We start from the raw sequence: 57,671 nt of genomic DNA on the forward strand, positions 1-57,671 counted from the left end.
CTTAGCACAGAGAATTTTACCTGAAAAATTATCCAATGGGGACGAAAATCCGATAAAAGTTGATATTAGAAATAATTACGGATTTAAAATCCAAACTAAAATTATTGATGAAATCCCTTTTCAGTTTCAGAAAAGAGACTTTTTAATTCAGAAAGAAATTGGGTCAGGGAGAAATACTTACTTCCAATATATTTTAGAACCGAAAGAGAGGGGTGAATATAATTTTGGAAGCTTAAATATCTACGCTGCTTCACCTATCGGTTTTGTTTCAAAAAGGTTTAACTTTCAGAAAGATGCTAATTTAGCTGCCTATCCTTCCTTTATCCATCTCCGAAAATATGAGCTAATGGCTTTGCAAAGTGAATTTTTACTCGGGGGAATCAAAAAGATAAGAAAACTTGGTCATACCATGGAGTTTGAGCAGATCAAAGATTATGTTCCAGGGGATGATATACGGACAATTAACTGGAAGGCAACGTCAAAAACCAATCGCTTAATGGTGAATCAGTTTCAGGATGAAAAATCCCAGCGGATTTTTATGTTGATTGATACCGGGAGGACAATGAAAATGCCATTTAAGGAATTGAGTCTGCTTGATTATTCTATTAACGCAACCATGGCTTTAGCACATATTATACTTAAAAAAGGAGACAGGGCCGGAATGATGACTTTCTCTAAGAAAACGGAAAATAAAATTGCCGCTGAAAATAAATCGGGGCAGTTAAAGAAAATTTCTGAATCTCTCTATAATATCAAAACCAATTTTTTTGAAAGTGATTTTAACCGGCTTTACCAGGATGTAAAATACTCCATCAACCAGAGGAGTCTGATTCTGCTTTTTACGAATTTTGAAACTTTGGATGGGCTAAACAGGCAATTGAAGTACCTTCGTGGCATTGCAAAAAACCATTTATTGGTAGTTGTATTTTTTAAAAATTCAGAGCTCCAGACTTTAATTCATAAAAATCCTGAGAGTATGCAGGAAATCTATGACGAGGTTATTGCTGAGAAATTTGAATTTGAAAAGAAACTGATCATTCAGGAACTTAAAAAATATGGGATTTATACAGTATATACCCTTCCGGAAAATTTAAATATCGATGTTATCAATAAGTATCTCGAAATAAAAGCGAGAGGAATTTTATAATTTTGTACCTATAAACTTTTCTAAAGACCTTTGTGTTAAAGGCAAATTCTAATCCTTAATAACAATTCAACAATGAAAATAACACTCAATAGAATAAACGATGATTTTTTATTCGAATGTACCAATTCTCAAGGAAATTCTATCCTTTTAGATAATACATCAGAACCAGGAGCTAAGGGAGTTTCCCCTATGGAAAGTGTTTTAATGGCAGTGGCAGGATGTAGCGGAATAGATGTCGTTTCCATACTGAAAAAGCAAAGACAGGAAATTACAGGTTTCAAGGCTGAAGTAGAGGGCGATAGAGTGCCGGTAGGAGATGCTAAACCATTTAAAGCGATAATGGTTAAATTCTTTTTAGAAGGAAATATAGATCCTAGTAAAGCTCAAAAAGCGGCCCAGTTATCATTTGAAAAATATTGCTCGGTTTCTAAAACATTAGAACCTAATGTAGAAATTGGGTATGAAGTTTTTGTAAATGGGGAAAAAATATAGTGATACTCTATATAAAATAAAAAAGCCAGATTACAAATCTGGCTTTATTGCTTATTATTAGTTTTTTGAAGGTGTTTTATCACCTTAGAATTTTAACAAACTTTTCAAGGATGACGAAGTTGCCAAAGAAAAGTGTTGCGTTATTTCTATATATTGTTGCGCAAATATAGTTATTATTTATTTATAATTCATTATAATTGATTATTTGTTGTTAAATTATTATTATCAATTAGAATTATATGTAATGCATGGGAGTTGGGAGGTGCTTCTTCAAAACGATACGTTTATCTGGGTTTTATGAGTTTCGCTACAGTGGCAGTCCATCCTGTTTGATGAGAGGCACCAACGCCCCGGCCATTATCTCCATGGAAATACTCATAGAAAGTGATGTAATCTTTAAAGTGTTCATCATAATTGAATTTATTATTTCCACCATTAAACGCTCTCTGCCCATTTTCATCTTTTAAAAATATAGAACATAGTCTGTTACTGATATTTTGGGCTACTTCATCGAGATTTCTCTTGTCTCCGCTTCCTGTTGGTAATTCCACTTTTAAGCTATTCCCGTAGTAAAAATGAAAACGCTGTAAGCTTTCAACGATCAGGAAGTTAATAGGGAACCAGATGGGCCCTCTCCAGTTACTGTTTCCACCGAACATCCTGCTGTCGCTTTCTGCAGGGGTATAGTAAACAATATTTTCCGTACCATGAACAGAGAATACAAAAGGATTCTCTTCATATACTTTTGACATTGCCCGGATTCCGTAAGAACTTAAAAACTCCTTTTCATCAAGCATTCTGGTTAATACTTTTGAAAGCCTGTTTTTACGTAAAATACTCATCAGGTGTTTTCGGCCATGTCCTTCTTCATCCCAATGGGAAACTAATTTTGTAAGCTCGGGCTTATTTTTCAATACCCATTCCATTCTTATTTTGAAATTCGGCATTTTTTCCAATAAGCTATGATCAATAATTTCTACAGCGAATAAAGGAATCAAGCCAACGATACTTCTCAGGCGGAGCGTTACACTTTCTCCATCAGCCAATTGCAATACATCATAGAAAAATCCATCTTCCTCATTCCATAATCCCTCTTTTCCATCACCCATATTCTCCATGGCTTCAGCAATATAAAGATAATGTTCAAAGAATTTAATAGCCATATCTTCATATACCTGATAATACTGAGCCAGTTCCATTGCTATTCTCATCATATTCAGTGCATACATAGCCATCCAGCTTGTACCGTCTGCCTGCTCCAGATGCTCACCATCTTTCAGTTCCATATTGCGGTCGAAGGCTCCAATATTATCAAGCCCTAAAAAACCACCACCGAAAATATTCTTCCCGTTTTTATCTTTACGGTTGACCCACCAGGTGAAATTCAGAAGTAATTTTTGGAAAACTTTTTCGAGAAATAATAAATCAGGTTTACCATTTGTTTTCTCGTCGATTTTAAAAACCCTGAAACAAGACCATGCGTGAACAGGGGGATTTACATCACTTAAATTCCACTCATAAGCGGGAAGCTGTCCATTGGGATGCATATACCACTCCTTGGTTAACAATAGAAGCTGGTTCTTTGCAAACTGTGCATCGATTAATGCGTATGGAACGCAATGAAAAGCGAGATCCCACGTGGCATACCATGGGTATTCCCATTTGTCAGGCATGGAAATGATATCCTTATTATGCATATGATTCCATTCCGTATTCCTTACGTAATGGTTGAAATCTCTTGGTGCATCAAAATTTGGATCTCCTTTCAGCCATTTACCAACATTGTAATGATAAAATTGCTTGTTCCAAAGCAATCCTGCAAAGGCCTGACGCTGGACATTTCTTTCATCCTCATTTGTTACATCATGTTGAACTTCATTATAAAATTCATTGGCTTCTGCAATCCGGGTTGTAAAGATTTCATCAAATTGAAAAAAAGGCTCATCCATCTCGTGGGGTGACAGCCTGAAATCAAAGGTTTTTGATTGGCCACCGCCAACAACTTCATCAATGATAAAAGAAGCTTTAGACCCTCTTTTTTCAGGATTGATGCTGTTACTGCCATGGATGATATGATCATTGATACCATCTTTAAAATAGGTGTTTTCTGTAAGAGGAGCTCCATACAGCTTAGGAGTGTTCGTTTCATTATCACAAAACATGCTCTTCGCATTGGTGTTTCTTGAATAAAACTTTTTAATAGAAATGCTGTCGTGATTAATGTCAATACAGCCTTCATATGAGGCATGAAGTTGCCCCTTATAAGTATTATAGCCCCATTTCCAGTTGTTTCTAAACCACGCAGTAGGTGCAACAACAATAGGTGCATCTTGCTGGCTTCTGTTGCAGATTGTTACCCTTAACAGAAAATCATCGGCCTCCACTTTACAGTACTCAATAAAAATATCGAAGTATTCATTATTATCGAAAATCCCGGTGTCAATAATTTCATATTCTGCTTCTTTTTTACTGCGTCTTCCATTTTCAGATAGCAGGTGGTCGTAAGGGAATTCGTTGATGGGATATTTGTATACCATCTTCATATAACTATGGGTAGGGGTATTATCCAGATAATAAAAGATCTCTTTAATGTCTTCGCCATGATTACCCTGAGGGTTGCTCAATCCGAAAAAACGTTCTTTGATCATTTTATCCTTTCCGTTCCAAAATGAAAGAGCAAAACAAAAAAGCTGTTTAGCATCTGATATTCCAGCTATTCCTTCTTCTCCCCAACGGTAAGCGTAGCTTTCTGCTTTATCATGGTTGGTGAAATTCCAGGCATTGCCATTGGGACTGTAATCTTCGCGAACATTTCCCCACTGCCTATTGCTTACATAGGGCCCCCAATTTTTCCATTTTGTATCTTGTAATCTTTGTTTTTCTGCAGACATAATTCATCATTTTTCACTACGAAGGTAATTTTTTTGAAAAATAATTCCAATTTTTTCTATCTGAATAATTATTAACATATCCCTGTAACTCTAATGATTACGGTGTTTTTGAGAATAAATTATTTTTTTGTTTAAAATTTTAAATAAAATATTATATCTTTGCACCATTCGATCATTCACATATTGAAAATGTTATCAAGAAAGGTTGAGGGATTAGACCCTATGAAACCTTAGCAACCCTTTGCGCAAGCGAAGAAGGTGCTACGTTCTACCGAATTAATTTTTGGACAGATAACTTACTGAAGTTCTTCAGCCATTTCTCATGGCATTTTCAATTGTATTATAAATAATATATAATAGAATTGGAAACAGAACTAAAACATATTAATCTTTCTTATCAAACAAATTCCGGAAAGGAATATCATATCCCGTTGAGCTATCAGATCTTCGGGAAAGACCTGTTTACTGCACCCGTTATTTTAATTAATCATGCCCTTACAGGGAACTCTAATATTTCAGGGGAAAATGGTTGGTGGAAACAATTGGTAGGAGATGGGCAGGTGATTGATATCAGTATGTATACAATTCTGTGTTTCAATATTCCCGGAAATGGGTTTGATGATTTTTTAATTGAAGGATACGAAGATTTTACCCCTTCAGACATAGCCAATATATTTTTAAAAGGTCTGGAATCTCTGAATATCAAAAAACTATATGCTATCATTGGAGGTTCTCTTGGAGGAGGAATAGGATGGGAAATGCTTGTTAAAAATCAACAGCTCGCTGAAATCTTTATTCCAATTGCCTGCGATTTCAAAACACACGATTGGCTGCATGCACAGTGTCTCGTTCAGAAGTTTTTATTGAATGGAAATGATGAACCGCTTCAAAAAGCAAGAATTCATGCCATGTTATGCTACAGGACGCCACAATCTTTAAACAATAGATTTCAAAATAAATACAATACCGAAAAGCAAAAACTGGAATCAGAAGATTGGCTTGAGTATCATGGAAATGCACTTAATGAAAGATTTAGTCTGAAATCCTACAAGCTGATGAACCATTTGTTGATGAATATTAACGCAGATGAAGAAATGTTGGAAGGTATCCAGGCACGAATGCACATGATCTCCGTTGATACAGATCTATTCTTTCCTGCTTCAGAAATCAAGGCTTGTTTTGAAAAACTGAAAGGTAAAAAAGAGAATGTTTCTTATCACGAGATCACCTCAGTTCATGGGCATGACGCCTTCCTAATGGAATATAAACAATTAAATAATATCATTAAAACCATTTTGTCACAGAAAGAAATTGAGCAAACTCGAAGCTTTTTGTAACAATACTAAATAATAAAGAATGTACAGATGAAAAATGTTAACGAAATAAAATTTTTAAAAAATAGATCAATCATCAAATTTGAAGGAGAGGATTTCTTAGGAGAAATCGGAATCGATGGAAGAATATTTAAAGCACTTACTTTAGCACGAATTAGCGTTGGGGTCATTTCACAACAGGCCATAGAAAACGGGATATCCATTTTAGTTCACGAAAATGATTCTGAAAACGCAGTGAATTGCCTTATAGACGAATTTGAATCAGAAAGAAAGTCTGGAAAAGTATCCCAGATATATAGTATTAATAACGTTTCTGTTTTAGGATTTGTAGTGGAAGACTTTAATAAGTTATTGACTGAACTGGCCAGGAATAATGTTTTTCCTTTACTACTCAATCAAATTGCAAGCGAAAAAAGAGTGAATATAGTCGTTACTTCATCACAGGATGAGAAAACTAAAAACATCATTGAATCTGAAATATCGAAAAAACCTAAAACAGTTCATTTAGCAATTATTGGTCATGGAAATGTAGGGAGAACCTTAATTGATCAGGTGCTGGAATCTTCAGAGGAAATTAAGAGACGAAAAAAAATCGATCTTAAAGTAGTGGCTGTTGCCAATTCTAAAAAAATAGCATTCAACAAAAAAGGGTTTGATAATAAATGGAATGATGAGGTTTCAGTAGCGGAAAGCCCTTCTAATGTTGACGAACTTATCAATTTTTCAAAAGAAAATCAGTTAGAAAATCTAATCGTAGTTGATAACACGGCAAGTAAGGATTTTGTTAAAAATTATCATGCCTTAGCAGAAAATGGATTTGATCTGGTTTCTTCTAATAAGATTTTTAATACACTTCCTATCGAAGAATATCGTAAACTAAGATATACGTTAAATAAAAACAACAGACGATATCTTTATGAAACCAATGTTGGAGCGGGTTTGCCTTTAATTGATACGATTAAACTGTTACACCTTTCAGGAGAAAATATCACTAGGATTAAAGGGGTATTCTCGGGGTCTCTAAGTTATATTTTCAATAATTTCTCTGTAAGAAATGATAAGTTTTCAACAGTAATTGGCGAGGCAATGGAAAAAGGGTTTACTGAACCGGATCCACGCGAAGACCTTTCAGGAAATGATGTGGCAAGAAAACTTTTGATTCTTGCGAGAGAGCTTGATCTGATTAATGAATTCAACGATATTAATATTCAGAACTTAATTCCTGAAGATCTTCTTTCTATCGGGAAAAATGAATTCATTTCACGATTGGAAGAACTGGATGCAGAATATCAGAATGTCAAAGAAAATCAGGCCGCTGATCATGTATTACGTTACGTAGGTGATTTACATGGTGATTTGCAAAAAGAAAAGGGGCAGCTTGATGTTAAGTTGATTTCTGTTCCTGCAACATCAGCTTTAGGGCAATTAAAAGGTTCAGATTCTATTTTTGAAATCTATACAGAAAGCTATGGTGAAAACCCTATCGTAATTATGGGTGCCGGAGCAGGAGCTCAGGTAACTGCCAGAGGTGTTTTTGGAGACATTTTAAGAGTAAGCGAAACTAAATAATATTAATAATGGACCAATATAACAATGGTGCAGTCTAGCAATCATTGGTACATTGACAAATTAAAACTATATGGAAAATTTTGAAACATCTGCTATAAGAACGCAGACTGAAAGAAGTCAGTTTGATGAACATTCGACTCCGCTATATCTTACATCCAGTTTTATTTTTCAGGATGCAGAAGATATGAGAGCAAGTTTTGCAGAAGAAAAACCTAAAAATTTATACAGCAGATTCTCTAACCCAAACGTTACAGAATTCACCGATAAAATAGTAAAAATGGAAGGTGCGGAAGCTGGATACGCTTTTGCGACGGGAATGGCAGCTATTTATTCAACGTTTGCCACTTTACTGAATGCAGGTGATCATATTGTGAGCTGTCAGTCAGTTTTTGGATCTACACACACCTTATTTACAAAGTATTTCCCAAAATGGAATATTGAGACCACTTACTTCAAAGCAGAAGATGCAGAGAATGTTGAAAAGCTTATACAGCCTAATACAAAAATTTTATATCTCGAGACTCCAACGAATCCTGCAATTGAAATTTTAGACCTTGAGTTTTTTGGTAAAATTGCTAAAAAACATAATCTGATATTTATTGTAGATAATTGTTTTGCAACGCCTTATCTGCAACAGCCTATTAAATATGGTGCAGATGTTGTTGTTCATTCTGCAACCAAATTAATCGATGGACAAGGACGGGTACTAGGTGGAGTTGCAGTAGGAAGAGAGGATCTGATAAGAGAAATCTATCTTTTTGCTAGAAATACAGGTCCTGCAATGTCTCCTTTCAATGCATGGGTTTTATCTAAAAGTTTAGAAACATTGGCAATCAGAGTAGAAAAACATTGTGAAAATGCCTTGAAGGTAGCTGAGTTTTTGGAAAGTCACCCTAATGTAGAGCTTGTAAAATATCCATTTTTACCTTCTCACCCAAGCTATGAAGTAGCAAAAAAACAGATGAAGCTGGGAGGAAATATTGTAGCTTTTGAAATAAAAGGAGGAATCGAAGGAGGAAGAAAATTTCTGGATAAAATAAAAATGTGCTCATTATCTGCAAACTTGGGAGATACCAGAACGATTGTTACACATCCTGCCTCTACTACACATTCGAAATTAACTGATGAAGAGAGAAATGAAGTAGGAATTACAGCGGGTCTTGTTCGTTGTTCTGTAGGGTTGGAAAATGTAGAAGATGTTATTGCAGATCTGCAACAGGCTCTGGATTAATTCAATAAGAATGGGCTAAGGCCCATTGATGAAAAAATAAAATATACCGGCTTTGGCCAAAACTTGCAAATGAAAAATTCAGAACAATTAAATAAAGCACTTTCAGAAAGAATTTTAATTCTTGACGGAGCAATGGGAACAATGCTTCAACGATACAAGTTTGAAGAAGAAGACTATCGGGGGGAACGTTTCAAAGATTATCCGCATTTAGTAAAAGGAAACAATGACCTGCTTTCTCTTACACAGCCTCATGCTATTGAAGAAGTCCATAAAAAGTATCTTGAAGCAGGAGCCGATATCATTGAAACCAATACTTTTTCGGGAACGACGATTGCTATGGCAGATTATCATATGGAAGACCTGGTGTATGAGCTGAATTATGAATCAGCAAAAATTGCCAGAAAGGCTTGTGATGAGTTCACCGCAATAAATCCTGATAAACCAAGATTTGTCGCAGGATCTATAGGTCCTACCAACAGAACTGCCAGCCTGAGTCCTGATGTGAATGATCCAGGATATCGTGCCATCACTTTTGATGAATTAAGAATCGCGTACAAGCAACAATCTGAAGCTCTTTTAGATGGTGGATCTGATATTTTGCTGGTAGAAACGATTTTCGACACACTCAATGCAAAAGCTGCTTTATTTGCCATTGATGAAATTCAGGATGAAAGAGGAATACAAATTCCTATTATGGTATCCGGGACGATTACTGATGCTTCGGGAAGGACTTTGAGTGGTCAGACTGCAGAAGCTTTTTTAATTTCAGTTTCACATCTGAACTTGCTAAGTGTTGGTTTCAATTGTGCCTTAGGGGCTAATCAGCTGACTCCTTATCTTGAAACATTGGCTCATAATTCAGATTTCTATGTTTCTGCTTACCCTAATGCAGGACTGCCTAATGCCTTTGGGAAATATGATGAGACTCCGGAATTTATGGCGGAGCAGATAAGAGAATATGTAGAAAAAAAATTGATCAATATCATTGGAGGCTGCTGTGGAACAACCCCAGATCATATAAAAGCGATTGCTGATCTTGTGGAAAAATATGAACCAAGAAAGGTTAATAAATATAACAATGTATCTCTCTGATAACTGATCAGTACGTGTTGTACTGTTGAATGATCAGATTTATAAATTGTAAATAAGAATATGAAATATTTAAGATTATCAGGCCTTGAGCCTCTTATCATAACACCGGAAAGTAATTTCATCAATGTTGGTGAAAGGACGAATGTTGCCGGATCTAAAAAGTTTTTAAGATTAATTAAAGAAGAGAAATTCTCTGAAGCTCTGGATATTGCACGTCATCAGGTAGAAGGTGGTGCGCAGATTCTGGACGTTAATTTTGATGATGGGCTGATCGACGGAAAAGCTTCCATGATCAAATTCCTTAATCTGATAGGCTCAGAACCTGACATTGCCAGAATTCCAATTATGGTCGATTCTTCCAAATGGGAGATCCTGGAAGCTGGACTTCAGGTGGTTCAAGGGAAGTGCGTTGTGAATTCCATAAGCTTAAAAGGGGGTGAAGATGAATTTATAAAACAGGCGAAAGCTATTAAAAGATATGGTGCTGCGGTCATTGTAATGGCCTTCGATGAAGAGGGGCAGGCCGATACCTTAGACCGGAGAATCGAAATTTCAAAACGTTCTTATGACATCCTGGTCAATCAACTCAATTTTCCTGCTGAGGACATTATTTTCGACTTAAATATTTTTCCGGTTGCAACTGGAATGGATGAGCATAGAAGAAATGCACTTGATTTTATTGATGCAACGCGGTGGGTGAGACAAAATCTTCCATATGCTTCTGTAAGCGGAGGAGTGAGTAATGTTTCATTTTCTTTCCGTGGAAATGATACGGTAAGAGAAGCTATGCATTCTGTTTTTCTTTACCATGCGATCCAGGCAGGAATGAATATGGGAATTGTAAACCCGGCGATGCTTGAAGTATATGATGAGATTAACAAAGAATTGTTAGGTCTTGTAGAGGATGTTATTCTTGACAAAAGAGAAGATGCAACTGAACGTCTTCTGGATTATTCTGAAAAGCACAAATCGGTAAAGAAGGAAGTCGTTGAGGACCTTGAATGGAGAAAAAGACCTTTGCAGGATAGAATTACCCATGCTTTGGTAAAAGGGATTGACCGTTTTATTGAAGAGGATGTGGAAGAGGCAAGACAGGCAGCTGAAAAACCATTGCACGTTATTGAAATCAATTTGATGACGGGGATGGGAGTCGTGGGAGACTTATTCGGAAGTGGGAAAATGTTCCTTCCGCAGGTTGTAAAATCTGCAAGGGTCATGAAAAAAGCCGTTGCGTATCTGCAACCTTATATTGAAGCTGAGAAAGACGGATCAAGACCTGCTAATGGTAAAATACTAATGGCGACGGTTAAAGGAGATGTGCATGATATCGGGAAGAATATTGTAAGCGTTGTTTTAGGCTGTAATAATTATGAAATTGTTGATTTGGGGGTAATGGTACCCGCTGAAAAAATTATCCAGACTGCTATTGAGGAGAAAGTTGACGTGATCGGATTAAGCGGATTGATTACACCAAGTCTTGATGAAATGGTATACATCGCCTCAGAATTGGAAAGACAAAATCTTGACTTTCCCTTACTGATTGGAGGGGCTACAACCTCAAAGGCGCATACAGCCGTAAAGATCGATTTGAAATATAAAAACGCGGTAGTTCACGTTAACGATGCTTCCAGGGCTGTAAATGTAGTGAGTTCACTATTGGGAGACAGGAATAAAGAATACGTTTCAGATTTAAAAGATGAATATTCTGATTTCCGTGAAAAGTTTCTGAACAGACAGGTCGATAAAGATTATGTTTCTATTGAAGAAGCAAGGGAAAACCATTTCAGTATTGACTGGGCAAATGAGGAGATCTTTGAGCCGAATAATTTAGGTGTAACTGTATTTGAGAATCAGGACCTGAGAGAATTGCTTCCATTCATTGACTGGTCACCGTTTTTCAGAAGCTGGGATTTACATGGGAAGTATCCTAACATCTTAGAAGATGAGGTGGTCGGAGTTCAGGCGAAAGAATTATTCAAAGATGCACAGGTTATTTTAAAGAGAATTCTTGACGAAAAATTACTTCAGGCAAAAGCCATCTTTGGAATTTTTAAGGCGAATGCCAATGAGACCGATGATATTTTACTCTTTAACGAAAATAACGAAGAATTAGCCAGATTCCTCACTTTAAGACAGCAGGCACAGCGATCTAAGGGGAAGGAATATTTGGCATTAAGTGATTTCATTGCTCCACAGGATTCTGGAAAGACAGATTACGTAGGAGCCTTTTGTGTGACCACAGGCTTTGGAACGGATGAACTTTCAAATGAATATGAAAAAGCTAATGACGATTATAATGCCATCATGGTAAAAGCTCTTGCCGATAGATTTGCAGAGGCTTACGCTGAATTCTTACACAAAAAGGTCAGAACTGAATATTGGGGGTATGCCAATCAGGAAAGTTTGAGTAATGAAGAATTGATTGCAGAAAAATATAAAGGGGTGCGTCCTGCTCCAGGATATCCGGCTTGCCCCGATCATTTGGAAAAGAAAACAATATGGGATCTTTTAAAAGTGGAAGAGAATATTGGAGTTTACCTTACTGAAAGTTTGGCAATGTTTCCAACAGCAGCCGTTTCAGGATATTATTTCGGAAGCCCTCATGCAAAATATTTTGGTTTAGGGAAAATCACGGAAGATCAATTAAAAGACTATGCCGGAAGAAGAGGGTGTAGCGTTCAGGAAGCCAAAAAATGGCTGTCACCTAATTTAGCAGATTAAACAAACATGAAGATTACAGAACATATAAAAAATGCAAATGGAAAAACTTTATTCTCTTTAGAAGTTGTTCCGCCACAAAAGGGAATTGGTATTGAAGACCTTTATAGGAATATTGATCCCTTAATGGAATTTAAACCTCCTTTTATCGATGTGACGACCTCGAGAGAAGAATATATTTATCTCGATAAAGGAAATGGGTTGGTGGAGCGTAAGATTACAAGAATGCGTCCGGGGACTTTGGGGATATGTTCTGCAATTCAGCACAAATATAATGTAGATACTGTCCCGCACCTATTATGCGGAGGTTTTACCAAAGAGGAAACAGAGTACCTTTTAGTAGACTGTATGTATCTGGGAATTGAAAATATTATGGCGCTCCGCGGAGACGCAATGAAAGGGCATCAGTATTTTGAAGCAACACCTGGTGGGCACGAAAGTGCTATGGATCTCGTGTATCAGATCAATGACCTGGGACGTGGCAAATATCTTCATGACGAAGACCAGATATCTGATGAGCTAAATAAATTCTGCATTGGTGTTGCCGGATATCCCGAAAAACATATTGAAGCTCCATCTATGAATTATGACCTGAAATGGCTAAAACAAAAAGTAGATGCAGGTGCCGATTATATTGTAACGCAGATGTTTTTTGATAATAAAAAATTTATTGAATTTGTTCAAAAAGCAAGAGAAATGGGAATTACGGTTCCGATTATTCCTGGAATTAAGCCAATCGCTACGAAGAGACATTTAAAACTGTTACCACAGGTATTTAAAATAGATCTGCCTGAAGATTTAATCAATGAAGTTGAAAGTGCCAGGAACAATGAAGCGGTAAAGCAAATTGGTGTTGAATGGGCGATCAATCAGTGCAGAGAGCTTTTGGATTTTGGAGTGCCGGTTTTACACTTTTATTCTATGGGTAAAAGTGATAATATAAAGAAAGTTGCGGGAGAATTATTCTAATGAAGAGGTGTAAATGAAAGGGGATCCCTGTTGTTTGATCAGCAGGGATTTTTATTTATAGTTCAGGATGTCTTTTAAATGTTTTATTTCTGTCAAACAGATATCGATAGGTCACCAGTTTTCTGGTTACGGTGGTATCAAGGGCTTCGGCAATTTTTATCATCTTGGGATTAAAGTCTCCGATCCATTGAAGTTCAGTTACTTTGAAATCTGTATGTATTCTCAAATGCTGGGTCCCTTCCCAGATCATGTATCCATCAATCCCTTTTCGCTGCCATTCGGGGATGACTCCAAAAACCAAACCTACCATTTTTTCATTCTTCCTGAATTTTTTATACCAGAGAAATTTTAATTTTTCAATGCAGCCAAATTTTCCGTTGAGGTATTTGATCCATTGATTTACATCCGGAATATTCATCCACATAGCAATAGGCCTTTCGTTTTCATACACAAACCATGATATGTGTTCATTAATAATGGGTTTCATGGTTTTAAACATTTTCAAAACCTTGGCTTTTTCAAGTTTTTTCCCTTCTCCATGTGTTGTCCAGGCACTATTGTATACTTCTGTAAAATCTCCTGCAAACTTTTCAAGATTATTTTTCTTCATGGGTTGGGCAGAAATTGCCGGGTTTCTTTTATGCTTTTCATGCATTACTTTAAATACCCGGGAAACTTCGGCGAAGATTGGTCTGGAAAAGCAAAGCTGTTCAAAATATAATTGAAAGCCATAATTTTCAAAGAGCTCCTTGTAATAAGGATAATTATAATTCATTCCGAAGAGTGGAGGTGAGAATCCTTCAGTAAGAAGACCCCAGAATTTATCCCGTTCACCAAAATTTATGGGTCCGTCCATTGCTTCAATTCCTCTTTCCTGAAGCCAGTTTTTACAATAATCAAAAATAAAGTTCGCGGTTTCCTGATCATTAATGCAGTCAAAGAAACCTATTCCACCCGTTGGCTGGTCTTGTTTATAAAGGGTATTAATAAAAACAGCAATCTTTCCGAGGGTTGAATTTTCCTTATTTTTAAATAAAAACCTTTTGCATTCGCCGGTTTTAAAAAATCTGTTTTTATTAGGATCAAAGATCTCTTCGATGTCTTTGTCTAAAGGTCTGATATAATTTTTATCTTGTTGATAGAGTTCGGCTGGAAATTGTAAAAATTCTTTTTTCTGATCTTCATTCTGTACTTCTTCAACAATAATCATAAATTTTATAAAAATAGAGGGTGAAAGATAATGTTTTTGGATTCAATTGAAATCAATGAATCAATTTTATCCGTATTTTTGTTGCAAATTATAAAAAATGGTTGATTTTACTGATAACGACGATGATATTTTCACTGGAAAAGAACATACGCCTATAAGGGAAGATGCTTTTGATAAATCGCCACAGGAAAAAATAGAAAAAATTACTCAGCTTTTTGGAGAGATCATGGAAACTTTAGGAATGGATATGACCGATGATTCTTTAAAAGATTCTCCAAGGCGTGTTGCAAAAATGTATGTGAATGAAATTTTCGGAGGCTTACTTCCAGAAAATAAACCGGGGATCTCTACCTTTTCCAATAAATATAAATACCGACAAATGTTGGTAGAAAAGGACATCACAGTATATTCATTTTGTGAACACCACTTTTTGCCGATCATCGGAAGAGCTCATGTTGCTTACATTTCAAATGGTGAGGTAATTGGTCTTTCAAAAATTAACAGAATTGTGGATTATTATGCAAAGAGACCACAGGTTCAGGAAAGATTGACCATGCAGATTGTAAATGCATTGAAAGAAGCTTTGGGAACAAAAGATGTAGCCTGTATCATTGATGCAAAGCACCTTTGTGTAAATTGCAGAGGAATTAAGGATACAGCGAGTTCAACAATTACTGCAGAATTGAGTGGGATATTCAGAACCAATCCTATTACAAGACAGGAATTCCTGCATTATGTGGGAAGTCATACAACCCTGGATTAATTAAAATGGATTACCAGGTTCTGAAAAATACGGTTGAGACTGAGCTTGAGAGGTTCAAAACGATCCCTGAAGAAGAATGGAGTGATAAATTTTCAGAAGAAAAGTGGTCTAAAAAGGAAATTTTAGGTCATCTTTGTGACAGTGCATTGACGAATATCAGAAGGTTTGTGGTCACTCAATATAAAGAAAATGAAAATATTGTTTACGATCAGAATTTCTGGGTAAGAGCGCAGAACTATCAAAATAGTCCGACCTCTGATGTTATTCATTTATGGAAATATCTCAATCTTCAGATTGTCAATATTGTTGAAAATATGCCGGATGAGGTTTTGCAGAATAGCTGTGATACTACGAAAACAGAGCGAAGAATTTATACATTAGAGTATCTGATTCAGGATTATATGGATCATTTACAGCATCACTTAAAAACAATTTAATAATGATAAAATTTAAAAAGGTTTCGGATAAAATTTTTGTTACAACGATTATTTGTTGCGAAAGAATTTATTTATCTAATTTTTAAATCTTTACTCATTAAATCTTTAATCTTATAATAATGCAATTAAAAATATATAATTCGCTAACAGCTGAAAAAGAAATATTTAAACCTATTTTAGAGGGAAACATCGGGATGTATGTGTGTGGACCTACCGTTTACAGTAATGTACATTTGGGAAATGTTAGAACTTTTCTTTCCTTCGACTTTATTTATCGTACTTTAACCCATTTAGGATATAAAGTAAGATATGTAAGGAATATTACAGATGCAGGTCACCTTACAGATGATGGAAATGTGGATAACGACCGATTTGTAAAACAAACCCGTCTTGAAAAATTAGAACCTATGGAAATCGTACAGAAGTATACGGTCGATTTTCATAAAGTGTTAGATATGTTTAATTTGTTACCTCCTAATATTGAGCCTACAGCAACAGGACATATTGTAGAGCAAATTGAATTGACACAAAAATTAATCGAAAGAGGATTTGCGTACGAAAGTAATGGCTCTGTGTATTTTGATGTTCTTGAGTACAACAGAAGAGGATTGAATTACGGAGAACTTTCAAAACGTAATATAGAAGAGCTTTTCGCCAATACCCGTGATCTTGACGGACAGGGAGAAAAGAAAAATTCACCGGATTTTGCCCTTTGGAAAAAAGCCTCTCCAGCTCACATTATGAGATGGAATTCACCTTGGGGAGAAGGTTTTCCAGGATGGCATTTAGAATGTACTGCGATGAGTACTAAATATCTCGGTGAAAAATTTGATATTCACGGTGGCGGAATGGACTTGAAATTCCCACACCACGAATGTGAGATCGCACAAGGTAAAGCCTGCAATGATATTGCGCCGGTTAATTACTGGATGCATGCCAATATGTTGACCATGAACGGTCAGCGAATGAGTAAATCAACCGGGAACTATATCTTACCAATGCAGTTGGTTACAGGAGAAAATGATTTCTTTGAAAAACCATTCCATCCTTCAATTGTTCGTTTTTGTTTTCTTCAGGCTCATTACAGAAGTGTTCTTGATATTTCTAATGACGCTATGATTGCAAGTGAAAAGGGTTTCATCAGACTAATGGAAGCGATAAAAGTACTGAACTCTATCGTTGCGGATGATGGAAAAGAATCAGGATTCAGTCTTAAAGAATGGAAAACAAAGGCTTATGATGCTTTAACAGATGATTTTAATTCTCCGGTATTAATCGCTCATTTGTTTGAGGCTGTGAAATATATTTTTGCCATTAATGATGGTAAAGAATCCATTTCAAGTAATGATCTTTCAGATCTAAAAAGCACTTTAAATGCCTTTATCTTTGATGTTCTGGGGTTACAGGCAATTGAGGAAAATAACAATGAGAAACTGGATCAAACTCTACAGGTTTTAATTGAACTGAGAAATCAGGCCCGAAAATCTAAAAACTTTGACCTTTCAGATCAGATCAGGGATAAATTGCTTGCTGAAGGTATTGAGCTAAAAGACGGAAGAGATGGAACTACTTATGTTTTAAATTAGAATATAACAAACGTTTTTAAATAATTATCTCTCGCAGATTTTACAGATTATGCAGATTTTTAAAATAAAATGACCTGCTGGATTTGGAAAATCTGCGAGAGTTTTTTATGCTGATTTGAAGAATGAAAGCTACTTTTTAGGATTAGATTTTAGAAGAAATGATAAATAATAGATTTAAATGTTATTAAATATTTAATTAATGGTATTTTTTGTTATTCAATTTAAAAAATTCATAACTTAGTGATAAGAAATTTATTACGATCTAAATCCATAATTATGAAAAAACTTTTATTCCCTCTAATCTTGCTGTTATTAGCAGCTGAAGCTTCGGCACAGCAGGATTTTTTTGCACTTACCGGAAAAGATACTCCGAGTATTATTTTTAATGACTTTCGGGCTATTGATGTTGTGAATGGTATTTCAGGAGAAGCCTTTCTCAGCTATGATTCTCCTGCAAGAGTCATTTCTCAATCGAGAAACGGCTCTGTTAGTGAGGATAAAAATTCCTACAATCACGCACAGTCTGCAACGATGGCAGCTTTAGCGTTTGATTCGTCGGGAAATAATTTGGTTTATATGCCTATGTTTTCTTCTAATATTTACGTTTTAAATACCAAAACTAAAGAAATTACTTTGGTAGAAAATAATGTAACCAGGGTAACTGCCTGTGATATTAATTCTCACATCACTAGAATGACAACTGGATATGATGGAAATATTTATGCAATGAACAATTCAGGGACCCAATTTTTGCAGATTACAAAAAAGAATAATCAATACTCAGTTATTGATTTGGGAATTGTTAAAGATGATGCTTCTAATGGAAAAAATTCATTTACAACAATTGAAACGGGCTTTGGAGGAGATATGATTGCAGATGCCGATGGTAATTTCTATGTTTTTGCAACTTCGGGGAATGTATTCAAAGTCTTTAAAAAAGAGCTTAAAGCAAAATTTGTAGGTAAAATCAATGGTCTTCCTGAAAATTATTCAGTGAATGGTTCTGCAGTAAATTCAAAAGGAAAAATAGTTATTGCCAGCGCAAAAGGAGCTGCGCTATATGAGGTTGATTTACAAACGTTAGCTGCCAATCAGCTTCCCGGAGATTTAAATTTGCATATATATGATCTTGCCAGTAAATATTTTGCGAATGACAGGTCTATGACAGCAAATATGGCTGCTCATCTGGATATCTATCCTACCAAAGTGGATGAACATTTCATTACGGTAGATGGTAATGATCAAAGCCTGAAAGGAAATATTACATTGAATGTTTTTGATATGTCAGGTAAAAATGTAATGAAACATAGCTTATTGGTGAAAGGAGGATCTTTGAATCAAAGAATAAATATGAACAGCTTAGTAAGTGGGGCATATATTGTTAATATTACTGATGCTTCGGGTAAAATATTATTAAACAAGAAGATTATTATAACGAAATAATATTCTGAATTTCTTGCTATTTAAGAACCTTTTCAAAGTGCTTGAAAAGGTTTTTTTAATGAATATTTGATATTCAATAAGTTTTATTTTTCGAGATTATAATGTACTTTTATAAAAAAATAGAGATGAAATTATACTTTAATGTTGGATACATTGCTAATATGGGAGAGGGTTTACAGCTGGTGATCACTGAGGATGGAGCCGTATCCAAACCCCATAGGATGTTTTATACAGAAAATGGCTTATGGAAGTGTGAAGTAGATTATTTTTCAAAATCTATTTCTTATCATTATCAGCTTGTGAATGAAAAAGGTAATCTTCTCAGAAAAGAATTTGTAGCCCATCATCTCCATTTTCCTCACAACTATAAAGAGTTTTTAATATTTGATGAATGGAATAGTAAGAACTTCCCTGAAAACTATCTAAACAATAAGATTCTTTACAATAAGCTAAATCAGTTCGTTGCCGAGAAAATGACTGTTTTAAAAAAACACACCCATTTATTCAGAATTGAAGCTCCTATTTACAATCCGGATTGGAGAATTGTTCTTTTCGGAAACACTGAATCTTTAGGACAATGGGATTATGATAAAGTAGTTCCTTTATCGCAAACGGAATTTGGAGTTTGGGAAGTATCAATTGAAATTCCTGAGAATGAATTTATCGAATATAAATATTGTATTTATGATGAGCGTTTTGGAAAGGTTATAGATGTAGAAACCGGGCACAACAGGTTTTCTGTTCCTAATCTGCAGAAAGATGTATTACAAATTCTTTCGAACCATTATTTTAAATTTAAAGCTTATCAAATGTACCATGATGCAGGAGTGGCTGTTCCTGTATTTTCGTTACGAAGTGAAGGTGGATTTGGAGTAGGAGAGTTTGCCGACATGAAGAAATTAGCGGAATGGGCTAACGAAACCAATCTCGGAATTATTCAGATTCTTCCCATTAATGATACTACAGCAAACTATACCTGGACGGATTCTTATCCTTATGCTGCTGTTTCAGTTTATGCATTACACCCGCAATATATTTCACTGGAAAATCTTGATTTTTCTTTACCGGAGGATTTAGTTGAAGGATATCAGTCGGAGAAAAATGAGCTTAATGCTTTAGAACTGATCGACTACGAAAAAGTAATTGCTGGTAAGTGGAAATATTTAAAAGCTGTTTTCAATTTTGAGAAAGAGAAAATCTATAAGGATCGGAATTTCAAAAAATTTATAAAAGACAATGAAAACTGGCTTATTCCATACAGTGCTTTCTGTGTTCTGAGGGATAAATATAAAACACCCAATTTTAATGATTGGAAAACACATAAAAAATACATTGCAGGAAAAATAGCACCATTTTTCTCTGTGAAGAGCAAGGATTATGATGATGCCATGCTTCATGCATGGGTACAGTATCAACTTCATAAGCAGCTAAAAGATGCTATTGATTACATTCACAGTTTAGGAGTTTCCGTAAAAGGAGATCTGCCTATTGGAATTTACAGATATTCTGTGGAAGCATGGACCGAACCGGAACTCTTTGGGATGGACTTCCAGGCAGGAGCACCACCTGATCAGTTTACGGAATTAGGGCAAAACTGGGAGTTTCCCACCTATAACTGGGAAGCGATGAAGAAGGATGATTATACCTGGTGGAAAAACAGGTTCAAAGCATTGGAGCAATATTTTGATGCAATGAGGATAGACCATATTTTAGGCTTTTTCAGAATATGGAGAATGCCAATTTCTGCCACGCAAGGTATTCTGGGATACTTTTATCCTGCAGTGCCTATTGTTTTGGAGGAGTTTAAAGCACTGAATATTCCTTTTAATTTTGATCGGTATTGTAAGCCTTTTATCAACGATCAGATTTTATGGAAATATTTTGGTGAACAGAGCAATAAAGCTTTAGAGTTCATCAATAAAAAAGCAGATGGAACCTATTCGTTTAAGGAAGAATTCGATACCCAAAGAAAACTCTCAGAGTACTTTCGTAAGAAACCTCAGGGTTCTATTGAGGATAAGCTCATTTCGCTTTGCGCGAACGTTTTATTTCTAACGGAAGAAAAAAATGGACAGAAAGTGTACCACCCAAGGTTTAATGTTTATAATACCGATTCTTATCAGTTTTTATCTGAGTGGGAAAAAAACTCGATCTATGATTTGTACCATGATTATTTTTTCAGGAGACAGGATCGTCTGTGGTCTGAAAAAGCAATGGAAAAACTTCCCGTAATTCTTAATGCAACAAAAATGTTGATTTGTGGTGAAGATTTAGGAATGGTTCCAGGCTGTGTTCCTGTAGTAATGGATGAATTAGGTATTGTAGCACTGAAAGTTCAGCGTATGCCATCTGAGAATATTCCGTTCTATAATCCAAAAACGGCAAACTATATGACTGTGGTTACAGCTTCTTCACATGACAGTTCCACTTTAAGACAATGGTGGAAAGAAGATAAAGAGCTCACCCAAAAGTATTACAACAGACAATTGATACAATATGGAAAAGCTCCGGATGAGCTAGAGCCTCACCTGGCTGAGATTATTATGAAGCAGCATTTATATAACGATTCGATGTTAGCTGTTTTTCCGCTGCAGGAATATTTCGCTACAGATGAAGAGCTTTTAAATCCAAAAATGGATAATGAGAGGATTAATGATCCTGCCGTTTTCCCACATTATTGGCGTTATAGAATGCATTTGAATCTGGAAAGTTTAATTGAGAAAGAGTCTTTCAATGAAAAAATCAGTCATTGGGTGAAAGATAGTGGTAGGAAATGATATTTAACATTTGATTATCAATTAATTAATAATATTTTAAAAGAAGTTTGATCTAAAGATTTAACTTCTTTTTTTTATTTATATCAAAGAGATAGAACAGAGATATTCTACTATATACTAACCAATTAACGCTATATAAAGATGAAAAATATACTTTTAGGATTTGCACTGGGTTTGGCGACTTTGTCGTTTGCTCAGCAATATCCGAATAATGGATGGGGAGACGACGGATACCAGAACAATAATGGATACTACAGTGATCAGGATGATCAGAATTTTCCAGATGACTATTACTATAACTATCCTCAGGATTATTATCCGAATGACTATTACCAAAGTTATTATAATGACTATAGAAACAGTGTTTCCAGCGTCAACTGGAATGTTTTCTTTGCGCAAAACAGATTAAATCGCTGGCAGATTGATCAGATTTTATATTTGAACAACCTGTATTCAAGTTTTTCAAGCTGGAATAATTTCTATAGATATAACCCGGATAGATGGTATTATGACAGATTTTATGCAATGCAAAGGATTTTAGGACCACGAGTATTTATAACTTTTCAAAATAATTATTATCATGGTTCCAGCCCAATCGTGTATTTCCAGAACTACAGAAGAAGCTATTATGCTCCAAGATACACTGTGTTGCCGCGTTACAGAAACATAAATATCAATATTTACAGAGTAGATAGAGCGAAATTCCGACGTATGGATAATCCAACGTTTAGAGTGATATCGAGTAGAAGTAATTCAGGTTTCAGAAATAATAACAACGGAAACCAAGGTAATAGTGGATTCAGAAACGATGGTGGATTCAGAAATTCGGATAATAATGGCGTAAGAAATAATGGCGGGTTTAGAAGTGATAATAATGGAAACAGAGAAAGACCAAATAATAGTGGATTCCGGACTAACAGAAACCAGGATGCAGTAGGAGATAATGCTCCAAGAAGAGAAAATAATAATGGATTCCGAAATGGAAGCGGAGATGGCTTTAGACAGCAAAGGACTGAAAACTCTGCTCCAAGACAGCAGAATAAGGGAAATGACAATAGAAATTCAGGATTCAGGCAGAAATTAGCAAATAATTAATTTTCATATATTATATTTAAGTGGTGTGAAGGGCAGGTTTTTATAACCTGCTCTTTTTTTTATTTATTTTACGTTTTTAATATTAAAAATTAACATTTTTTATGAATATCACCATTTAACTTCCTTTTTTATTAGTTATCAAAAAGATGTATAACAATTAATTAAAGATATAAAAAATGAAAAAATTAATTTTGGCAATTGCTTTCATCGGAATGGGAAGCTTTGCAATGGCTCAACAGACAACTCCTCAGGATAAGCAGGCAAGAAAAGCAGAGATGCAACAAAAAATGCAGCAAAAAGCACAAGATCGTTTGGCAGAAATGCAGAAAGATTTGAATTTGAATCAATCTCAGGTTGCTCAAATCAAAGATCTTCAGGCTAAAAGAAAAGCGGAAATGATGGCCGAGTTTGAAAAGAACAAAGGTGACAGACAGGCTAAGATGGAGCAAATGAAAGCTAAAAGAGCGCAAATGGATGCTGATATGAAAAAGATACTAACTCCTGAACAGTATGATAAATGGCAGGCCGACAGAAAAGCAAAAATGGAGAAAAGAAAAGCTGAAATGACGGATAAGAAAATGATGACAAAGCCGATGCCAGCGGCGGAAGCCAATACAAACTAATAGTTTATAATTATGTTTTTTTAATGTATTGAGGGCGGGAGTAATTCCGTCCTTTTTGTATTAATTTTCATTAATTTTTTTGAAATCGGGCTTTAATTCCGTAATTTTGGATATAATCTTTTTATTATGGTAAGCGAAAAAATTGCAAAATTAATCAATGAACAAATAGCCCACGAACAATATGCTGCACAATATTACCTTTCAATGTCTGCTTGGTTTTCAAGTAAAGACCTTGATGGTATTGCTAATTATTTCAGGGTTCAAAGCAAAGAAGAACTTATGCATGCTGATAAAATGTTTGATTATTTAAATGATGTAGGAGGAGAAATTATTATCGGAGAAATTCCAAAACCACCTCATGAGTTTGATAATGCAACAGATATTTTTGAAAAGGCATTGGCACATGAAAAAATAGTAACTAAGAGTATCTTTAATATCGTAAAGAATGCTAATGATGAAGGAGACTTTGCTACAACTTCTTTTTTACAATGGTTCATTAACGAACAGGTAGAAGAGGAGGCAAGTGCATCTCAACTGGTTACAAAAATCAAAATGGTATGTGATAACCCTTCAGCGTTATATTTATTCGATCAGGAACTGGCTCAAAGAGTTTTTGTTCCTGCAGCCGGAGCATAAGGTTTAAACCAATGAATAAAAAAGGAGTGAATTTTTAAAATTCACTCCTTTTATTTTTTTATTGATTACTTACTTTGATACTTTCAGAAAGATCTGCTGAACGTTTTCATTAATATCAATCGTAGGGAATTTTTTATCATAATCGATAACAATATCACCTTTATCCTCAACTCCATTTCCATTGGAATCCCAGCTTATTGTGACATAGTATTTTAAAGGATCTCCTTTTTTTACTTCCGGTTTAATAAGACTTTCAGGATTGTTTGGAACAGGCAGATCAATTGTAAAAGGGATTTTCTCCTGGGTATATTCCTTTTCAGTGATCAGGCTGGCAGGAACATCTGCCATATTGGACTGAAGCCCATACAAACTCACTTTAAGCTTCGCATTTTTTGGAATTACATTGTCTGTACCTGTAAATTCGATCTTCACATTTTTTTCATTAGAAGCTTTATCTGCTATTGCTTCTTTTTTTGGAGCATTGCAACTTACCAGCAATAGAGCTCCCAAACTCATAAAGGTTATAAATTGTTTCATCTTAAATTTGTTTTAGAAACTAAATGTAAGAAAAAAATATTAAGTAGGGATTTATTCTGTTAGGTAATTCATAGCTTAATTTGTTGAAAAGATCTTTGTTTGCGTTTAATTACATTTCACTAGGGGAGCTACTTTTTTAGTGTGATCGAATGGATTTTCAACAAAGCTTCTTTGTTTACTTTTTTCATTATAAAATCCTATCCAATCAATTTCCACATTATTTTCATCAACTCCTTTTACTTCTGCAATTATCTCTTTTCTTGAAAAATTGACCCAAGCTAGATCAGCATTTCCTTTAGTAACACCTGTTAGTCCATCAAATCTGATTTGGAAACTATCATTATTTTTCGTAATACTTAAATTTACTCTGGCAAGTAAACCACTTTTTGTATGAAAGTCAATACTTGCTGAAGTTTCATCATAAAACTCAATGCTTGAGTCTTTGTCATCACATTGAGATTTCCATATGCCTTTAATATCTGAAAATGCTTTTTTATTTGAATCATATTCAGTAAGATTTGGGTTTGCAGGACTTAAGTTATTTTGTTTTGTTTCCTTACTTTTATTTTGGGTCGTTTGGCTACAAGACAAGCTAGAAATACCAATTAAAAGAAGGGAAACTATTATTCTTATTTTCATAATTATATTAAAAGATTTAAAAATATTTTTAATGTACGATCATCTTTCCATTCAATCCAAAATAATTGATTGTTTTGAGTTATATTTTTTACCTGTATCCAGTTTCTATCTACTTTAATGATACTAACCTCATCATCAGCAGTCCAATTTTCAATATTTATCACTTTACCTCCTATAGATGTTCGCGGGGGATTCGTATCTAAATTTTTACTTGTTATGCTCGTAACTTGATTAAGTAAAAAATCTTTCCAAGTATAATACATAATATCTTTAGAAGACTTTATATAAGCAAAGTGGTTTTTTGAAATAATTATTTTATAGAAATCAGATCCTTTTTCAATACAAGGGAAGAATAAAATACCATAATCAGGTTTATTTAGGAGTGGAATTAGATTGTTACCAATTTGTGCATCTTTTATTTCAATTTTTAAAAGATTTTTATCAGAATATAAGGTTATTTTTTCATTTGTTTTTAAAAATTGAACTAATCCATTTCCTAAATTCTGGATCAGAACATCATTTTGATATTCTAATTTATTTTTATTCTGACATATAAAACTATTACAGATTAATAAAAATATTAATGTTATTCGATGTGCTAAAAATCTACTCATATTTGTTATCTTAAACCTAAATGAAAATGATCTTGGTGTACTGAAGTTGCTTTACCTGTTGTATGTTTTATATCTTTTTTGTATGCATAATTTTTGTTAAAGCCCCATTTAACCCCTACAGAAAGTATGTTTTCCAATGCTTCAATAAACTTTTCTTCACTTGGATATGCTTTCTTAGCATCACTCCAAAGGGTTTGTCCTGCATTACTACTTCCAGGATATCTAATATCTATATCATTTCCTGATATATTGTGTCCGGAATGGCCAATATTTCGTCCGTCATTAGCTGAGATATCATTGAAATATAAACTGTCTGTGTAATTATTTTTTGGTAATGAATAAAAGAACCCTAATAAGGCTGCACAAACTTTTTCATCTACCCAATTATCCCCACCAGAATCTCTTGTTCCAAATCGACCCCAGTTCGGTCCGGTTTCAGGAAAAGGCAATAACCCATGTTCATTTTTTTCTAATGTGATGGTTTTAATTAATTGACCATTTTCATAGATATCGTACTGATATTTTTTAGATGTCTCGTTCTTCATTATTTTTGGATATGTGAATTTGTCAACTTCTATCTTGTATTTGTTGATATCTCCAACTACAATTTTCTCTAATTCACAACAATCATATCCAAATTTTTTCAAAAACCCTTTTTTGATATGTAAATTACTAATTCCTTTAAGCTCTTCTTTCAAACATCTCTCATATTCAGCCAGTGCTCCTTCCATAGTCTGCGTCGGTTGCCCATATCTTCCAGGAGGTAAGCTAGCCCATTCATAGCTTCCATACTTTTCCATTGCCTCCTGAGGTTTATTTGCGACTATTAAATCAAGGAATTTTCTACTTTGTTTATACTTAAAGAGTATAATACAAGTCTCATCTTGTGATTCTTGATTAAAACTTGATATTTGATATTTTTTAATGTAATCATGTGCATCTTCATATACACCTGCTTTTTTGTTCTCTTTAGTTAGTTTTTCACCATTAACCCACCACCAAGTATATCGCATTATCTGGTAAGCCCCTGCTGCAGAAGAAGAATAATTTCCTGCTGTTATAACTTCCTCAGGATGCTTGCTTAAATCAGTAAATTGTTTACCACTATATTGTGTTGTGTATCCTTTTTCTCCCTCTGTACCTTCGCCTTTTCTTAACATCCTCATGAAGGCTCTTACTCTTGCTTCTGCTTCACATATACCATCATCATCGTTTTTACCTGTCGATAATGTCTCTCTTCCCACTTTTACAGCACCCTTATTCTCTACCATATTAGGAAGGGTAGCTGTTGCATACAAAATTGCCATGTCAGAATGATCGAGATACATTGCTTTTTCTTTGGCCTCTTTTCCTTCTCCTTCAGTAACTTTAATAATTGCTGAAATTTTAAAATAGTTTTTAGGCTTGCCTAATTTCGATGGATCTACTTTAAGTATTAATTCACCTTTTTTATTGATTTTACCTTCTTTTTTGTCAAAGAAAATCTCTTTAGCAAATTTATCTTTTACATCTTTCCAATCTTTCCACTGTTTTGGATTCCAGGCTATACTAAAGTACATGTCTGACTTTGTAATAAATTGTACCTCTACATTTTTATCAACCATGTTAATGGCGTAAATTTTAAAATATAGAGGAGTAGCTATTGGTGAATTATAACGCTTTTCCGTATCTGAAGCATCACAAAAATAAGCATCTACAATTTTAGGGACATCAGAAACAATAAGTGAAGAAGCAAGGGCCTTGTCGGAATTTTGAATAATAAGGGATGAATTTGTTGATTTCATTTTAAAAAACAATTCACCTTTTTTTGTAACTCCCTTACTCTGTATTTTTTGCTTTATAGAATCATCTAATGTAAAAGGCCAGTATACAGCAGTCGCGGTATCATTTAAAACTCCAGATTTTTCAAAAATTATATTACTGCCGGTGCTGTCATTATCATAAACTTCCAGTTTTACATCCTCACCTTGGAGTCCTTCATATCTTACATATGCCGAGATTTCCTGTCCATAACCGGCTTCTTTTATAATATTTCCACTGCTTCCATCATTATCCATCCATTTTGCTGTTTCTACAGTTATTTTAGGCTGTATTACATCAATTGATAATGGTTTTTCACAGTTTCTGCCACCCATACTGCAATTAATAGTATATTTTCCAGGTGCTGAAAATTTATAAGACAGTTTTTCACCTGTCCCGGTTGCTGTAATTGGACCGGTTATTTTCCATACTATGGCTCCATCTTTGGCAGCATCATAATCTTTAATAAGCATTTTACTTATTTCGAAGACAATATTGACACCTACTTTAGGCTTCTTATCATATTTTATTTCAGTGACTATATTGTTTTTTACTTCAAAGCGCCAGTCATCTTCTTCATCTTTAGCTCCTTTTCCTGTTGCGTTTGCAACTTTGCTGTACGCCTCTACAACATATTTTCCTGGAGCCATAAGCTGGTTCCCAGGTATTGTAATGCTTTTTCCTGTTCCCTGTAACACACCATTTAGATTCCATTTAACCTCAGAAGATTCATCGGAGGTCAGATCATAAACAGGATTATTTGTTCCAAAATTATATTTCATTTTAGAAACACTGAAGGACATGGCTGTTCCAGGTCTTACTACCTCAGCTCCATGGCTTATTCCAATTACAGCATTGCCTTCAGTTTCTCCGGACATTTGTTTTTCTATAACTTCTCCATTGTCATTCGTATATTTGGCAACAATGGTATACTTAGCTTTAGTATTCTGAGGAGTAAAAGTTAATATATCTCCGTTTTGGACCCCATCGGTTACAATATTTCCATCACCATCCAACAGAGATAGGGTTAATCTGGATTTTTCTTCTTCTGTAAGATCAGGAATAAAAAACTTTGCTTTAAAAACGGAAGGGACTCCACGTCTGAATTTTCTATTTTTAGAAGGATCAATACGTGTTGAAAAATCACCTGAGGTACATTCAATGTCAAGAAGAGTATTTTCGATAACCTCAATATCGATAGAACATGAAGGGTCACATTTATCATATTTTCCTTTTTCAAATTCAGGACTTTTAGGTTTGCCATATCCTTCTACTCTAAACTTTCCTAGATCAGCAAAACTTTGTGAAAATTCAGTGCCAATTTGTTCCTTTAGGAAGAGTCTATTGTCTTTTTTACCCTGATGGTCACTATATACCATCCATGAGGTAAGCTGTTTATTACCACTTTTTAGATTGGCTTTAAAATCAGCTTCTTCATTTTTACGGAGATAAATAATCTCTTTTTTCTTAGAATCTACTTCTTTAAAGTCTTTTCTATCTTCAATTTTTGTCAGAGAAATAGAGGTGACAACGGGATATTCTTCTTTTTTCTTCGGTTGTGCTATTGCCGGATTTACCATCGCAAGCTCTACCGGATTGGTATTATCAGCATGGGCATTGCTTACAGAATCTATCTGTCCATGTTTATCTATCGTTATTTTTCCGCCCACCATACATTGCAATTCTGAAATTTCGGTGAGTGTATTTTTCCCCATAACCTGCGTGCTGTCATACGTTTTACTCCATTTAGGGGCTGCGGCTAAGGCACACGGGAGATTACCTGCTGCTGATGGTTTTAATGTACACTTTCCAAAAGTTGCAACTGGTGGATTAAATGTTTTATCTTCTTCTGTAGCAGCTAATTTGGTGCTGTCATCGTTGAGGACAATGATTTTATGTGTGGTAACCTGTAGATCTGCTGTCTGCTTTGGATTTTCTGCTTTATCACAAACGCATTTTGCATTATGTACCACAAAATATTTTCCGTCATGATCACTTTTGGAAGCTTTTTCCTCTTTCTTTTCCTCTTCTTCCTTCTTTTTTTCCTCACCCTGTTTTTGTTCGGCACTTTTTTGTTCTTCCGAAGGATCGGGTGGTGGAGTTTCACCATTCATCTTATAAATCTCCTCCTGTGATGGAGTTAAGAGATTGAATCCGGCATAAGGAACATTGGGAACCTTTTGATCGGGACCCGCATTTTGATTGTGGTAGTTTTTGAGCTCAGTCCAGTCTTTTATACCCAATTTTTTGGCTATATCCTGTAACGTTTCACCGCTCTGGACAGTATATGGGATGGGTGCTGACATATTGTTATTTTGTTTGTATGGTTATGGTGTGTTGATAGAAAAATTTATCTTCTACTTCGATGCAGACATCTGTTTCAGATTTTTCTATCCGTCCTGTTGTCCCTGTATAATTGATGTTATGCTTAAAATCTGCATATAATGGAAGATTGTCTTCCTCAAAATCAACGGCATATTCATGTTTATGGATGTATCTTATCACGTCATCCATAATTTCCTGTGCATTATCTATTTTGGGTTCAAAAAACAAGATATTCTTCTCTTTTTGATATTGTGGTTGGCCTTTCCATTGGGAGGTTCCGATCGGAAGTACTTTCCACGATGTTTCATATTGTTTTTTATTGCTGAACTTTTGCATACCTGCCTCTATGATTTTCATAAAGTGAAGCTCTTTGATGAACTGTATGAGTCCATTCTTAGTTTCTGTAGCATTAAAAAAATGAGTGCGGATATGATCTATACCTTCTCCGCTGTAAATGGAATATATTTTAGAATCAGCTTCTTTTATACGTTTCTGTATTTCCTTTGTATTTTCTATGACAAGTTTGTATTGATCTATTTTGCAGTGAATAGGAAATAATGCGTCCATGTAAGTATTTGATATTTCAAGGAACTTGGTATCAATTTTCTTATCATTTATTTTAAGGTTCGTTCTGTTGATGGATACATCATAATCGTCATTTTCTCCAGTTTCTATATACAATGTATAAGAGAGTAATGCTTCATATTCTTCTTTACCAATTTTCACAGTGCATTTATCCTGTAAAAAATAGGTTGAGGTAGGAAGATATTTTGAGGCAGACGTCATCATGATTTAATTTTTCTTTTCGATTAGATTATCTTTAGTTGAATCCATGATGTATTCATGAGTATCGTAGTTTTTATAGATAATAATTTTCCTCATATTTTGATTCTTACCCAAAATGGAACTGTTAATATGTTCTGCGATTGTACGTATCGAATCATTTGGGATATTATTATTTTTAGGTAAATCAATAGACAAAGCATATTCGAAAGGAACCTTACTGTAATTTTCTTCATATAAAGTATCAGTACCCTTCTTGGTATAATTATGATAGAATCGTGTTACTTTAGTATTAGTATTGTACTTTTTTTCCAATTGTTTAAAATATACCTGTTCCTGAGATGATAATACCGGCTGCTCAGTTTTCTGACTGGGCTGCATGAGCCAGTAAAATGGATTAAAAATAAATGCCAGTATGATTATCAGTATTATTCCAGCAATAATTATTAGGGCTGATCTTTTCATATTAATCTTGTCTTTCTCTAAATGGTTCTGTAGAACGGTAAAGCGGATATAAATCTATTCTTTTATTTTGCAGAATATTATCATCTATTCTATACCAATCCTCATCCAGTGGATTGGTTATAGAGATCGCCTGTCCTTTGCTGTTCAATGCCGGAGTAACAAAAGTATTCTTCATTTTTGCTACCCGGTTAAAAACCGATTCCGATATCGTGGCTCCGTGAACACTGGTAAAAGTTCCGGTAGATATGTATACCCCATATTTAGTTATTCCCTTCACCATATTGTCCATAACCACAGGATCTATGGCAAACATTTTTTTCTTGGTAAGCCACTGTTCATCTAGGTAACCCGCTACAATCTGATAGGCCGGATAATTGCCCTCTACAGTGAATTCATCTCCTTCATCCGTTGATAGCATCAAAGATTCTCCAATTGGTATTCCTTTCTCTGTTAAATATTGGCAGATTCCTGCTGCATGTGCTCCGCCTTCACTGTGTGATATGAAATATACTTTTTCTTTTCCAAGCCCTTTTTTTAGTTCGTCGAAATGAGTTTTGGCATATTCATATCCTCTGGTTTTTCGTTGTCCGCCACTTTCACTGCCTCCCCATAGAGATGAACCATCGATATATAGGGGTTCTTCACTTTTTATATTAAAATATGCATCAGCACTGTTTTTATACCTTTTGACATCTCCGGTGAAATACTTCCAATAGCTTTCACCTCCAGCTCCCGGTGACATTCCCAGTTTGTGCGCTATTCTATTCCAATGACCGTTAACAAAAATGATTTTTGGTTTTCCTATTACTTTCAGATAGTTGGAAGCAGGATTAGGAAACTTTACTTCCTCGTTTTCATATTTACATTTAAAATACAATTCCAAAGCACCATCTGTATCTTCTTTTAAAAGACCTTCAAAATTATTTAAAGTAATGGTTTTTACAATTTTATTTTCTTGTACAGTATCTTTGGTTACTGGTTGCCCATTCGATGCATAGACCAGAACTATTTTATCATCGTTTTTATCTTCGGAAGTGTTTACAATGGTATCGTCGTCAAATAAAGTTAAACTTACATCTTTCCCATTAGGAATGTTTTGCGTTTGCAAATGAAACTTTACCGTATCCCCGAACATGGCCTCAGTTATGGGCACATCATTTTCATAGGTCCACCAGCCACGTACAAAATACTTGGAGATAGGACTTCTCTCTGTCGGATTTTTAGAATTATAGTCTACACCTGGATTTTTTTCTGACATAAGTGTAATTTTTTTAATACAAACTCACATTAAATAAACCATTAATGTTTACTTCTTTTTGAGCATAATACTGTCATATTTCACAGTTAGATTTTTGTTACCTCCACCAAATAAATTTTTATAATGTATGATGGTGTCTTTGTATTCTTTTTTTGATACAGTCATTTTATAAATTACTGGCGGGGCTTCTCCACCCACAGAAATCTTTTCAGAATACATCTTTTTTTCTATATGAAAATGGCCTTTTGCATCCGTTTTTGTCTTGTTATCTTCATCGATATAAATTTCAGCATCTGCAATTGGCTTGATGGTCTTTGCCTCATATACAACTCCTTCAATGTCGGGAATTTTTATTCTGCTTGTGCATGAAGTCACCATTAATAGGATGGCTGATAAAAAAATTGTTTTACTCATTTCTTGTTTATTTTTAGTTTGGAACACCACAGCATTCCCAAGACATCTTTTTCTGATGCAATAGTACGGTCATAATCATAATAGGCATCGCTATAGTATTCCATTACATTTACCTCCCCAGAAGTAGGAAGCAGGTTTGTATTTGGCGTCTGTAAAATGGGGTTAGAACTTCCTTCATGTCCGTAAGAATATTTATCACCACCAAATTCTTTTATTATTTCATGTCCTATTTCATGAGCTGAAGTTAATGTAAAGTCTCTTTGTTCATTGTTTTGTTTGGCATTATAAACCACTCTTTGGGGAGCAAACTGCCCGAAAAGAGAAAGAATACCACTTACAGAACCAGGATTACTGGATCGCAACCATTTGTCAGAACCATTATATACAAGGGAAACTTCATCCATTGATTTTTCTTGGGTATTGGTTCCTTTTACTTCAACTTTATATTCCTTTCCGGAAATTGTTACAAAATCTGTAGAGATCTTAGACCTGCTTTTTATTCGGCTCCAGTATAGATGGATCCCATCTAAAGCCATGCCTTCCAGATCGGAGAATGTATAAATTGGAGGATCTGTTCCTATGACCCCACCATCTTTTAAATTAACTCTGATGTTGACGTCTATTTTTTTATTGGAGTCGTCTATTTTCAGATCTATCCATTCTATTTTACTCTGACCGGAGACGTTTACTGCAGAAGTATTGGTCCCGTCGGAGACTTCGGCAGTGAGTTTGTTTTCGGTGAAAAGTAGGCTGTCATACTTTCTATCTTTTGAAAAGCCATCCCACTGTATATCGTGAATATCACCAGCTTTTAAACTTTCTGTAATTTCTTCCGAGTAAATCTCAGTCCCTTCATTTTTTACCTTGAAGGTTAGTTTTTCAAAAGTCCCTTCTTTAATTATGATTTGGAATTTGATCTTAGCATTTTCTGGTTCTCCTTTAAAACTAGGGATGCCCAGAGGAACAAATGTGTCTTTTACAATTTTTATTTCTAGCTGCTTACTTTCTACCGGTTTATCTTTTTTCTCGGAATCTTTTCCAAACCCCTGCATTATGGTTTTTTTCTGGCTGGATAATTCAAGATTCTGTTTGAGGGCTTCAATAATCACCTCCTCGGAATTTTCATGAGAAGTTTTGCTAAGTGATGTAAAAACGTTACTCACCTGTATATTGATATTATTAGCTTTTTTTACAATGGCCATGTCAATATGTTTAGTGTGAATTTCCTTGCTCTCCGCTTTGAGATTTTACGGTCTTTTCGCTTTGTAGAATCATATTTTCTTTAGTACTTACTACCGTTACCTTTTCAGCATAAGAATCGCTCTTTTTCGATTGGATATTTCTTTCGTTTTCAGAAATTTCTGTTCTCATATCAGAGGACTCGTGAATATTTCCTGTAGCAGTTTGAAGTAAATCTCTCCCCGCTGTATCCACCATATTAACGCCGGCATTGGAAACGATATTTACATTCGCTGTTGAAAAGATGTTGCTGCCGGCTATGGAAGTGATATCATTTCCTGCTGACATCCTTATGTTATTTCCTGCAGTAAAAGTCATATCTTTTGGAGCATTAACGATGATACTCCCTTTTCCATCCATAAAATAGGTGTTTCCACTTGGATCTTCAATATAGATACTTCCTTCAGCATCATTAAAGATTACTTTATTACCACTTCGTGTTTGTATTGATTTAATATGATTATTGACACCACCGCCTAAACCTACAGCTCCATGGAACATTCCTCCCATAGCAAAAGGAAAATCGGGATGATGGTATTCGAAACCGACCATTACCTGATCACCTACTTCCGGAACGGCTACAAACCCCCTGTTTTGAGTGATCATATCTGTTCCTCCTGCATCGGGGCTCATCATTCTGATAAAGTGAGTGGTATCATTGAGTTGCCAGTCGAACTGTACCTGTATACGGCCCTGATTTAACGGGTCGGTGTTGGAAATTACTGTTGCAATCTGAGGTTCAGCACTGGGAGTAATAAATTCAGATTTAGGAATAAACCCTGTTCCTTCCGCAATAGCTTCAAATGAACCTGTATAAACGCCTCTCGTATTGACCTCATGAGAAACATCGGTGATCATGAGTTTGGTGAAATAAGTAGTCTGGTTAGTATCCGGCTTTCTCATTTCTATGTCTGCAACGCAACCTGGGTGTAGAAAAGGAACCGATGTTGTACCTGAAACGGTAAAGACCTCTACTGCAGCACTTCCTGCAGCACTTTTTTGAGAGTCATCCACATTTAACGACATATTAGCGTTAATAGGTGAGGAGTTCAATGAACGGGTCTTATAAATATCGTTATTAAGTTCATAAGCTTTTGAGGCAAGCTGTCCAAGATGTTTGATACTTGCTGAAGTACTCATTAATTTGGTGTGATTACTGCTGTTGTATCCGAAGAATTCAGGTTTTATGTGAACTGCTTTCAATTCTACAGAGATATCACTTACATTACTTCCATAAGTAAGACGTATAGGCTGTTCTTTTGGTGGAAGTTTCCCAAAATAGAGGGTTTCCCCGTCATAGTAAAACTGTTCTCCATAGGTTTCTGCGAGTCTTGCAAGGTAGTTGTAGTGGCTCTCTTTATACTGAGCACTATAATTGATATAGCTTTTATTCTGTGCATCAATTTTATAGTCGAACTTACCGGAATTTAAAGTCTCTTTAAGAACTCTATCTGCAATAATTGAAGTGTTCACAGGCTTATCCCCTCCAAAACTTTGAGTATGTGGTGCCGAGTCCATTAAAATTGTTGGGCTGTATCCCTTTAATACGACATTACCCAGACTCATTTTTTCCTGACTAAAAGCTACTTTGGTAATAATACCCACGAAAGTTCTTTCAGGGCTTTCACTTTCTGCATCTTTATATTTAAAAACGACAGTTAAGCGTTTTCCAAGAAATTGTTGGGCTTGATCCAGTTCATGATTTTGTAAGGATCCTAAAGAATCGTGAGCCAATGTAAGCTCAAAACTATGATGTTTTCGTGTGCTTTGCTGTAAGCGGAAATGTTTGAAGTGCTTAATAATCTTACCTTCAATCACAACATCCAGTTTTACCACGCGCTGAACTCCTGCAATATGATTTTCAGCAATTTTATCTGCATTGGTTATTTTGTTTTTCATGCCTTATGTTTTGGTGTTGTCTCTCTAAAATTAGAAATGTTTTCTATTCCGAGTTGATGAAAATTGTTAAATTTTAAAAACTGTAGTAGAATTACGACTTTTATAGATGAAAATACCTGCCATAAAATAAGGATATTATATTTTATAACAGAGTTGAGCAGTTCATAAAGAAAAAGGGAATAATGATTTTTAATATTCTCCTAGAGAGATAAAAAGATCACCCTTAAGGATGATCTTTCTATAATTGTCAATATGCATAAATTATGCACCAGGCCATATACCTTCGTAAGCAGAATTACCATAATTGATTTTTTCTGCACTTACGATAAAGCTGATCAACATACTGTTTTCGTCAACAGCGTCGAAGTCAACTTCATGCTGAATTACATATCCATTCTCCCAAGTTAAAGTGATCAATGTTCCTTCTTCGTGAGATTTGTTGAATGTAATTTCTCCGGTTGTAGGCTTGTATTTTCCGTTTAATAAGCTTTCAAGGATTTCAGATTTCTCTGTAGCTTCAATTGTTAATTTGATAATAGCGTTTGATGGATCAGATGCTACACGTCCTGAAACGTCTGTAGATCTTGATACGCTGTAATTAAGCTTTAATAATTTCTGTCCTTCGCTTCCGTTGAATTTTAAGATTCCTCTTGAATTTGCTGCCATAGTTGTAAATTTTAATCGTTATTAAATTATATAAGTCAGTGATTATGTAGCAAATGTATAGTACTTATATGATATCCAAAAACTTTTGAATAGAAGTTTTGATTTTTGTAGTGTTTCTACGATTTCGTGTAGTAGTTCTACGATATTTTGTAGTAGTTCTACGATCCGGGTATTTTTAAAAGGGGCAAAAAGTCTTTATTAGTCGATGTTTTACAGATAAATCAGCTGTGTTTTTATTACATTCCGTCCAAGGCTTTCCAATACCTTTTTATAGGTTTCTATCTGTTTATCATTCTTTTCAGAAATTTCTCCCGTTTTGAAGTCTACAATGATGTACTCTTTATCATTTTTTAAAATTCTATCCGGTCTGTAGATTCTGCTTTGTCCTTTTTCAGAGATCATAATATCCTTTTCATTGATCACTTCCCATTTTTCATCAAAAAACTCAGAATAAGTAGTTACGATCTGTTGAAGGGTTTCCTGAATTTCATTTTTTTCAGAGAGCGTGATCTGTCCTTCTAAAACATAGCTTTCCAATACTTTTTGAATATCTTTTTCAGAATTGATCTTCGAAAGCAGTTCATGAACAAAAAGACCGATTCTTACTTTTTCATTACGAACCTGATAGTTTTTGGAAGGTGTGGCAATCTTTACCGAAGTGCTTTTTTCGTTGATGTTTTTCAGATTCCTGATATCCTTTGTTTTGAAAGATGAGGTTTTATCCTTTGAATGTTTTTTTAGCATCTCAGGATGTACTTCATAAAGATCAAATTCATCCGATTGTTCAGTATTTTTACTTTGAATAAATTCTAAGATCTCAAGATTGTTCGATGTCTTATTCTGTTTCTGAAGATAGAAAAAAAGTTGTTCTACAGGACGTGTAGTCGCTACATACTGCAGACATAACCGATCTATCAGATTTTTATATGAATTCTTTTTGTTGAATTTTTCAATTTCTTCATCATATACTTCTAAGCTTTTATTAAACTGATTGATATTAACGGATTTTAACGCCTCATTACTGTTGGTCTCAAACCAGTTGGAAAATTCAGCATCACGATTTTTATTCATCATAGGAATGAAAACAATAGGAAATTCCAGACCTTTTGCTTTATGGATGGTCATGATCTGAATTGCGTCAATATTTTCAGAAGCCTGAATGGTATAGGTAGAAGCTTCTTCATCCCAATATTTTAAAAATTCTTTTGTGCTTGCTCCTGCATTTTGAGTGAAATTAAAAAGCATTTCCAAAAAGTTAAGGAGGAAGTCAGTTTCTTTATTGTCAAAAGAAAATTCGTTAATATAATATTCGATAAAGTTATATAAATTGAAGCGAGGGAAATGATCTTGCTTTAGCTGTAAAGAGTACGTATTTTGAATGAACTGCAGGATTTCATCATGGGATTCAAGTTCCAGGATTTCTTTCATGCCTAATGTAAAATCAGGCATGCTGACTTTTCCTAATTTATTCAGATAATACATCATCATGATTAAATTAGTTTTGTTTTTAGGATTGGATTCCCATTTTAAAAACTCAATGACAGCCTGTATTGTATTGGATAGTTCTAAAGTCAATCCTTTATCTGAAATGGTTTTAATATTCGTTTCTTCAGCTTTATATCGTACTTTTAGATTTCCCAGTTTTTGAGAATAGCTGAAAATATCAAAATTACCACGACACAGAATTGTGATATCAGCAAACCGGAATCCATTATCCAGGCAGTTTTGAATATCTTTTTGCATCCTTTCAGAAGTGTCATTATAAAAGTCTTCATTGGTGAGATTCTCAATAAGATTCACTTTTACCCTTCCTTCAATCCCTGATTTTGGATTTTGTTCAGCATCTGTCCCAAAAATATTTCGGTGCTCTTCTTCCAAATTTACAGAGTGGTACTGGTAAAGCTCGTTATTGAACTTTACAATATTTTTGGCACTTCGCCAGTTGTCTCTTAATACGAGAAGTTCTGCCTCTTTTGGGGATATTTCCTTTTTAGTAATGATGTCAAGCATCAGCTTACTTTCTCCACCTCGGAACCTGTAGATACTCTGCTTAGGATCTCCTACCAAAGTAAATGTCGTATTCTCTGTGGAAACACTGTGGTCTCTTAATGGAACAAAGTTCTGCCACTGCAGTTCAGAAGTATCCTGGAATTCATCAAAAAAATAATGTTGAAACTGGGAACCTACCTTTTCGTATATAAAGGCTGATGGTTCATTTTTTAGATTTTCATTGATGAGAATGTTGAATTTGGAAAGAAGAACAAGATCATTTTCTTCCTCAATTTTTTTCAACTCGTCCTGGATGTCTTTATTTACTTTTAAAGGGAGCAATGCGGATAGAATTTTCTCCTTTTTCTGAGTCTCAATATAAAGAAGGATAAGTTGCATTCTATTTTCCAGCAGTTCTTCAAGGATTTCAAAAATTTCAGGCTCTTTGTTCTTTGCCTTTGAGGCAGCTCCTTTTCTATAATTATTGACAACCGATTCTTCTAATGTTGTGGGAAAAGGGAATCCTGGTCTATTCTGATTATAAAAATCTAAAACTTTAGTAAAAAAACCTCCAATTCCGTTCTTTCCCTGGGCAAAATCTTCGATGTCTATATTTCTTGATTTAAAAAGATCTATCGATTTTGTAGCAATTTCAACTGCCTGCTTTTTATTGAATACGATCTCCTTCCGGATTGTATTCTTGATATTCTCATAGTTGGTGTCATCAAAATTGGTGTTGTTTTTCAACTGTTCATAATGAATATCTTTTACAAATTCCTTCGCTGAATCATAAAGGTTTTTGTTAAGATTAATCCGTTCATTATTTTCCAGGCTGTAATCAACATAATCCATAAAAGAATTGGATATGGCGTCATTTTCACCAATCTGGTCAAGCATTTTATCTACAGCCTCAATAAGAAATGGTTCTGCTTCAATTTCAAGATTAAAATTTTTAGCCAATCCTAGTTCATAAGAAAAGCTCCGGACCAATCGGGAGTTAAAACGGTCGATGGTCCCAATATTTAAAGTAGAATAATTATGAAGAATATAATCCAGTAACTTTTTTGAGCGATGATGCAGTTCATCAATTGTGATTTTCAACCCTTCTTCTTCAAAGACTTTCTGGATATTTTTTAAATCATTATTATCTGCGAAATTGTTTGCTGAAAAATTCCCCAACCATGATAAGATTCTTTCTTTCATCTCATTGGCAGCCTTATTAGTAAAAGTTAATGCTAAAATGTTTCTGATGGCATGCTGCTGATTGGGATATCGAAGACAGATCATCAAAAGTCTCTGAACAAGAGCGTAGGTCTTCCCCGAACCCGCAGAAGCATTGATAACTGTATAAGAATTTTGCATTTTTTGAGATGAATTGAAGATGCAAGTTAGCTAAAATTTAAATGAAATTTTAACAATTACAAATAGGACTTTAACAAAATTGGAAATCAGAATCTAAAAAAATTCCTAAAACACGTTAACTGTGGTTAAACTTATGGAATACGTTAAAAATAAGTTTAGATTTGTCTGATAAAAAACTTTCCGTGAAATTTAAACTACTCCTTCTCTTATCATTTATTTTTATTGTTCAGATACATGCCCAGGATTATATTTTTGGGAAAATTGCTAGTGAAGAAGGTATAGAGATGCCTGAAGTTACGGTCATCAATATAAGAACAGATGAGCGTGTTGCAACCAATAGCGATGGGCATTTTATGATTTCCGGAAGAGATGGTGATGAACTTCGCTTTATAAAAAGCGGTTATGAAAGAATGGATAAGAAAGTAACAAAAGACAATCTTGGAGCTCCTTTGAATATTGTTCTCGTCCGGCAGACAGCCTTAATTGCAGAGGTAGAAGTAAAGCGCGGGCTTACCGGAGATTTAAAAATTGATTCTAAAAACCTGAACAGACCCAAAAAAGTAGAAAAGCTGACCTCTGACCTTGGTTTATATTTACATCAAAAATCTGATCCAAGAATAATGGCTGCGAAGGCAGGTGAGTTCGTACAGCCTAAAGGACAGGGATTTTCTATAGGAAAAGCAAAGAACAAATGGGATGATGTAGATCTTATGAGCTACTTACGTGAAAGCCTTGGAGATCAGTATTTTGTTGATTTAAAAATAGAAAAAGCACTGATACAGCATTTCATTTATTATGTTTTGAAATCGGGATTTGAGCGGAAGCAAATACTGAAATTTGGGTATTGTAGTGATGCTGATCTTATGAGGTTTCAGAGGACTGTACTTGTAAGAGTTTCGTCTTATCGTGCTCCTCAGACCCAAAGATAATGGCATATGAAGGATCTGCTCATGAGATATAGTATTTATCTTATTTCTTGTTTCCTTTGTGGAGTTGCCTATTCTCAGCAGATTGTTACCGGTAAAATTACTGATGATAACGACATTAATCTTGGATCGGTTACCATTGTCAATATCTCCACTGATAAAAAAGCTTATAGTAATTCTTTAGGCGAATTTTCCATTGAAGCTTCCAGAAATGATGAGCTGAGGTTTGTAAGACCTGGATATGAGAGGGTGTCAAAAAGGGTTTTTGCTGATGGAGTTAATTCTCAGATTTTTATAACACTCGTCAGAATCCCAGAAGAAATAGAGGAAGTGGAAGTACCTAAAAAGCTATCCGGTGATTTATCAAAAGATTCGAGGGTAGTCGCTAAGGTAGATAAGGGAGAAATCGTTCAGCAAGCCGTTGGACTTCCGCAGCCTGTTGGTAAAATGAGAGAAAAACCTGCAGAAGTAAAAAGCGTCTTGCTTCCTATACTTTTAGGGCAGCTGAATGTTCAGGGAGTTTATGATTTAGTAAGTGGAAAAGCCAGGAAGCAAAAGCGGCAATATAGATATGATGACTTGCAGGATAATATTTTATGGATCCGGAAAAGGGTAGATGATGATTATTTTACAAATGCCGGGATTCCGGCAGAAAGGATTTCAGAGTTTATAGAATTTTCTTTTGTTGCCAAGCCTCAGGTACGGACTTACGTAAAAGCCAGAAATCTTTCAGGAGTATTATTAAGGTTAGAAGAAACAATGCCTGCTTTTCTGGGAAGATTGAAAAAGGAGTAATTCATTTTTGTTAAAAAAATCTTAAAATTTCGGAATGGAAATTGATGTAATACTTTCATTAAAAAAACAAATTTAAATGACAGATCAATCAAATTCACAAAATTTTATGAATAAAAATATTATAATAATGGCAATTGCTGCCGTGGGCTTTATTATCGGTTTAGGGCTTTTAGGAAGTGCTATTAAAAACAGAAATAAATCTGAAAATACGATTTCAGTAACGGGTCTGGGGACCAAACAATTTACATCGGATCTTATTACCTGGTCAGGAAGCTTTTCAAAAATAACTTTGATCTGAAGATGGCCTACGATGGATTGTTAGCAGATAAAAAAGTAATCAATGATTATCTTATTTCAAAAGGGATAAAACAGAACGAGATCATTTATTCTTCTGTAGATATTCAAAAACAATTTCGAAATTACAATGATTCAAATGGAAATAGTGTCCAGGGTGAATTTTCCGGATATAATTTGACTCAAACAGTTTCTATAGAAAGTAAGGAAGTTACTAAAATAGAAAGTCTTTCAAGGAATATAACAGAGATTATCAATCGCGGAATAGAATTTACATCCTCTTCACCTTCTTACTTTTACACAAAATTAACTGCTGTAAAACAAGAGATGATTGCTACAGCCACAAAAGATGCCAGAGAGCGTGCCGAAAAAATTGCTCAAAACTCAGGAAGTAGTCTTGGGAGTCTTAAAAAAGCAACAATGGGTGTTATTCAGATTACAGCCCCTAATTCAAATGAGGATTATTCATATGGCGGAGCTTTTAATACAACTTCAAAAGAAAAGGTAGCCAGTATTACCATAAAATTAGAATATGAAGTAAACTAAATTGACATCTTCTTCGGATGTCATAATTGAACCGTTTTGTAAATAAAAAAATAGCCAGCAAGAATGCTGGCTATTTTATATTTTAATGATATACTACATCGTAAATTTCTTCTTTAACTTTTTTCAGGTCTTTGGGCGAATAATTGGCCAGTAACCAGAGATCCAGTGGTTGTTTACCTTCACCATAACTTGGCTGAACATACATTTCCTCTATTAAAGAGAAGCCATTTTTCTGATAAAAAGAATATCGCCTTTGTGCATCTTCACCCAAGTGGGCAGGCTCAATCTCAAGGATAATTCTTGGATGGTTTTTAAATAAATATCCCGTAATATGGGATCCAAGCTTCTGACTTCTGAATTTTTCAAAAACTTCAAAATGTTCTACGAAAATATAATCGCTCAGTTCCCAAAAGATAAGATAACCAATCGCTTCTGACTCGTGCAATACAGAAATTATTTTCACATTGGGATTAGTAAATAATTTTACAAATTGATCCCAGTCTCTCCTCTCATCCTCCGGAAAGGTTGTAGAATAGGAGTGGTAAATATCTTTTATTTTGTAATCTTCTGGCGAAGTAATAGGTAAAAATTCCATAATTATAAGTCGAAAACACTAGGCCTTCTTGTGATGAAAATATCTTTGATCCACAAGGTAAATGCTAATCCCAGGTAGATAAGAAAGAAAAAGCCAGCGGTGGCAAAGGTTGAATAAATAAAAAATACCCGAAGTTTGGAAACAGGAATTCCAAGTTTAGTACCCATTCTTGTAAGGACACCAAACCATTCTCTTTCCATTTTATGACGAATATTATCTAGCATTTGATGAGTTTTTTAAGGTTAAATGCAATACTGCAATTTAAGCAAATTTTTCTTCATACCATTCTTGTATTGCTAAAACTGATTTTTAAAATATCTGCTATAATTTCACCTTGAACTAATTAATTAAACTCTAAGCTATACATCGCACTAATAATCTTCCATTGTCCTTCAATTTTAGCGAGTTGCCAGAATTCTTTACCCCAATTGGTTGTTTTATTGTTTGATAGAAAAAAATAATCAAAGGTTACTGAGCCGATAACATCATCGTTTTCAATACGCACATTTTTGAATATTTCCTCTTGCTTTCCCTCATCTATAAGGAACTGATAGAAATCCGTTGAGGTTTTTGTGAAGATATTTGAAGGATGCAGTGTCTTTTTTTGTAGCCTTTTTTGCTGGCTTTTGTCCTTAATTACCGCAACCCAATTAAATGAATCTTTTGTAAATAAACTTTTGAAAGTAGCTGTATCCTTAGTAATAATACATTTTTTGAAAACGGTTATAAGGTTCTGGATTTCAGACTTTTGTTTTTTATAAGTTTGTGCGTGGTAAAAGTTCATAGCAAATACCAGAAATAAGATATTAGTTGCTTTCATAAATCTAATAGTTAAATATTGTTTTGGATGACAAATATTCAAGTAAATCTGCCTGGTTGGTGAAAGCAAGTGTGGATGTACACTTTTCTGATGCAGAAAGCATTGTTGTCTACCCGAATGCAAAAAGTGGTTTAGCATTTTTAAGAAGCTCCACGATTTGTAGGGTCTTTTAGAAGTCTTAATCCAATACTGCACTGTAGACAGTTTTTTTCTTCACAGCAGCTTTTGAAATGATAGATAAGGCTTTGGGTTTCCATTGAATGATTCATTTTTATCCCAAGCTTTTTCCAGGAGTCAATGATAGAATTTTTTTCAGGAGATAAATTCTTGTAAAATTCAATGATCTCATCTGCGATTTCTTCATTATGATATTTATGATAGGTGTATTTTAATGGAAGGACCGTATTTAAAATAATAAGCTCAATAAAATCAGGACTTAGTGTTTTAGGTTGGTTGATCGTTGAAATCTTCCCAAAATTAAAATGATTATTCCAGTATTCCGAAGCTTGTACATTCTTGAAAACGTTAAGCAATTCATCAGTATTTTTTATAAGAATGATTTTAGAAAATAAATTTTGATGCTGATAATAAAGGTCAGCCAATTGAGAGAGCCTTACCGTAGGAAAATTGGGAGGCCGTAATCGCAAAAATTTAGGACGAAAATTGATATCAGATATCTGGTATTTTACTTTTACAAAATCAAACTCTCTTTTCCAGATTTCCATTTGTTCATCCTGGGGACTATCAAGCCATCCGGAAATCCCAAATAATAATGCTTCCATCTGAAATTTATTTTGTCGGATCTTATTGATGATGCTGTGATCAATGCTTTCGGCAATCTGTCTGAAAATAAAGGCATTTACTTTTAATCCAAATGAATACGCAAGGCTCTGAAATAATACAGCTTCAAAATTATTTTTAGATTGTTCTAAATTTTTTTCCAGTTCTTGAGATTTAGAATCCAGTTTTTTTAGAATATTTTCTTCGTGAAAGTTAATGGGAATACTGTTGATATTGAATATGCCTTCACAAGGAATGAAATGATCCTCAGTAATCAGTTTTTCATATTTCCAGAGGATATTCTCATCGATAAAATTTTTCAGTTCGAGTGTAGGGATTTTTCTATCATTAAATTCTTCAATTTCTACATCATTTTGAAAGACGACATGCAGAATTATATTTTGATAATTTGGATCTTTAGAGTGATTGTGAAAGATCCAGTCAGAAGACTTAACATGCAATTCTATATTTCCGCTTAAGACTAAGTTGTTGGTTTTGATTGTTGCAAATAAAAAATCTGGTCCTGCATCAGTATTCCATTTTCCAAAATTAATCACTTCAATAGCGTTTCCTTCAATATCCTTGAAGTCAAAATTTTTGAAAACCTTAAAGTTCCAAAGATATTGAAGTAATTTTTCCGTCATTGTGTTGTTGGATAAATATAATTGAAATATTATATTTCTAAGCCCATTTCTTAAAATTTTTGCTTGCTTTTTTGCATTTTCAGAAATTTGAAGGATTTATGACTTTAAATTAAACTTAATACCTTTTTTTTTCTGCTGTTCTCTTCAGTTTAGTGAAAATAATGGAGGATTTGTGGAGAAGTTTTTAAGGTATATGTTGCTTTATTCTTTAGAACAAAAAAAGGCTCAGATCACTGATCTAAGCCTTAGGTTTATTTTGATATCTCCTTATCAGGATCTTTTTTGACTATGCTTGAGTCAGTTCATTTTTAAAGTTAGCGATGGTTGTTGTGTACATTTCCTCATAAATAGGAAGTACATTTTTTAAATCAAATTTGATAGCCTGCTCTTTTGCATTGGCTTTCATTTTGGATAAAAGCTCATCATTGCTTAATAGCTTAATGGTGTAATTACTCATAGCTTCCACATTTCCTATCTCTGCTAAGAAACCTGTTTCTCCCTGGATATTAACCTCTGGAATTCCTCCTGCATTAGAACTGATAACAGGCGTGTATGCTGCCATTGCTTCTAAGGCGGCTAAACCAAAACTTTCCTGCTCAGAAGGAAGTAAGAATACATCTGAAAGCTGAAGGATTCTGTACAGGTCATTCACTTTTCCAAGAAGACGGATTTTAGAAATCAAATCTGGGTTTTCTTCCAGGAATTGATTAACTTTTTCCATATCAGGACCTTCTCCAATAATGATCAATTTAGATTTCACCTTCTTATGAACATTCTTGAAGATCTGAAGAACTTCATCTACACGTTTTACCGGACGTAAATTAGACACGTGAATCAATATTTTTTCATCAGGGTCAGCAAATTGTGTTCTCTGGCACTCATTGCATTCATCGAATTCAGAATTATCGATGAAGTTCGTGATCACCTGAATAGGTTTTTTAATGTTGAAAAACTGTAGAGTATCTTTTTTTAAACTTTCAGATACAGAAGTAATTGCATCAGATTTATTGATCGAAAATTCTACAGCATGTTTGTAACTTGGATGCTGCCCGACTAAGGTAATATCAGTACCATGCAGAGTCGTTACCAAAGGAATATCATTATTATCTTCTTTCAGCATTTGTTTGGCCGTAAATGCTGCATAAGCATAAGGAATCGCATAATGCGCATGCAGTAGATCCAGTTTATATAGATTCACAACCCTATAGATCATGGAACTTAATGCAATATCATAGGGTTGATACTGGAAGAGCGGATACGTCTGTACATTGACCCTATGGAAAAAAATATTAGGATTTGTGATATCTAGTCTTGCAGGAAGAGCGGAACTTATGAAGTGAACTTCATAACCTTTATTAGCAAGAGACATTCCCAGTTCTGTTGCTACGATACCACTTCCGCCGTATGTTGGATAGCAAAGTATGCCTATTTTCATTGGATTATTATTGTTTTGATGTTGTAAATATAGTTGAGTTCACTTTTGTATCAGAAGCCATCGTTGAATTTAGATCAATACCCATTCCGGCTTTTAGCTGATCGTTAATTAATACGGGAAGTCTTCCCCATATTTTTGTTTTTCCCATTAAAGCGTTTGCAGTTGCAACCATTGAATCATCATTGTTTTCGTAAGAAACAAGGACCGTGGAAACTTTTGAAATATCAATATCCTTCAATGCGTAGGCACTTCCAAATACATTTAGTATGACTTTTTGATTTTTGGTTAGATCAGCTAGGATCCTTTTTGATTCTGCTGAAATTTTATAAGGTTTGTAAGCTGTAGAATTATCTTTATGCAAACCAACAATTACTGTAGAATTAGAAGGTATTGAATTAATTTCTCCAGCTTTTTTAATAATGACAGTAGAACCTAGTTGATTAGCAAATGTTTGATAGGGAGCTTCTTCCAGGGGAACATAGTAAATTTGTTTTCCTTTCAGTGGAAGTAGTTTTTGTTCATCCTTTAATAAAGTAAGTGCATTAGAATAAAGATTTTGAACTAAAACTTTATGTGAATCATTATTCAGATCACCGTTAATATTTTCAGGATTTTTTGGACTGTACTTTTCCAGGCCTAAATAGTATTTGGTGAGGAGTATTTTTTTAACACTTTCTTCAACTCTGGATTGTGAAATTTCTCCATTGTCAATAGCTTTTTGTATTAATTTTTTTCCTTCTGATACACCTTGAGAGAAAAGCATAATATCATTTCCAGCTTTGAATGCCAATGCATCCAGCTCTCCAGGTTTATATTTATTGGCGACAGCACCCATATTAAGAGCATCGGTAATAATAAGCCCTTTGTATCCTAATTTTTCTTTTAAAAGACCTGTGATGATATTTTTAGAAACTGAAGCGGGAATTCCTTTTCCTGACTCTAAGGTTGGAACATACAAATGGGCAACCATTACACCACCAATGCCTTTATTCATCAATGCTTTAAAAGGTGCTAATTCAACGGCATTTAGCCGGTCTAGTTGATGGGAAACCACAGGCAAATCTAAATGCGAATCCGTATTGGTATCACCATGTCCGGGAAAGTGTTTGATAGCCGCAAGTATGTTGTTATCCTGTAGTCCATTGGAATAGGCTAATGCAGAATTGATGACATTATCCACTTCAGAGCCAAAGCTTCTGTTTCCAATAATTGGGTTGTTAGGATTAGTGTTAACATCCACAACTGGAGCAAAATCCCAGTTAATTCCCATTCTTTTGCAATCTTCAGCAATTTTGGAAGACATCTGGTAAATAAGATTTTTATCCTGAATAGCTCCCAACGTCATTGCCCATGGAAATTTATGTGCAGCTGCGATTCTTTGAAACAACCCCCACTCGGCATCCATTCCAATCATTAAAGGAACTTTCGATTTTTGTTGAAACTCATTAACCAATGCAATTTCCCTTGCTGCGTCATCCTGCATTAAGATCAGTCCGCCGATCTTATCATTGGTGACAATATTTCTTACCTGGCTAATATGGCCTTCATCTTTGTTGGTATAAAGGGCAACAATGAAAAGTTGTCCTAATTTTTCATCCTGAGAAAGAGAATTATAAGTCTTATCAACCCATTGGTTGGCTTTGCTTACCTCAGACTGAGAAATGCCCTTTGGAAGATACTGGGCAGTGATTTTTGAAGTGGCAAATAAGAATATGAAGAGGGAAGTGCAAACTATTTTGTTCATAACTTTTGAATAAGAACAAAAATACAATTAAAAAAATCATCATAATGGATGTTTTTGAGTTTTTTGGTATATGTTTTGGATGTGCTTTATAAATAATATTAAAACTTTTATAAAAATGAAAAAATTTCTTCCAATCCTTCTATTAGCTTTTGTCAGCTTATTTATTTTTAGCTGTGATAAAGACGATGATAATAATAATTTTGTAGATAATGACACGGTGGGTACCGCTTTTGATATTACACCGACTTTCACAAGAACTGATGACAATTTATATCAGTATTCTGATGCATTTAATAGTCCTTTAGTACAATCTGATGTAGTATTGATCTATTTACAAACTGGTCTTACCAATAACAACTCCCCAATCTGGAGATTACTTCCATATACATTCTTTACTAATAATAATGTAGCTGTGGATTATTCATTTGATTTCAGCAAATTTGATATTGGTATTAATGTAAATTCTACTTTAAATTTAACTACGAATCCAACATACTACACAAATAAGAGATTTAGAGTTGTAATACTACCTGCCAATACTGGTAAAAATGGTGCTAAAAGTGCTAATGCAAAAAATGCAGCAACTCCTGTAGACTATAATGATTACTATAGTGTAATTAAATATTACAATATTGACGAGTCTAAAATTAAGACTAGAAATTAAGATATATCTTTTCAGTTTTTTTATAATTAAAAAAGGCTCCGGAATTTATTCCGGAGCCTTTTATTTATTTTATCTTAATTATCATTGTCATCGAGAAGATGCCCAAAATAATCTTTCTTTGTCTTTAAATATCCTCTGCTGATATCATTAGCCGGGATTTGTAAAGGAATCCTTGAATTAAGGTGAATATTGCTTTCTGTAACATATTTTACCTTTTCCGGATTGTTGGTGAGAAGATTAATATCTTTTACTTCCAGTACATTTAAAATTTCAATGGCTACATTAAAATTCCTGTCGTCTGCCGGAAGTCCAAGCTGAAGATTAGCTTCTACGGTATCGAATCCTTTTTCCTGTAAAGAATACGCTTTTAGTTTATTGATAATTCCAATGTTTCTTCCTTCCTGACGAAGGTAAACAATAACCCCTCCATTTTCATGGATATATTTCATCGCAGCATCTAATTGCTGCCCACATTCACATTTTTTTGAATGGAAGACTTCGCCGGTAATACATTCTGAGTGGAAACGTACATTAACTGGTTTTGAAAAATCGGTATTTTCAGCAATGATTGCCATATGAGGCATCCAGTCATTTTCGTTTTCAGAGAAAGCGATCATTCGGAAAGTTCCATGTTCTGTAGGAACGTTTGCTTCCGCTTGAATTTTAATCATTAATAAGGTAGTTGAACTAGTTTTTAATTTCCTTTTAGAGAATCCTCAATAATAGAAATATTGGTTTTTAATCTTACCAGATATCTGTTGAGAATCTCATCATCATCTTTTGGAAGGTTCTGCCTTAGTTTCTGAATTTTTTTATAGGATTTTTCAAAGCTTTTAATTGCTCTGTTCTTTCCTGATATATTATTTGCATCTATTGCATATAAGTAATTCTGTAAACTGTATTTAAGAGAAACTACCTCTTCATTTACACTGATAGTTTTAAAATTAGGAAAGGTGGAAATTAAATTCGATATCTCAGAAGCATTTACATTTTCTTTGATGTTAATGTCTATGCTTTTCTTAAGTCCTCTGTCAGAATCTGAACCTTTTGCTTCACTATAAAAACTATTAGACAACGGAGAAAAATTTAATTTTTCCGTTGCACAAGAAGAAGTTAGTATAAACAGTATTCCAAAAAAAAATAATCTTTTCATTTTTGTTGCCCCTTTTGATAAAGGATTGGGTTAAGACTTTCATCGTTATACATTTTCATTTGTTTGTATACTTTCATCTTAACATCACCGTTTTCAATATCAGTAAGCAACTGATTAATAGAAGTTGATAGATCTTCTTTCTGAATAAGAAGCACATCTAATTTTGCCTGGCAATTTAATCGATGTTCTTCTGAAGCAGATGTTCTATTTGCTTCTAATGACATGTGATAAACCTTTAACGCAAGTATTGATAGTCTGTCTACAGCCCAAGCGGGTGTTTCCGTATTTATCTTTGCATCAGGTTTAGGAGTTACATTTTTAAATTTATTAAGAAACCAGCTGTCAATAAACTCCACTAAATCAGTTCTTTGCTGATTAGAAGCATCTATTGTTCTCTTTAATTGAAGAGCTTCAACCGGATTAATATTTTCATCTCTAATTATATCTTCCAAATGCCATTGAACGGTATCAATCCAGTTCTTTGCGTACAAAATTCGTTCCAAACTGTCTTTTTCGAAAGGATTATTAATTAGATTGTTGACGTCATCAAATACGTGGTAGTCTTCAATAGATTGATTGAAGACTTTCCATGCAGTCTCTGTGAAATTCATTAATTCTGAAGAATTTAGTTGCTTGAAGGGTTATTGGTCGAAGAGTTTTTGTTATCAGATGGATTTTTATCCTCTTCTTTTACTGCATCTTTAAATTCTTTGATCCCTGATCCAACTCCTCTCATTAATTCCGGAATTTTTTTACCTCCGAATAACAAAACAAGAAGAATTGCTACGATAAGGATGTGCTGCCATGATAAGGCAAGTATTGTTAATGTTTCCATTTCTAAATTTTTTACAAAGTTAGTCTTTTTTTAATAAGAAACCCACCCTAAAGGATCAACTGGTGTAGTTCCGTTCCATACCTGGAAATCAAGAGTATAAGAGCCATCAAAATCCTGTCCTACAGTACCTACAACAGTACCTGCTGAAACTTGCTGACCTTTGGAAACACTAACACTTCCCAAATTGGAGTAAATGGTGAAATAACTTCCATGTTTTAGCATAACGGTTTTTGTTCCATCACTGTTTGCTAACACTGAAGATACAGATCCTGGAAATACAGATTTTGCCCGGGTACCGGAAGGAACAGAAATTTTAATTCCATTATTCTCTTCATCAATATTTTTGAAAACCGGATGCGGATGTCTTCCAAAACGATGGGTGATCTGACCCTTGTCGACAGGGAAGCCCAGCTTACCTCTGTTCTCAGCAAAATTGTTTCCAGCAGCTGTAGACACTCCGAAGTTTGTCATTGCTTTAGATTCTGCTGCTTTTTTCTCGTCATCTTTTCTTTTCTCTAAAGCAGCTTCAGCGGCTTTCGCAGCGGCAAGTTTATTAGCCGCTTCTCTGGCTCTTGTATTCGCTTCGGAAGAGGCTTTTGCAGCTGCAATTTTTCGGGCTTCATCTCTTGCATTGGACTCTGCTCTTGCTGCTTCTTCTGTACGTTTTCTTTCTTCTTCGGCTCTTTTAGCAGCCAATTCAGCGGCTTTTTTAGCTTCAGCTTCCGCTAATTTTCGTTCTCTTTCTAATGCTTCGGCTTTTGCCCTGTTTTCGGCTTCAATTCTCGCTTTTTCTTTTTCAGCAGCAATTTTAGCCAAACGAATTTTTTCAGCTTCAGCTTTTCTTCTGGCTTCTTCTTCAGCTTTTGCAATTCTTATTTCTTCGGCTATAATGCTTCTGATCTGTCCTTCAAGAGCTTTAGACTGAACCTGTTTTTGTTTAAGTTCAGCAGTTAGTTTTGATTCGTTCTTCTTGAAATCTGCAACAAGCTGTTCTTTTTGTGCTCTTTCAACATTTATTGTTGTCAAATCCTTTTGTTGATTGACCAAAAGCTGCTGCTTGTCTGTAACTGATTTTTGTCTTTGGGCGATTGTTTTTTTGATCTGATTGGCTGCATCTGTAATTTCGTTAGCCTTTTTATCCTGATAATCCGAATATTCCTTAAGATATTGAACTCTTCGAATAGCTTCACCCAGGTTTTTAGCAGAGAGAATAAAGGTTACTTTATTTTGTACTCCTTTATTTTTATAAGCATTGACTAAAACTTCAGCGTAATTTTTTCTAAGCACCGCCAATTCTCTATTTTGCCTGTTGATTTCCAACTGACGAAGATAGATGTCATCTTCGATGAATCTCTTTTCTTTTTGAGTATTAGCGTAAACTTTTTCTCTTAAAGTTAATTTTTTATTGATGTTATTTAGATAAGCTATAGAAAGTTTAGATTCGTTTCTAGTTTTAGCGAGATCGGAATTTATTTGAGTGATTTGTTTTTTAAGTTCAGCATTTTGCTTTTGTAATTGCTCCTTGTTTTGCTGCCCGTTGTGCAATCCGAACAATAAAATACCTATTAAAAAGCTAAATTTTTTAATCATTTAATTTCAATTTTCTTATAATTGGCTGGGACTGAATAGGCCACTTCCATCTTCGAAAAATCAAATTTCGTATTTTCTAATAAAATCTGGCTGGTTTTTGAACCTTTTATAATTATTTTAACATTTTTTGGTAGACGAATTTTATTATATTCATCCCAATTGCTGTATGAAATTTCAAGTTGATCTGGTGATAGAACATCTTTCAGTTGAACACTTAATAAATCATAGTTTTCATCGTATTGTAAAGAAATTTTATACTCTCTTGTTTTTTCTTCGGTGACGATTTTCTGATTTACAGATGATACCAACTGATAGCCCTGGGCATTTTTTGTAAGTGTAAATTGGGAATCACTGATTTTGACAAAGGTTCTACCCATTAAAATTTTTTCCAGAGATTTGTAATCTATGAAATTAACGTTCAATAAATGATTTAAATATTCAAAATCAGAATCTATATACGATTTACTGGTCCTGTCAAATCCTTTTACTCCTTCAGGTGTTGCTAGTCCTCTTGCTGCATTGATAAACAAGACGGATAAATTCATCCATACTTTCTTATTGTTTTCGATATAGATCGTTGCGTCAAGCGTAGGAACGAAATTTCCTGTTTCTACATTTACTTTGCTGTTAATTTTGATCTGATCAAATTGTGGTGGGATTAATACATGTTCATAAAATGTAAGTTTATCCCTTACCGGCTCACCTGCATCTTTTGGATTGTTATTGTTCTCGGTTGTGATACTGTCTTTAATACCCCCATTATTATTTTTGGAAGCATTTCGGGTTTTACAGGATGACAAAAGAAGAAGCAATAAAACGAATGGGATCCAATTTTTCATGTATTTATCTTTTTCGATTAAAATAATACTTTGCAATATTAACGCCAAACCACACAAAACATTTTGTGTGGTTTGGGTATATTTACTGTGATTTCTACTTTTTTATTTAGACAAGAAATCTAAAACAGAATAATCACCTAAAGAAATTTCTCTTGCAACTCCAAAATACTGTGCAGAATTACCAATCATAGAGTTTGATAAATTTCCATGATTGATCTTTGTATTTTCCTGGATCAGGGAGTTTTCAATATTTGAATTTACGATTACTGTATTGTTGCCCAATGAAACACCTGGACCTATTTTGGAATTTGAAATTCTTACATTTTCCCCAATAAAGCAAGGCTGAATAATTAAAGAGTTTTCAATAACTGCTGAAGTAGGATAGTGAGACATTTCTTCTTTTTCATACGCAAGAATTTTGCTGTTTGTTTCTACGGTAGCATTTTTGTTTCCACAGTCCATCCAGTCATTTACTTTTCCAAGGGTGAATTTAGCTCCCTTAGATCTAAGGTTTTCCAATGCTGTTGTCAATTGGTATTCCCCACCATTTTTGATATTATTATCCATGATGTAATTGATTTCATTCATCAGTTTCTCAGCACTGTTGAAATAATAGATACCGATAATGGCCAGATCCGAAACAAAAGTCGTTGGTTTTTCAACAAAATCTGTAATGAAACCATAGTTGTCTAATTTAACAACACCAAATGCTGATGGATCTTCTACGCTTTTCACCCAGATCACACCATCCGAATTTTTATCTAACTGGAAATCTGCTCTGAAAAGAGTATCTGCAAATGCAATGACCACATCTCCCTGCATGGAATCTTCTGCACATTTTATAGCGTGGGCTGTTCCAAGGGGGTCGTTTTGATAATAAATACTTCCCTTTGCTCCTAGTTTTTCAGCGATCTGGATCAGTGACTTTTCAATCTCTGCACCAAAATCTCCAATGATAAAGGCTACTTCTTCGATGTTTTCACCAGCAACTTTAGCGATATCTTCTACCAATCTTTGTACGATAGGTTTTCCTGCAATAGGAATAAGAGGTTTTGGAACAGTAAGTGTATGTGGACGTAATCTGGAACCACGTCCAGCCATTGGTACAATAATTTTCATAAATTATATTAAGGTATTTTAGTTGTTTTTGTTTTGATTTTTTATGACGAAGATAATTTAGCCAAATGATAAGAATACTTGTATTATTTTAAATAATCGTTTAATTTTTTCAAGTTCAGTAGCATCAAATTAGAGACCAAAGTTTAATTTTTTCTAATTCTTGATAGTAACATATCTTTTTCTGTGTAGATTAAAATTCCAATAAAAATTAGAAATAATAAATTACTCATTAAGATATTATAATTGAGATATTTCACAATGATAAAACTAAAAACGCCAAGCAATATCAGAAAGAAAGACATTTTTTTCATTCTGTAAGGTATTGGGTAATACTTCTGGCCTAATAAATAAGACACAATCATCATGATAACGTATGCTCCAAAAGTAGCCCATGCAGAACCAATTACACTATGGTAATATTTTAATGCTAAAAGGTTGAAAGCAATGTTTATACCGGCTCCAAGCCATGAAATAATAGTTCCAACACTAGTTTTGTCTGTTACCTTATACCATGTGGAAAAGTTATAATATATTCCGAAACAAAGGTTGGCAAGTACGATAATCGGAATGATGTCTATTGCAATCCAATAGGATTTGTTGGGAATGAAAACATCTTTCAGCCATGCAATATTAGCAATGATTCCTAAAGCAACGGCACACGCAAAAAATGCAAAATATTCTGCTACTTTGGCATACGTTTTTTTGGCATCGCCTTTATCCATTTGTTTAAAAAAGAAGGGTTCAATACCCATTCGATATGCTGTAACGAATAATGTCATGAGTACTGCTAATTTATAACAGCCTCCATAAGCACCCGCTTCTTCGTCTGAAATATAATTTCTTTGTACAGATTTATCAAAGTTTTCGTTCACCATAAAAGCCAATCCGGCAAGCATTAATGGAAAAGAATACTTAACCATTCGTCCGAACAGTGAAACTACAAACTGAAATCTTACTTTTAATATAATAGGGAATAATAATAAAAAACCTAAGGCACTTCCTGCAAGATTACTGAAAAATGGATAGTCTACATTTTGGTTTAAACCAAAGCTTTTTGAAATGTTTTCGGGAATCCAAAAAAATAATGCTGCTGTGAAAACAGCCTGAAAAACAGCCTGAATAATTCTCACTACAGAATATTTGATCGGCTTATTATGAAAACGTAACCACGCAAACGGAATCACCAATAGATTATCAAAAAAAGCGATCATTGCAAACCATTTGATATATTCAGGATTATCATGATACCCTGCATAATCAGCTATTGGTTGGTTGAATAGATAACATACTAAAAGGAAGAGGGTAGAGGTTGAAAACAAAAACAAAAATGAGGTATTGAAAGTCTTCTTTTCATTGTCTTTTTCAGCAGAAAATCGAAAATAAGCAGTTTCAAACCCAAAAGAAAGTATAATGTTAACAAATGAAATCCACGCATATAGCTGTGTGAAAATCGCAAAACCTTCATTAGGAATTTTATAGATCAAAAGTGGATTAAGGATAAATAAAATTATTCTTGGCGCTATGGCTCCTATTCCGTAGATGATTGTTTGCCCTAGTAGTTTCTTATACAAAGTCGAAATTTTTTTACAAATGTAAATATTTAGAAATTGATTTTTTATCAAGGATATTAAAATTCATTCATAAACCTTAATTTTGTATGGAATCTAAAGTCTAAAGAAAAGTAAATGAGAACTCTTATCAAGAATGTAACAATCGTTAATGAAGGAAAGGTCTTTGAAAGCGATATCTTAATTGAAAATGATTTAATTTCTAAAATACAGTCCGGTATTTCAGACGAAGCTGATCAAATTATTGATGCTTCGGGAAAATATCTTTTGCCGGGAGTAATTGATGATCAGGTTCATTTTCGTGATCCGGGGTTAACACACAAAGGAGATATTGAAAGTGAATCAAGGGCAGCAATTGCAGGAGGAATTACCAGCTTCATAGATCAGCCTAATACTGTACCTAATGCAGTAACCCAGGAATTACTGGCAGCTAAATATGAACTAGGTGCTGAAAAAGCTTATGCCAATTATGGGTTTATGATGGGAGGAACTAATGATAATCTTGAAGAAATTCTTAAAACTGACCCAAGAAATGTTCCGGGAGTTAAATTGTTTTTAGGTTCTTCTACAGGAAATATGTTGGTAGACAACCCTGAAACTCTGGAAAATATTTTCAGCAATACGAAAATGCTGATTGCAGTTCACTGTGAAGATGAGGCGACCATCAGAGCAAATACTCAAAAATATCTGGATGAGTATGGGGAAGACATTCCTGTAAAGTTTCACCATTTGATAAGAAGTGAAGAAGCCTGCTATAAATCTTCTTCCAAGGCGATAGAATTGGCACAGAAAACAGGAGCAAGACTTCATGTTTTTCATCTTTCAACAGCAAAGGAAACTGCACTTTTCAGAAATGACATTCCTTTAAAGGATAAAAAAATAACGGCAGAAGTTTGTGTACATCATTTAACTTTTACAAATGAAGATTATGAAACAAGAGGAAGCCTGATCAAATGGAATCCTGCTGTAAAGACACAGGCAGATAAAGATGGACTTTGGGAGGCGCTTTTGGATGGCAGAATTGATGTCGTTGCGACGGATCATGCTCCGCATACTCTGGAAGAAAAGCAGAATGTGTATACAAAATGTCCGTCCGGAGCTCCATTGGTTCAGCATTCACTAAATGTGATGTTGGAAAACTTTAAAAATGGTAAAATTTCTCTGGAGAAAATTGTTGAAAAAATGTCTCACAATCCGGCGATCCTTTTCAGAGTTGAGAAAAGAGGTTTTGTGAGAGAGGGATATAAAGCAGACCTGGTATTGGTAGATTTAAACGAAAACTGGACTGTTACCAGAGATAACCTCTTATACAAATGTGGAT

Annotated in this window: 48 protein-coding genes, 1 pseudogene and 1 riboswitch (2 of these 50 running past the window's edge); of the genes and pseudogenes, 21 read left to right on the forward strand and 28 right to left on the reverse strand. The window is 34.6% G+C overall.

The genetic code is table 11. From position 1 onward, the window contains the following. A protein-coding gene (locus CEY12_RS17030; RefSeq protein WP_089028822.1) for a DUF58 domain-containing protein crosses the window boundary here: on the forward strand, positions 1-1,147 show its 3' portion. 176 nt of this gene lie to the left of the window's left edge; only the last 1,147 of its 1,323 coding nucleotides appear in the window; its start codon lies off the left edge, out of view; it ends in the stop codon at positions 1,145-1,147. A 72-nt stretch (positions 1,148-1,219) separates the two neighbouring features. Beyond that, complete coding sequence (locus tag CEY12_RS17035; protein ID WP_089028823.1) at positions 1,220-1,639, forward strand: OsmC family protein; 420 nt, start codon at positions 1,220-1,222, stop codon at positions 1,637-1,639. A 284-nt stretch (positions 1,640-1,923) separates the two neighbouring features. On the opposite strand, the gene CEY12_RS17040 is transcribed toward CEY12_RS17035, so the two are convergent. Beyond that, the gene (locus tag CEY12_RS17040) at positions 1,924-4,530 is read right to left on the reverse strand and encodes an MGH1-like glycoside hydrolase domain-containing protein (protein WP_089028824.1); all 2,607 of its coding nucleotides are present in this window, start codon (positions 4,528-4,530) and stop codon (positions 1,924-1,926) included. A 189-nt stretch (positions 4,531-4,719) separates the two neighbouring features. Continuing rightward, a riboswitch (SAM riboswitch) is annotated at positions 4,720-4,828 on the forward strand. 64 nt (positions 4,829-4,892) lie between these two features. Between CEY12_RS17040 and CEY12_RS17045 the strand changes: the two genes are divergently transcribed. The 6 genes from CEY12_RS17045 to metF all read left to right on the forward strand — a co-directional run bounded on the left by CEY12_RS17045 (position 4,893) and on the right by metF (position 13,443). Next, the gene (locus CEY12_RS17045) at positions 4,893-5,867 is read left to right on the forward strand and encodes an alpha/beta fold hydrolase (RefSeq protein ID WP_089028825.1); all 975 of its coding nucleotides are present in this window, start codon (positions 4,893-4,895) and stop codon (positions 5,865-5,867) included. A 27-nt stretch (positions 5,868-5,894) separates the two neighbouring features. Next, positions 5,895-7,433, forward strand: coding sequence for an ACT domain-containing protein (locus tag CEY12_RS17050; protein WP_089028826.1), 1,539 nt, complete (start codon positions 5,895-5,897; stop codon positions 7,431-7,433). 70 nt (positions 7,434-7,503) lie between these two features. Further along, positions 7,504-8,664 (forward strand): O-succinylhomoserine sulfhydrylase, encoded by a 1,161-nt coding sequence (locus CEY12_RS17055; protein WP_089028827.1) that lies wholly within the window; start codon positions 7,504-7,506, stop codon positions 8,662-8,664. Between the two features lie 69 nt (positions 8,665-8,733). After that, on the forward strand, positions 8,734-9,756 hold the full coding sequence (locus tag CEY12_RS17060; RefSeq protein ID WP_089028828.1) for a homocysteine S-methyltransferase family protein: 1,023 nt from the start codon (positions 8,734-8,736) through the stop codon (positions 9,754-9,756). 60 nt (positions 9,757-9,816) lie between these two features. Continuing rightward, a complete protein-coding gene (gene metH, locus CEY12_RS17065) occupies positions 9,817-12,477 on the forward strand; it encodes a methionine synthase (RefSeq protein ID WP_089028829.1) in 2,661 nt (886 codons plus the stop codon). 6 nt (positions 12,478-12,483) lie between these two features. Continuing rightward, on the forward strand, positions 12,484-13,443 hold the full coding sequence (metF, locus tag CEY12_RS17070; protein ID WP_089028830.1) for a methylenetetrahydrofolate reductase [NAD(P)H]: 960 nt from the start codon (positions 12,484-12,486) through the stop codon (positions 13,441-13,443). A 55-nt stretch (positions 13,444-13,498) separates the two neighbouring features. On the opposite strand, the gene CEY12_RS17075 is transcribed toward metF, so the two are convergent. Then, positions 13,499-14,653 (reverse strand): hypothetical protein, encoded by a 1,155-nt coding sequence (locus CEY12_RS17075; RefSeq protein WP_089028831.1) that lies wholly within the window; start codon positions 14,651-14,653, stop codon positions 13,499-13,501. A 97-nt stretch (positions 14,654-14,750) separates the two neighbouring features. Between CEY12_RS17075 and folE the strand changes: the two genes are divergently transcribed. The 8 genes from folE to CEY12_RS17115 all read left to right on the forward strand — a co-directional run bounded on the left by folE (position 14,751) and on the right by CEY12_RS17115 (position 24,013). Next, positions 14,751-15,416, forward strand: coding sequence for a GTP cyclohydrolase I FolE (gene folE, locus CEY12_RS17080; protein WP_089028832.1), 666 nt, complete (start codon positions 14,751-14,753; stop codon positions 15,414-15,416). A gap of 5 nt (positions 15,417-15,421) precedes the next feature. Then, the gene (locus CEY12_RS17085) at positions 15,422-15,853 is read left to right on the forward strand and encodes a DinB family protein (RefSeq protein ID WP_089028833.1); all 432 of its coding nucleotides are present in this window, start codon (positions 15,422-15,424) and stop codon (positions 15,851-15,853) included. A 119-nt stretch (positions 15,854-15,972) separates the two neighbouring features. Beyond that, positions 15,973-17,439, forward strand: a complete 1,467-nt coding sequence (gene cysS, locus CEY12_RS17090) for a cysteine--tRNA ligase (protein WP_089028834.1) — start codon at positions 15,973-15,975, stop codon at positions 17,437-17,439. A gap of 276 nt (positions 17,440-17,715) precedes the next feature. Further along, complete coding sequence (locus CEY12_RS17095; RefSeq protein ID WP_089028835.1) at positions 17,716-18,882, forward strand: T9SS type A sorting domain-containing protein; 1,167 nt, start codon at positions 17,716-17,718, stop codon at positions 18,880-18,882. A gap of 125 nt (positions 18,883-19,007) precedes the next feature. Beyond that, on the forward strand, positions 19,008-21,659 hold the full coding sequence (locus CEY12_RS17100) for a 4-alpha-glucanotransferase (protein ID WP_089029910.1): 2,652 nt from the start codon (positions 19,008-19,010) through the stop codon (positions 21,657-21,659). Between the two features lie 141 nt (positions 21,660-21,800). Further along, on the forward strand, positions 21,801-22,754 hold the full coding sequence (locus CEY12_RS17105; protein WP_089028836.1) for a hypothetical protein: 954 nt from the start codon (positions 21,801-21,803) through the stop codon (positions 22,752-22,754). A 176-nt stretch (positions 22,755-22,930) separates the two neighbouring features. Then, the gene (locus CEY12_RS17110; protein ID WP_089028837.1) at positions 22,931-23,377 is read left to right on the forward strand and encodes a hypothetical protein; all 447 of its coding nucleotides are present in this window, start codon (positions 22,931-22,933) and stop codon (positions 23,375-23,377) included. A gap of 126 nt (positions 23,378-23,503) precedes the next feature. Continuing rightward, positions 23,504-24,013, forward strand: a complete 510-nt coding sequence (locus CEY12_RS17115; RefSeq protein ID WP_089028838.1) for a ferritin — start codon at positions 23,504-23,506, stop codon at positions 24,011-24,013. 69 nt (positions 24,014-24,082) lie between these two features. On the opposite strand, the gene CEY12_RS17120 is transcribed toward CEY12_RS17115, so the two are convergent. The 12 genes from CEY12_RS17120 to CEY12_RS17175 all read right to left on the reverse strand — a co-directional run bounded on the left by CEY12_RS17120 (position 24,083) and on the right by CEY12_RS17175 (position 40,003). Continuing rightward, positions 24,083-24,550 (reverse strand): hypothetical protein, encoded by a 468-nt coding sequence (locus CEY12_RS17120; protein WP_089028839.1) that lies wholly within the window; start codon positions 24,548-24,550, stop codon positions 24,083-24,085. Between the two features lie 105 nt (positions 24,551-24,655). Then, positions 24,656-25,189, reverse strand: a complete 534-nt coding sequence (locus tag CEY12_RS17125; protein ID WP_089028840.1) for a hypothetical protein — start codon at positions 25,187-25,189, stop codon at positions 24,656-24,658. 2 nt (positions 25,190-25,191) lie between these two features. Beyond that, entirely contained in the window at positions 25,192-25,803 is a 612-nt protein-coding gene (locus CEY12_RS17130) for a hypothetical protein (protein WP_089028841.1), read from the reverse strand. Between the two features lie 5 nt (positions 25,804-25,808). Beyond that, positions 25,809-29,909, reverse strand: coding sequence for a PAAR-like protein (locus tag CEY12_RS17135; protein ID WP_228409721.1), 4,101 nt, complete (start codon positions 29,907-29,909; stop codon positions 25,809-25,811). A gap of 4 nt (positions 29,910-29,913) precedes the next feature. Next, entirely contained in the window at positions 29,914-30,717 is an 804-nt protein-coding gene (locus tag CEY12_RS17140; RefSeq protein WP_089028842.1) for a hypothetical protein, read from the reverse strand. A 3-nt stretch (positions 30,718-30,720) separates the two neighbouring features. Further along, positions 30,721-31,176: a hypothetical protein gene (locus tag CEY12_RS17145; protein WP_089028843.1), complete on the reverse strand. Its 456-nt coding sequence runs from the start codon at positions 31,174-31,176 to the stop codon at positions 30,721-30,723. A 1-nt stretch (position 31,177) separates the two neighbouring features. After that, entirely contained in the window at positions 31,178-32,434 is a 1,257-nt protein-coding gene (locus tag CEY12_RS22670) for a hypothetical protein (RefSeq protein WP_228409722.1), read from the reverse strand. Positions 32,435-32,482: 48 nt separating this feature from the next. Then, positions 32,483-32,848, reverse strand: coding sequence for a hypothetical protein (locus CEY12_RS17155; protein WP_157676843.1), 366 nt, complete (start codon positions 32,846-32,848; stop codon positions 32,483-32,485). After that, positions 32,845-34,050, reverse strand: coding sequence for a hypothetical protein (locus CEY12_RS17160; protein WP_089028845.1), 1,206 nt, complete (start codon positions 34,048-34,050; stop codon positions 32,845-32,847). The genes CEY12_RS17155 and CEY12_RS17160 overlap by 4 nt, the downstream gene beginning before the upstream one ends. Before the next feature lie 10 nt (positions 34,051-34,060). Beyond that, positions 34,061-35,986, reverse strand: coding sequence for a type VI secretion system Vgr family protein (locus CEY12_RS17165; RefSeq protein ID WP_089028846.1), 1,926 nt, complete (start codon positions 35,984-35,986; stop codon positions 34,061-34,063). 261 nt (positions 35,987-36,247) lie between these two features. Beyond that, on the reverse strand, positions 36,248-36,652 hold the full coding sequence (gene tssD / locus CEY12_RS17170; protein WP_089028847.1) for a type VI secretion system tube protein TssD: 405 nt from the start codon (positions 36,650-36,652) through the stop codon (positions 36,248-36,250). Between the two features lie 210 nt (positions 36,653-36,862). Further along, on the reverse strand, positions 36,863-40,003 hold the full coding sequence (locus CEY12_RS17175) for a UvrD-helicase domain-containing protein (RefSeq protein ID WP_089028848.1): 3,141 nt from the start codon (positions 40,001-40,003) through the stop codon (positions 36,863-36,865). Positions 40,004-40,185: 182 nt separating this feature from the next. Here CEY12_RS17175 and CEY12_RS17180 point away from each other — a divergent pair, with 182 nt between their 5' ends. From CEY12_RS17180 to CEY12_RS17190, 3 genes and pseudogenes are all read left to right on the forward strand, one after another. After that, positions 40,186-40,932: a hypothetical protein gene (locus CEY12_RS17180; protein WP_089028849.1), complete on the forward strand. Its 747-nt coding sequence runs from the start codon at positions 40,186-40,188 to the stop codon at positions 40,930-40,932. 6 nt (positions 40,933-40,938) lie between these two features. Then, a complete protein-coding gene (locus CEY12_RS17185; RefSeq protein WP_228409723.1) occupies positions 40,939-41,724 on the forward strand; it encodes a carboxypeptidase regulatory-like domain-containing protein in 786 nt (261 codons plus the stop codon). A gap of 106 nt (positions 41,725-41,830) precedes the next feature. Further along, positions 41,831-42,564: pseudogene (locus CEY12_RS17190) on the forward strand (SIMPL domain-containing protein). Between the two features lie 82 nt (positions 42,565-42,646). Here the strand turns inward: CEY12_RS17190 and CEY12_RS17195 are convergent. The 6 genes from CEY12_RS17195 to CEY12_RS17220 form a co-directional block, all read right to left on the reverse strand. Next, on the reverse strand, positions 42,647-43,159 hold the full coding sequence (locus CEY12_RS17195; RefSeq protein ID WP_089028850.1) for a GNAT family N-acetyltransferase: 513 nt from the start codon (positions 43,157-43,159) through the stop codon (positions 42,647-42,649). 2 nt (positions 43,160-43,161) lie between these two features. Further along, entirely contained in the window at positions 43,162-43,383 is a 222-nt protein-coding gene (locus tag CEY12_RS17200; RefSeq protein ID WP_089028851.1) for a PspC family transcriptional regulator, read from the reverse strand. Positions 43,384-43,502: 119 nt separating this feature from the next. Then, positions 43,503-43,979, reverse strand: a complete 477-nt coding sequence (locus CEY12_RS17205) for a hypothetical protein (RefSeq protein WP_089028852.1) — start codon at positions 43,977-43,979, stop codon at positions 43,503-43,505. A gap of 140 nt (positions 43,980-44,119) precedes the next feature. Then, positions 44,120-45,403 (reverse strand): DUF2851 family protein, encoded by a 1,284-nt coding sequence (locus CEY12_RS17210; RefSeq protein WP_089028853.1) that lies wholly within the window; start codon positions 45,401-45,403, stop codon positions 44,120-44,122. Positions 45,404-45,689: 286 nt separating this feature from the next. Further along, positions 45,690-46,838, reverse strand: a complete 1,149-nt coding sequence (gene bshA / locus CEY12_RS17215; RefSeq protein WP_089028854.1) for an N-acetyl-alpha-D-glucosaminyl L-malate synthase BshA — start codon at positions 46,836-46,838, stop codon at positions 45,690-45,692. A gap of 7 nt (positions 46,839-46,845) precedes the next feature. After that, on the reverse strand, positions 46,846-48,582 hold the full coding sequence (locus CEY12_RS17220) for a glycoside hydrolase family 3 protein (RefSeq protein WP_089028855.1): 1,737 nt from the start codon (positions 48,580-48,582) through the stop codon (positions 46,846-46,848). Positions 48,583-48,697: 115 nt separating this feature from the next. Here CEY12_RS17220 and CEY12_RS17225 point away from each other — a divergent pair, with 115 nt between their 5' ends. Then, the gene (locus CEY12_RS17225) at positions 48,698-49,246 is read left to right on the forward strand and encodes a hypothetical protein (RefSeq protein WP_089028856.1); all 549 of its coding nucleotides are present in this window, start codon (positions 48,698-48,700) and stop codon (positions 49,244-49,246) included. Between the two features lie 74 nt (positions 49,247-49,320). On the opposite strand, the gene ribA is transcribed toward CEY12_RS17225, so the two are convergent. The 8 genes from ribA to CEY12_RS17265 form a co-directional block, all read right to left on the reverse strand. Then, the gene (ribA, locus tag CEY12_RS17230; RefSeq protein ID WP_089028857.1) at positions 49,321-49,917 is read right to left on the reverse strand and encodes a GTP cyclohydrolase II; all 597 of its coding nucleotides are present in this window, start codon (positions 49,915-49,917) and stop codon (positions 49,321-49,323) included. A 23-nt stretch (positions 49,918-49,940) separates the two neighbouring features. Beyond that, positions 49,941-50,399 (reverse strand): hypothetical protein, encoded by a 459-nt coding sequence (locus CEY12_RS17235; RefSeq protein ID WP_089028858.1) that lies wholly within the window; start codon positions 50,397-50,399, stop codon positions 49,941-49,943. Continuing rightward, positions 50,396-51,010 carry a DUF4254 domain-containing protein gene (locus CEY12_RS17240; protein WP_089028859.1) on the reverse strand — a complete coding sequence of 205 codons (615 nt, stop codon included), beginning with the start codon at positions 51,008-51,010 and terminating at the stop codon, positions 50,396-50,398. Before CEY12_RS17240 ends, CEY12_RS17235 begins: the two co-directional genes overlap by 4 nt. Before the next feature lie 14 nt (positions 51,011-51,024). Next, positions 51,025-51,234, reverse strand: coding sequence for a twin-arginine translocase TatA/TatE family subunit (locus CEY12_RS17245; protein ID WP_089028860.1), 210 nt, complete (start codon positions 51,232-51,234; stop codon positions 51,025-51,027). A gap of 30 nt (positions 51,235-51,264) precedes the next feature. Then, on the reverse strand, positions 51,265-52,824 hold the full coding sequence (locus CEY12_RS17250) for a peptidoglycan DD-metalloendopeptidase family protein (protein ID WP_089028861.1): 1,560 nt from the start codon (positions 52,822-52,824) through the stop codon (positions 51,265-51,267). Then, complete coding sequence (locus CEY12_RS17255) at positions 52,821-53,663, reverse strand: DUF4292 domain-containing protein (RefSeq protein WP_089029914.1); 843 nt, start codon at positions 53,661-53,663, stop codon at positions 52,821-52,823. The genes CEY12_RS17250 and CEY12_RS17255 overlap by 4 nt, the downstream gene beginning before the upstream one ends. A gap of 102 nt (positions 53,664-53,765) precedes the next feature. Continuing rightward, the gene (locus CEY12_RS17260; RefSeq protein WP_089028862.1) at positions 53,766-54,782 is read right to left on the reverse strand and encodes a sugar phosphate nucleotidyltransferase; all 1,017 of its coding nucleotides are present in this window, start codon (positions 54,780-54,782) and stop codon (positions 53,766-53,768) included. A 143-nt stretch (positions 54,783-54,925) separates the two neighbouring features. Further along, positions 54,926-56,353: an oligosaccharide flippase family protein gene (locus CEY12_RS17265; protein WP_089028863.1), complete on the reverse strand. Its 1,428-nt coding sequence runs from the start codon at positions 56,351-56,353 to the stop codon at positions 54,926-54,928. 114 nt (positions 56,354-56,467) lie between these two features. Between CEY12_RS17265 and CEY12_RS17270 the strand changes: the two genes are divergently transcribed. Next, a protein-coding gene (locus CEY12_RS17270) for a dihydroorotase (protein WP_089028864.1) crosses the window boundary here: on the forward strand, positions 56,468-57,671 show its 5' portion. It continues 134 nt past the right edge of the window; the window shows 1,204 of its 1,338 coding nt (coding positions 1-1,204); the start codon lies at positions 56,468-56,470; the stop codon falls past the right edge of the window.

Origin of the sequence: Chryseobacterium sp. T16E-39 (assembly GCF_002216065.1) — a bacterium.
In the GTDB taxonomy this organism is placed as follows: Bacteria; Bacteroidota; Bacteroidia; order Flavobacteriales; family Weeksellaceae; genus Chryseobacterium.

Coding starts and splice junctions, on each gene's coding strand:
- CEY12_RS17035 (WP_089028823.1), top strand. CDS start 1,220: ATGAAAATAACACTCAATAGAATAAACGATGATTTTTTATTCGAATGT.
- CEY12_RS17040 (WP_089028824.1), bottom strand. CDS start 4,530: ATGTCTGCAGAAAAACAAAGATTACAAGATACAAAATGGAAAAATTGG.
- CEY12_RS17050 (WP_089028826.1), top strand. CDS start 5,895: ATGAAAAATGTTAACGAAATAAAATTTTTAAAAAATAGATCAATCATC.
- CEY12_RS17055 (WP_089028827.1), top strand. CDS start 7,504: ATGGAAAATTTTGAAACATCTGCTATAAGAACGCAGACTGAAAGAAGT.
- CEY12_RS17060 (WP_089028828.1), top strand. CDS start 8,734: ATGAAAAATTCAGAACAATTAAATAAAGCACTTTCAGAAAGAATTTTA.
- metH (WP_089028829.1), top strand. CDS start 9,817: ATGAAATATTTAAGATTATCAGGCCTTGAGCCTCTTATCATAACACCG.
- metF (WP_089028830.1), top strand. CDS start 12,484: ATGAAGATTACAGAACATATAAAAAATGCAAATGGAAAAACTTTATTC.
- CEY12_RS17075 (WP_089028831.1), bottom strand. CDS start 14,653: ATGATTATTGTTGAAGAAGTACAGAATGAAGATCAGAAAAAAGAATTT.
- folE (WP_089028832.1), top strand. CDS start 14,751: ATGGTTGATTTTACTGATAACGACGATGATATTTTCACTGGAAAAGAA.
- CEY12_RS17085 (WP_089028833.1), top strand. CDS start 15,422: ATGGATTACCAGGTTCTGAAAAATACGGTTGAGACTGAGCTTGAGAGG.
- cysS (WP_089028834.1), top strand. CDS start 15,973: ATGCAATTAAAAATATATAATTCGCTAACAGCTGAAAAAGAAATATTT.
- CEY12_RS17095 (WP_089028835.1), top strand. CDS start 17,716: ATGAAAAAACTTTTATTCCCTCTAATCTTGCTGTTATTAGCAGCTGAA.
- CEY12_RS17100 (WP_089029910.1), top strand. CDS start 19,008: ATGAAATTATACTTTAATGTTGGATACATTGCTAATATGGGAGAGGGT.
- CEY12_RS17105 (WP_089028836.1), top strand. CDS start 21,801: ATGAAAAATATACTTTTAGGATTTGCACTGGGTTTGGCGACTTTGTCG.
- CEY12_RS17110 (WP_089028837.1), top strand. CDS start 22,931: ATGAAAAAATTAATTTTGGCAATTGCTTTCATCGGAATGGGAAGCTTT.
- CEY12_RS17115 (WP_089028838.1), top strand. CDS start 23,504: ATGGTAAGCGAAAAAATTGCAAAATTAATCAATGAACAAATAGCCCAC.
- CEY12_RS17120 (WP_089028839.1), bottom strand. CDS start 24,550: ATGAAACAATTTATAACCTTTATGAGTTTGGGAGCTCTATTGCTGGTA.
- CEY12_RS17125 (WP_089028840.1), bottom strand. CDS start 25,189: ATGAAAATAAGAATAATAGTTTCCCTTCTTTTAATTGGTATTTCTAGC.
- CEY12_RS17130 (WP_089028841.1), bottom strand. CDS start 25,803: ATGAGTAGATTTTTAGCACATCGAATAACATTAATATTTTTATTAATC.
- CEY12_RS17135 (WP_228409721.1), bottom strand. CDS start 29,909: ATGTCAGCACCCATCCCATATACTGTCCAGAGCGGTGAAACGTTACAG.
- CEY12_RS17140 (WP_089028842.1), bottom strand. CDS start 30,717: ATGATGACGTCTGCCTCAAAATATCTTCCTACCTCAACCTATTTTTTA.
- CEY12_RS17145 (WP_089028843.1), bottom strand. CDS start 31,176: ATGAAAAGATCAGCCCTAATAATTATTGCTGGAATAATACTGATAATC.
- CEY12_RS22670 (WP_228409722.1), bottom strand. CDS start 32,434: ATGTCAGAAAAAAATCCAGGTGTAGACTATAATTCTAAAAATCCGACA.
- CEY12_RS17155 (WP_157676843.1), bottom strand. CDS start 32,848: ATGAGTAAAACAATTTTTTTATCAGCCATCCTATTAATGGTGACTTCA.
- CEY12_RS17160 (WP_089028845.1), bottom strand. CDS start 34,050: ATGGCCATTGTAAAAAAAGCTAATAATATCAATATACAGGTGAGTAAC.
- CEY12_RS17165 (WP_089028846.1), bottom strand. CDS start 35,986: ATGAAAAACAAAATAACCAATGCAGATAAAATTGCTGAAAATCATATT.
- tssD (WP_089028847.1), bottom strand. CDS start 36,652: ATGGCAGCAAATTCAAGAGGAATCTTAAAATTCAACGGAAGCGAAGGA.
- CEY12_RS17175 (WP_089028848.1), bottom strand. CDS start 40,003: ATGCAAAATTCTTATACAGTTATCAATGCTTCTGCGGGTTCGGGGAAG.
- CEY12_RS17185 (WP_228409723.1), top strand. CDS start 40,939: ATGAAGGATCTGCTCATGAGATATAGTATTTATCTTATTTCTTGTTTC.
- CEY12_RS17195 (WP_089028850.1), bottom strand. CDS start 43,159: ATGGAATTTTTACCTATTACTTCGCCAGAAGATTACAAAATAAAAGAT.
- CEY12_RS17200 (WP_089028851.1), bottom strand. CDS start 43,383: ATGCTAGATAATATTCGTCATAAAATGGAAAGAGAATGGTTTGGTGTC.
- CEY12_RS17205 (WP_089028852.1), bottom strand. CDS start 43,979: ATGAAAGCAACTAATATCTTATTTCTGGTATTTGCTATGAACTTTTAC.
- CEY12_RS17210 (WP_089028853.1), bottom strand. CDS start 45,403: ATGACGGAAAAATTACTTCAATATCTTTGGAACTTTAAGGTTTTCAAA.
- bshA (WP_089028854.1), bottom strand. CDS start 46,838: ATGAAAATAGGCATACTTTGCTATCCAACATACGGCGGAAGTGGTATC.
- CEY12_RS17220 (WP_089028855.1), bottom strand. CDS start 48,582: ATGAACAAAATAGTTTGCACTTCCCTCTTCATATTCTTATTTGCCACT.
- CEY12_RS17225 (WP_089028856.1), top strand. CDS start 48,698: ATGAAAAAATTTCTTCCAATCCTTCTATTAGCTTTTGTCAGCTTATTT.
- ribA (WP_089028857.1), bottom strand. CDS start 49,917: ATGATTAAAATTCAAGCGGAAGCAAACGTTCCTACAGAACATGGAACT.
- CEY12_RS17235 (WP_089028858.1), bottom strand. CDS start 50,399: ATGAAAAGATTATTTTTTTTTGGAATACTGTTTATACTAACTTCTTCT.
- CEY12_RS17240 (WP_089028859.1), bottom strand. CDS start 51,010: ATGAATTTCACAGAGACTGCATGGAAAGTCTTCAATCAATCTATTGAA.
- CEY12_RS17245 (WP_089028860.1), bottom strand. CDS start 51,234: ATGGAAACATTAACAATACTTGCCTTATCATGGCAGCACATCCTTATC.
- CEY12_RS17250 (WP_089028861.1), bottom strand. CDS start 52,824: ATGATTAAAAAATTTAGCTTTTTAATAGGTATTTTATTGTTCGGATTG.
- CEY12_RS17255 (WP_089029914.1), bottom strand. CDS start 53,663: ATGAAAAATTGGATCCCATTCGTTTTATTGCTTCTTCTTTTGTCATCC.
- CEY12_RS17260 (WP_089028862.1), bottom strand. CDS start 54,782: ATGAAAATTATTGTACCAATGGCTGGACGTGGTTCCAGATTACGTCCA.